The sequence below is a fragment of the Pseudofrankia saprophytica genome (assembly GCF_000235425.2).
Classification (GTDB): Bacteria; Actinomycetota; Actinomycetes; order Frankiales; family Frankiaceae; genus Pseudofrankia; species Pseudofrankia saprophytica.
In genome coordinates, this window is record NZ_KI912266.1 from 7,645,130 (window position 1) to 7,702,800 (window position 57,671).

At 72.2% G+C, this 57,671-nt stretch carries 37 protein-coding genes and 1 pseudogene; 25 read left to right on the forward strand and 13 right to left on the reverse strand.

Annotated features, from left to right (window positions below; all coding sequences use genetic code 11):
- Positions 1–519: 519 nt before the first annotated feature.
- The 7 genes from FRCN3DRAFT_RS47250 (at position 520) to FRCN3DRAFT_RS50040 (ending at position 12,047) form a co-directional block, all read left to right on the forward strand.
- Entirely contained in the window at positions 520–1,893 is a 1,374-nt protein-coding gene (locus tag FRCN3DRAFT_RS47250) for an ATP-binding protein (RefSeq protein ID WP_051466432.1), read from the forward strand.
- Between the two features lie 316 nt (positions 1,894–2,209).
- Entirely contained in the window at positions 2,210–3,073 is an 864-nt protein-coding gene (locus FRCN3DRAFT_RS0232270) for an enoyl-CoA hydratase/isomerase family protein (protein WP_007515804.1), read from the forward strand.
- A gap of 253 nt (positions 3,074–3,326) precedes the next feature.
- Positions 3,327–6,305, forward strand: coding sequence for an ATP-binding cassette domain-containing protein (locus FRCN3DRAFT_RS0232275; protein WP_007515803.1), 2,979 nt, complete (start codon positions 3,327–3,329; stop codon positions 6,303–6,305).
- Between the two features lie 170 nt (positions 6,306–6,475).
- The gene (locus FRCN3DRAFT_RS0232280) at positions 6,476–6,838 is read left to right on the forward strand and encodes a hypothetical protein (protein ID WP_027141132.1); all 363 of its coding nucleotides are present in this window, start codon (positions 6,476–6,478) and stop codon (positions 6,836–6,838) included.
- Between the two features lie 813 nt (positions 6,839–7,651).
- Positions 7,652–8,221: a gluconokinase gene (locus tag FRCN3DRAFT_RS47255; protein ID WP_232794219.1), complete on the forward strand. Its 570-nt coding sequence runs from the start codon at positions 7,652–7,654 to the stop codon at positions 8,219–8,221.
- Positions 8,218–9,810: a GntT/GntP/DsdX family permease gene (locus tag FRCN3DRAFT_RS0232290; RefSeq protein WP_007515800.1), complete on the forward strand. Its 1,593-nt coding sequence runs from the start codon at positions 8,218–8,220 to the stop codon at positions 9,808–9,810. The genes FRCN3DRAFT_RS47255 and FRCN3DRAFT_RS0232290 overlap by 4 nt, the downstream gene beginning before the upstream one ends.
- 164 nt (positions 9,811–9,974) lie before the next feature.
- Complete coding sequence (locus FRCN3DRAFT_RS50040; RefSeq protein ID WP_007515799.1) at positions 9,975–12,047, forward strand: SpoIIE family protein phosphatase; 2,073 nt, start codon at positions 9,975–9,977, stop codon at positions 12,045–12,047.
- Between the two features lie 46 nt (positions 12,048–12,093).
- Here the strand turns inward: FRCN3DRAFT_RS50040 and FRCN3DRAFT_RS0232300 are convergent, their stop codons facing one another.
- The gene (locus tag FRCN3DRAFT_RS0232300) at positions 12,094–13,233 is read right to left on the reverse strand and encodes a hypothetical protein (RefSeq protein ID WP_007515798.1); all 1,140 of its coding nucleotides are present in this window, start codon (positions 13,231–13,233) and stop codon (positions 12,094–12,096) included.
- A gap of 242 nt (positions 13,234–13,475) precedes the next feature.
- Here FRCN3DRAFT_RS0232300 and FRCN3DRAFT_RS0232305 point away from each other — a divergent pair, with 242 nt between their 5' ends.
- Positions 13,476–16,331 carry an ATP-binding protein gene (locus tag FRCN3DRAFT_RS0232305; RefSeq protein ID WP_027141133.1) on the forward strand — a complete coding sequence of 952 codons (2,856 nt, stop codon included), beginning with the start codon at positions 13,476–13,478 and terminating at the stop codon, positions 16,329–16,331.
- Positions 16,332–16,391: 60 nt separating this feature from the next.
- Here FRCN3DRAFT_RS0232305 and FRCN3DRAFT_RS0232310 read toward each other — a convergent pair whose 3' ends face one another.
- The gene (locus FRCN3DRAFT_RS0232310) at positions 16,392–16,895 is read right to left on the reverse strand and encodes a VOC family protein (RefSeq protein ID WP_007515796.1); all 504 of its coding nucleotides are present in this window, start codon (positions 16,893–16,895) and stop codon (positions 16,392–16,394) included.
- A 402-nt stretch (positions 16,896–17,297) separates the two neighbouring features.
- Between FRCN3DRAFT_RS0232310 and gshB the strand changes: the two genes are divergently transcribed.
- From gshB to FRCN3DRAFT_RS47265, 3 genes are read left to right on the forward strand one after another with little or no spacing between them, the layout of a single operon-like run.
- Positions 17,298–18,269: a glutathione synthase gene (gene gshB / locus FRCN3DRAFT_RS0232315; protein WP_007515795.1), complete on the forward strand. Its 972-nt coding sequence runs from the start codon at positions 17,298–17,300 to the stop codon at positions 18,267–18,269.
- On the forward strand, positions 18,266–18,661 hold the full coding sequence (locus FRCN3DRAFT_RS0232320; RefSeq protein ID WP_007515794.1) for an MAPEG family protein: 396 nt from the start codon (positions 18,266–18,268) through the stop codon (positions 18,659–18,661). Before gshB ends, FRCN3DRAFT_RS0232320 begins: the two co-directional genes overlap by 4 nt.
- Before the next feature lie 17 nt (positions 18,662–18,678).
- Positions 18,679–20,007, forward strand: a complete 1,329-nt coding sequence (locus tag FRCN3DRAFT_RS47265; RefSeq protein ID WP_106410315.1) for an MFS transporter — start codon at positions 18,679–18,681, stop codon at positions 20,005–20,007.
- Here the strand turns inward: FRCN3DRAFT_RS47265 and purL are convergent.
- Positions 19,914–23,849, reverse strand: a complete 3,936-nt coding sequence (gene purL / locus FRCN3DRAFT_RS0232330; RefSeq protein ID WP_007515792.1) for a phosphoribosylformylglycinamidine synthase — start codon at positions 23,847–23,849, stop codon at positions 19,914–19,916. The two genes, FRCN3DRAFT_RS47265 and purL, sit on opposite strands and share 94 nt — an antisense overlap.
- Before the next feature lie 522 nt (positions 23,850–24,371).
- Between purL and FRCN3DRAFT_RS0232335 the strand changes: the two genes are divergently transcribed.
- The 3 genes from FRCN3DRAFT_RS0232335 (at position 24,372) to FRCN3DRAFT_RS55510 (ending at position 28,355) form a co-directional block, all read left to right on the forward strand.
- Positions 24,372–25,688, forward strand: coding sequence for a fibronectin type III domain-containing protein (locus FRCN3DRAFT_RS0232335; RefSeq protein ID WP_007515791.1), 1,317 nt, complete (start codon positions 24,372–24,374; stop codon positions 25,686–25,688).
- A 308-nt stretch (positions 25,689–25,996) separates the two neighbouring features.
- On the forward strand, positions 25,997–26,767 hold the full coding sequence (locus FRCN3DRAFT_RS56715) for a serine/threonine-protein kinase (RefSeq protein WP_007515790.1): 771 nt from the start codon (positions 25,997–25,999) through the stop codon (positions 26,765–26,767).
- Entirely contained in the window at positions 26,691–28,355 is a 1,665-nt protein-coding gene (locus tag FRCN3DRAFT_RS55510) for a fibronectin type III domain-containing protein (protein WP_027141134.1), read from the forward strand. Before FRCN3DRAFT_RS56715 ends, FRCN3DRAFT_RS55510 begins: the two co-directional genes overlap by 77 nt.
- A gap of 52 nt (positions 28,356–28,407) precedes the next feature.
- Here the strand turns inward: FRCN3DRAFT_RS55510 and FRCN3DRAFT_RS50050 are convergent, their stop codons facing one another.
- Positions 28,408–30,459, reverse strand: coding sequence for a protein kinase domain-containing protein (locus FRCN3DRAFT_RS50050; RefSeq protein ID WP_007515787.1), 2,052 nt, complete (start codon positions 30,457–30,459; stop codon positions 28,408–28,410).
- A gap of 385 nt (positions 30,460–30,844) precedes the next feature.
- Here FRCN3DRAFT_RS50050 and FRCN3DRAFT_RS0232355 point away from each other — a divergent pair, with 385 nt between their 5' ends.
- Both FRCN3DRAFT_RS0232355 and FRCN3DRAFT_RS54455 read left to right on the forward strand, forming a co-directional pair.
- On the forward strand, positions 30,845–33,634 hold the full coding sequence (locus FRCN3DRAFT_RS0232355) for a helix-turn-helix transcriptional regulator (protein WP_071042177.1): 2,790 nt from the start codon (positions 30,845–30,847) through the stop codon (positions 33,632–33,634).
- 162 nt (positions 33,635–33,796) lie between these two features.
- On the forward strand, positions 33,797–33,961 hold the full coding sequence (locus FRCN3DRAFT_RS54455) for a hypothetical protein (protein WP_007515785.1): 165 nt from the start codon (positions 33,797–33,799) through the stop codon (positions 33,959–33,961).
- 64 nt (positions 33,962–34,025) lie between these two features.
- On the opposite strand, the gene FRCN3DRAFT_RS0232365 is transcribed toward FRCN3DRAFT_RS54455, so the two are convergent.
- Both FRCN3DRAFT_RS0232365 and FRCN3DRAFT_RS0232370 read right to left on the reverse strand, forming a co-directional pair.
- Positions 34,026–35,096 carry a phosphatidylethanolamine N-methyltransferase family domain-containing protein gene (locus FRCN3DRAFT_RS0232365; RefSeq protein ID WP_007515784.1) on the reverse strand — a complete coding sequence of 357 codons (1,071 nt, stop codon included), beginning with the start codon at positions 35,094–35,096 and terminating at the stop codon, positions 34,026–34,028.
- The gene (locus FRCN3DRAFT_RS0232370; RefSeq protein WP_035925454.1) at positions 35,093–35,887 is read right to left on the reverse strand and encodes an SDR family NAD(P)-dependent oxidoreductase; all 795 of its coding nucleotides are present in this window, start codon (positions 35,885–35,887) and stop codon (positions 35,093–35,095) included. The genes FRCN3DRAFT_RS0232365 and FRCN3DRAFT_RS0232370 overlap by 4 nt, the downstream gene beginning before the upstream one ends.
- 220 nt (positions 35,888–36,107) lie before the next feature.
- Here FRCN3DRAFT_RS0232370 and FRCN3DRAFT_RS0232375 point away from each other — a divergent pair, with 220 nt between their 5' ends.
- Positions 36,108–37,457 (forward strand): acetyl-CoA hydrolase/transferase family protein, encoded by a 1,350-nt coding sequence (locus FRCN3DRAFT_RS0232375; RefSeq protein WP_007515782.1) that lies wholly within the window; start codon positions 36,108–36,110, stop codon positions 37,455–37,457.
- A gap of 332 nt (positions 37,458–37,789) precedes the next feature.
- Positions 37,790–39,766, forward strand: a complete 1,977-nt coding sequence (locus tag FRCN3DRAFT_RS0232385) for a pyruvate kinase (protein ID WP_007515781.1) — start codon at positions 37,790–37,792, stop codon at positions 39,764–39,766.
- Positions 39,767–39,841: 75 nt separating this feature from the next.
- Here FRCN3DRAFT_RS0232385 and FRCN3DRAFT_RS0232390 read toward each other — a convergent pair whose 3' ends face one another.
- Positions 39,842–41,413 carry a class I adenylate-forming enzyme family protein gene (locus tag FRCN3DRAFT_RS0232390; RefSeq protein ID WP_007515780.1) on the reverse strand — a complete coding sequence of 524 codons (1,572 nt, stop codon included), beginning with the start codon at positions 41,411–41,413 and terminating at the stop codon, positions 39,842–39,844.
- Between the two features lie 178 nt (positions 41,414–41,591).
- On the opposite strand from FRCN3DRAFT_RS0232390, the gene FRCN3DRAFT_RS50055 reads away from it, so the two are divergent.
- The gene (locus FRCN3DRAFT_RS50055) at positions 41,592–42,503 is read left to right on the forward strand and encodes a DUF1353 domain-containing protein (RefSeq protein WP_007515779.1); all 912 of its coding nucleotides are present in this window, start codon (positions 41,592–41,594) and stop codon (positions 42,501–42,503) included.
- A 25-nt stretch (positions 42,504–42,528) separates the two neighbouring features.
- On the opposite strand, the gene FRCN3DRAFT_RS0232400 is transcribed toward FRCN3DRAFT_RS50055, so the two are convergent.
- A complete protein-coding gene (locus FRCN3DRAFT_RS0232400) occupies positions 42,529–43,299 on the reverse strand; it encodes a hypothetical protein (RefSeq protein WP_007515778.1) in 771 nt (256 codons plus the stop codon).
- Between the two features lie 238 nt (positions 43,300–43,537).
- Positions 43,538–45,121, reverse strand: a complete 1,584-nt coding sequence (mdlC, locus tag FRCN3DRAFT_RS0232405) for a benzoylformate decarboxylase (RefSeq protein ID WP_232794220.1) — start codon at positions 45,119–45,121, stop codon at positions 43,538–43,540.
- Between the two features lie 684 nt (positions 45,122–45,805).
- On the opposite strand from mdlC, the gene FRCN3DRAFT_RS56720 reads away from it, so the two are divergent.
- Complete coding sequence (locus FRCN3DRAFT_RS56720) at positions 45,806–46,531, forward strand: EAL domain-containing protein (RefSeq protein ID WP_232794333.1); 726 nt, start codon at positions 45,806–45,808, stop codon at positions 46,529–46,531.
- Between the two features lie 48 nt (positions 46,532–46,579).
- Here FRCN3DRAFT_RS56720 and FRCN3DRAFT_RS56725 read toward each other — a convergent pair.
- Positions 46,580–47,773, reverse strand: a pseudogene (locus FRCN3DRAFT_RS56725) (MFS transporter); the annotation flags it as partial.
- 123 nt (positions 47,774–47,896) lie between these two features.
- Here FRCN3DRAFT_RS56725 and FRCN3DRAFT_RS0232425 point away from each other — a divergent pair.
- Positions 47,897–48,658, forward strand: a complete 762-nt coding sequence (locus tag FRCN3DRAFT_RS0232425; RefSeq protein ID WP_007515772.1) for a DeoR/GlpR family DNA-binding transcription regulator — start codon at positions 47,897–47,899, stop codon at positions 48,656–48,658.
- 137 nt (positions 48,659–48,795) lie between these two features.
- Here the strand turns inward: FRCN3DRAFT_RS0232425 and FRCN3DRAFT_RS55515 are convergent, their stop codons facing one another.
- Complete coding sequence (locus FRCN3DRAFT_RS55515) at positions 48,796–49,983, reverse strand: hypothetical protein (protein ID WP_027141136.1); 1,188 nt, start codon at positions 49,981–49,983, stop codon at positions 48,796–48,798.
- Between the two features lie 477 nt (positions 49,984–50,460).
- Between FRCN3DRAFT_RS55515 and FRCN3DRAFT_RS47290 the strand changes: the two genes are divergently transcribed.
- Positions 50,461–50,970, forward strand: coding sequence for a GNAT family N-acetyltransferase (locus tag FRCN3DRAFT_RS47290; protein ID WP_007515770.1), 510 nt, complete (start codon positions 50,461–50,463; stop codon positions 50,968–50,970).
- A gap of 241 nt (positions 50,971–51,211) precedes the next feature.
- Here FRCN3DRAFT_RS47290 and FRCN3DRAFT_RS55520 read toward each other — a convergent pair whose 3' ends face one another.
- Both FRCN3DRAFT_RS55520 and FRCN3DRAFT_RS0232445 read right to left on the reverse strand, forming a co-directional pair.
- On the reverse strand, positions 51,212–51,442 hold the full coding sequence (locus FRCN3DRAFT_RS55520) for a hypothetical protein (protein WP_198536058.1): 231 nt from the start codon (positions 51,440–51,442) through the stop codon (positions 51,212–51,214).
- 1,048 nt (positions 51,443–52,490) lie between these two features.
- Positions 52,491–52,898 (reverse strand): SHOCT domain-containing protein, encoded by a 408-nt coding sequence (locus FRCN3DRAFT_RS0232445; RefSeq protein ID WP_007515769.1) that lies wholly within the window; start codon positions 52,896–52,898, stop codon positions 52,491–52,493.
- Positions 52,899–53,149: 251 nt separating this feature from the next.
- On the opposite strand from FRCN3DRAFT_RS0232445, the gene FRCN3DRAFT_RS0232450 reads away from it, so the two are divergent.
- From FRCN3DRAFT_RS0232450 to FRCN3DRAFT_RS0232460, 3 genes are all read left to right on the forward strand, one after another.
- Entirely contained in the window at positions 53,150–53,992 is an 843-nt protein-coding gene (locus FRCN3DRAFT_RS0232450) for an SDR family NAD(P)-dependent oxidoreductase (RefSeq protein ID WP_007515768.1), read from the forward strand.
- Between the two features lie 150 nt (positions 53,993–54,142).
- On the forward strand, positions 54,143–56,062 hold the full coding sequence (locus tag FRCN3DRAFT_RS0232455; protein WP_035930476.1) for a flavin-containing monooxygenase: 1,920 nt from the start codon (positions 54,143–54,145) through the stop codon (positions 56,060–56,062).
- A gap of 151 nt (positions 56,063–56,213) precedes the next feature.
- Positions 56,214–57,563, forward strand: a complete 1,350-nt coding sequence (locus FRCN3DRAFT_RS0232460; RefSeq protein WP_007515766.1) for a PP2C family protein-serine/threonine phosphatase — start codon at positions 56,214–56,216, stop codon at positions 57,561–57,563.
- Positions 57,564–57,671 lie beyond the last annotated feature (108 nt).

The window sequence follows — 57,671 nt, forward strand, 5'->3', positions numbered from 1 at the left end:
CACGGCGTTGGCGGCGGCTGGGTCGTCGACGGTGGCGGCGCGGCCGGCGGCGCGGCCGGCGGTGGCAGCACGACAGTGACGTCGTCGTCGAACTCGTCCTCCGCGGCGGGCGGCGGAGATGGCCGCGGCCAGTCCGGCTGCTCCGGTGGCTGCGGGTGTGACTCAGAGTGAGGCCAGTTGGGCTCGGACACGGCGCACCTGTCGATCGACGTCTCGGCAGGTCCATCATCGGCCGCGCGGGTGGTCCAGGGGAATGCCGAAACGGCGACGAACCATCCCAAGGCGGCATCCGGGCGGCGCCGGAGCCGGACGGGCGGCGCGGCCGACGTCACTGGCGGTGGGCACCTCGATGCCCACCGAAGCGCCCAACTATGATCGGGCCGATCCGCGCCGGATTCGCGCGGGTTCGGTGGATATTTCGCGGCCCTCGTTGTCGCGGCCCCCTGGTTCCCAGCCAGGAGGCCGGGGGCGGCACAACCGACGGTGGGAGAAATGCGTAGCGTGGCCCAGCGAAAGCGCATGACTCAGGCGCAGGACCCGGTCGCCGCGCAGGCCGAGCGCGAATGGTTATCGGCCGACGCGGAGCGGCGCCGGATAGAGGCGCGGTCGCTCGAGGCACGGCGGCACGAGGCACGGCGGTTGGAAAGCCTCGGCAAGCTCGCCGGCGGAATAGCGCACGACTTCAACAACCTCCTCGCTGTTGTCACGAACTACGCATCGTTCGTCACCGAGGAGATCACCGCGGCGGCCGCCGAGTCCAGCGACGGCCGCTGGAAGGCCGTCCTGAACGACGTCGAGCAGATCCAGCGCGCGGCCGAGCGCGCTACCGTCCTCACCCGTCAGTTGCTCGCGTTCGGCCGCCGCGAGGCCATAAAGCCGCGGGTGGTGAGCCTCAACCGCGTTGTCGCCGACCTTGAGCAGGCGCTGCGCGACGTCGCCGGCGAGGGGGTGCGGCTGACGATCTCGCTGCACCCCGACGCGGGATCGGTGTTCGCCGACCGCGACCAGCTGGAGCAGGTGCTCGTCAACCTGGTGGCGAACGCGCGCGAGGCGATGCCCGACGGCGGGATGTTGACCATCGACACGGCGCAGGTGGACCTCGACGAGGACACCGTGGCCGCCCGGGTCGGTCTGCGGCCGGGCTCGCACGCCCGGCTGCGGGTCAGCGACGACGGCGTCGGCATCCCGGAAGATCTTCTCGACCTGGTCTTCGAGCCGTTCTTCACCACCAAGGTGAAAGGTGAGGGCTCCGGCCTCGGACTCGCGACCGTCTACGGCGTCATCAGCCAGTTCGGCGGCCACACCGAGATCGTCTCCGAGGCGGGCGCCGGGACGACCGTCACCTGCCTGCTACCCGAGGTGGACGCCGAGGCGGCCGAGACCGGCCCGCTCGCGGCGGTGCCCGAAAGCGTCGCGGCGGTGCCCGAAAGCGTCGCGGCGGTGCCCGAAAGCGTCGTGACGGTGCCCGAGAGCCCCGCGACGGGGCCGGAGAGCACGGACGACCGGGCGGGTGGTGGCGAGACGATCCTGCTCGTCGAGGACGAGGGCGCGATCCGCGAGATGACGCAGCGCATCCTGGCTCGCAACGGGTACCAGGTGCTGACCGCCTCCGGCGCCGCCGAGGCGATCGCTCTGGTCGGCGGCCGGCACGAGGCGCGGGACGACATCGATCTGCTGATCACCGATGTGATCATGCCGGGTATGCACGGCGGCGAGCTCGCCGGCCTCATCCGCGCGCTGCTGCCGACGGTCCGCGTCGCCTACATGTCCGGCTACGCCCATCCGGTGCTGGCCGCGCGCGGACGACTCGACGCGGACGTCGTCCTCCTGAAGAAGCCGTTCACCGAAGGCGTCCTGCTCGAGACGGTCCGCCGGACCCTCAGCGACGACTGACCGCCGGGCGGCGGGACGCGGCGAGTCGACGGGCGCGGAGTCGGGCGAACGGCTCCAGGGACCGAGAGGATGCGGCCGTGACGAGGGTCGGGCTGGTCGGGCTGGGCAGCCCGGACGGGTGCTTCGCGGGCATGGCGCCTGGCCGCGGACACCCTCACGACCCTGGCGAGCCCACCCGCGGCCCGTCGGTCGGCGGTCGCGGCCGGTCCGACGTCAGGCTAGTTTGTATACCGAATACTTGATGCGATGCCGGTCGGCGCGCCACCACCCCAAGGGGCGTCCAGTCCGTCATCACCGAGTGCCGCCAGGGAGAACCGTGAGCAGCCAGGACAGCCAGACCCAGGACCAGCCCACGCCCGGCGAGGAGGAGGACGCCCGGCTGACGGAGCAGGACGGCATTCTCACCCTGACCATCGACCGGCAGCGCAAGCGCAACGCGATCAGCAGCCAGGTCACCGAGCTGCTGTGGCGGGCCGGGGACATGCTCGCGGACCGCGACGACCTGCGCTGCCTGGTGATCACCGGGGTCGGCCCGTACTTCACCGCCGGCATGGACCTGTCCCAGCCGGTCGGTAACCGGCCGGGGAATCCGGAGACCCAGCATCTGCACCCGGGCTGGAACCTCCGGCGCGACTATCGCAGTCATCACCTGCTCTACGACGAGTTCGAGGCGATCGAGAAGCCCATCATCATCGCCGCGAACGGGATCTGCCTCGGCGCCGGCGTGGAGATGGCGGTGTCCTGCGACTTCCGGTTCTGCACGCCGCAGGCCGAGTTCGGCGTCCCCGAGGTGCACATCGGGACCATCGCCGGCAGTGGCGGCACCAGCCGGCTGACCAGGCTGGTCGGCCCGGGGTGGGGGAAGTGGATGGCGATGGCCGGCAAGAGGGTCGGCGCCGAGCAGGCCAAGCAGATCGGCCTGGTGCACGACGTCTTCCCGGCCGAGACGTTCATGGAGGACGTCTACGCGTTCTGCCGGGAGCTGACGACGATCCCGGCCGAGGTCCTCGGGGTGGCCAAGCTGGTCGTCGACATGTACGCCGACGTGCACGACCGCACGGTCCAGCGCCACATCGACCGTCTGGCGGTCACGAGCCTGTCGTACTCGCCCGACTTCCTGAACCGCGCCGCGAAGTTCGGTTTCAAGCCGAGGTACGCCGTCCCGTCATGGGAGCGCTGACGCCGGTTTCGGTTCCACCCTCAACCGCGCGGAGCCATCGGAGGGGTGTGGCGTCGCCGCCGGCCGGGGCGGCGTCCGCGGGACGGCGTCGCCGGCCGGTCCACGGGTGACGGCACGGCGGTGGTAACACCGTCAGACACCGTCACATATCCGACAACTCGCAGCTCATTTCGTCCAGCCCTGTCCGCGACTCTCCCTCTCCGAATAGCCTTCGTAACCGATAACCCTCCTGACGCGGCGGGAAAGGCGGGGCGTGGCTGCTGCGCTGAAAGTTCACTACGGCACGAGCGTCGTCAATGTGCCCCCGGACCGGCCGTTCGTGATCGGTCGCTCCAACGAGTCCGACCTGACGGTTCGCGACGGCCGGGTGTCGCGGCGACACCTGATGCTCGAGCCGTCGGAAGGCGGCTGGGCCGCGGTGGACATCAGCACCAACGGGTCCTGGTCCGAGGGCCGCCGGATGCCCAGCCGGGTCCAGCTGCCGCGGACGGCCGAGTTCAACCTCGGCGCGGCGGACGGCCCGCGGATCACGCTCGTGCACGACGGGGCGACCGGAACGGCGCCGGCCAGCGCCAGCGGTCCCGGCTCCGTCGCACCCAGCTCCGTCGCACCCAGCCAGCCGGCCGACCGCCAGCCGACGCCCGCCCGCCCGGCCGCGCCGGCCCAGCCCGCGCCAACCCAGGCCACACCAGCCCAGGCCACACCGAGCGCGCCGGCGCCCGGCCGGCGGCTGCCGGACCAGCAGCAGCCCGCCCCAGGCGCGCCGGCGCCCGTCCGGCCGGCCGCCGAGGCACGGCCGCAGGCGCCTGGTGGTCAGGCGTGGTCTGCGCCGGTCCCGGGCGCCGCTCCCCCACCCGCCGCGCCGGCACCCCAGGCCGCCACCGCCGCCCAGGCAACCCACTTCGCGCCGGCGGCGCCGGCGGGGGTGCCAGCGGGAGCATTCGCCCCCGACGAGGCGGCCGGCGACGCCGAGGTGCTCGGGATGGACGAGCACTACCAGATGCCGACCCTGAACCTGGGAGACCGCTGGCCGGGTACCGGCCCGATGCTTCCGCCCGGCGCCCAGGACGGCTCACCGGGCCGCCCGTCGACGGCACCGGGGGCCGACGGGCGCGCCCATCCGCTGCGCGCGGGGCGGATGGGCATCGGGCGGGCGCTGACCAACGACATCGTCGTCGGCGACCTGCTGGCCTCCCGGGAGCACGCCGAACTGTTCGTCGGCCGCAGCGGCCTGCAGATCGTCGACCTCGGCTCGGCCAACGGCACGTTCGTCAACGGCCAGCGGATCGACCGCCGGGTGCTCGCCCTCGGTGACACGGTCGGGATCGGGCATCACCTCTTCCGCGTCACCGAGACGCAGCTCGTCGAGTACCTCGACTCGGGCGACGTCACCTTCGAGGTCGAGGGCCTCTCGGTCGACATCGGCGGCACCCGGCTGCTGCACGACGTGACCTTCCAGCTGCCCGGCCGCGCGCTGCTCGCCGTCATCGGTCCAAGCGGCGCCGGCAAGTCGACCCTGTTGAACGCGCTCACCGGCTTCCGCCCGGCGGACGTCGGCAGCGTCCGCTACACCGGCCGGGACCTCTACGACGAGTACGACGAGCTGCGCCGCCGGATCGGCTACGTCCCGCAGGACGACATCCTGCACACCGCCCTCACCGTCCGCCAGGCCCTCGAATACGGCGCCGAGCTGCGGTTCCCAGCCGAGACCACCAGGCAGGAGCGCAGGGCGCGCGTCGACGCGGTTCTCACCGAGCTCGGCCTCACCGGCAGCGGCGACCTCGGCCTCGACCTGATCCTCGGCCCGGAGTTCGCCGACGGCCAGCCAGACGGCCCGCTGGCCGTCAACGAAAACGGAAACGGCGCCGACGACGGAAACGGCGCGGGCGGCAATGGCGGCCGGGCCAAGGGGCACGCCGTCGACCTCGTCGACCGGCAGGTCTCGACGCTGTCCGGCGGCCAGCGCAAACGCACCAGCGTCGCCCTCGAACTGCTCACCCAACCAACCCTGCTCTACCTCGACGAACCCACCTCCGGCCTCGACCCAGGCCTGGACTACGAGGTGATGGAGTCGCTGCGCCGCCTCGCCGACGGCGGCCGAACCGTCGTCGTCGTCACCCACAGCGTCGCCCAACTCGAACTCTGCGACTACGTCCTCGTCCTCGCAAAAGGCGGACACGTCGCCTACTTCGGCCCACCACAACACGCCCTGCCGTTCCTCGGCGCGGCCAGTTGGTCACAGGCCTTCCGCGTCCTGCGGTCCGACCGCGGCGCGGCCATGCTCGCGCGCCGGTACCGCGAGTCCGAGTACCACGTCAAGGCGGCCCGGGTGCCGACCGCGCGGCCGGCGCCACCGCCGCTGCCCGGCATCCGGCAGCAGTCCGTGCTGTCACAGATGCTCACGCTGTCCCGGCGCTACCTGCGGGTCATCGTCTCCGACCGGTCCTACCTGCGACTGCTCATCGCCTACCCGTTCGTACTCGGCCTGATCCCGCGAATAATCGACTTCCCGCGGAAGCTGGTCATGCTGCACCCGGGCGAGCCGAACCGGAACGCGCCGCTCGTGCTGCTGGTGCTCATCCTGTGCGGGATCTTCATGGGCGCGTCCAGCTCGGTGCGCGAGATCGTCAAGGAACGCGAGATCTACCGCCGAGAACGCGCCATCGGCCTGTCCACCATCGCGTACCTCGGCTCCAAGGTCTGTGTACTGACCGTCGTCATCACGGCGCAGAGCATCGCGTTCACTGTGGCGGGCGTCGCCTGGCGCACGCCGTCCACGGGCGTGTTCTCGGACTTCCCGCTGCTGGAGATGATGCTGGTGGTCGCCGTCGCGGCGGTCACGTCGGCGATGATGGGCCTGGTGGTCTCGGCGCTGGTCGACAACGCCGACAAGACGATGCCGCTGCTGGTGCTGATGACGATGTCGCAGCTGGTGTTCACCGGCGCCTTCCTGCCCGTGAAGGGGAAGATCGGGCTCGAGCAGCTCAGCGACCTCACGCCCGCCCGGTGGGGCTACGCCGCGGTCGGCTCGGTCGTCGACATCATCCGCATCCAGATGATCGGCGACCCCAAGCTCAACCCCGGCACCGTCGCGGACCCGATCTGGCGGCACAGCTCCTCGGTCTACTTCACCGACCTCGCGGGCATGGCCGGCATCGCCGTGCTGAGCATCATCGTCACCGGTATCCTCCTGCGCCGCCTCGATCCCCGCGTCACCCGCCGCCGCCGCTAAGGCCGGCCCCACGCGCCGGCCCGCCGGCCCGCGCCGGATGGCGGCGTGCCCTTTTCCCTCCTCTGGTGGTTAGCCGGGGTCCGGGCGGAGTTCCGGGAAATCACGGAACCGAGATGGCACGCGCCGCGTCGAAACGGACGTTATTCCCCTTCGGCGCGGACGGAGAACACATGCATGCCTTTACCAGGACGCGAACGGGTGCGGCTGGCACGATCGCCGTCGCCTGCCTGGCCGTACTGCTCGGCGGCTGCGGGTCCTCGTCCGAGGAACCTGAACCGCTGGGACCGGCGGTGCCCTACACGCTCTACACACACTGCGGCATCAGAGGGGCACATTACGAGGGCCGGTACTACGAGGTGGTCCCGCCGCTGGACGACCACGTCGGCCCGCCGGCCGGCTGGGGCCAGACCGTCCAGCAGGGAACCCTGACGCCGGTGAGCGAGACAGAGGTCGTCTTCACGGACGACGCTGGGCACCGTGTGACTTTCACGCTGCGGCCTGGCGCCACGGGGCCAAAGCTGATCTGCGCGTGACACGTCCCGCCGAACACGCGGGTCACCAAACACGCCAGAGAGCCACCACCGCTGCCGTGGCAGGTACCTGGGAAACCCGGACGTCCTGTCATACGTCAGTGCCACGAAACGGTGCTGGTCATGACCCTGAGGTCTGACAGGATTCCCCCTGGCGTCGGACAGGATGAGTGCGCGGCCACCCGATTCCTGTCAATCCCGAATTCTAGATCTCCACAAAGGTCAATTCGGCAAGGCTCGATGGTCGGGTCGATGCCCGGGTAGTCCGTCGGCGAGATCGCGGACGACGGCCAGGCGTACCCGGTCCGGGTTGGCGCGGAGTCGGTGGGCGATACCGGCGGCTCGGTGTGTGGTGGAGCCGTGGTTGTCGCCTTCGGCGGCGCCGGGCCGTTGTCGCCCGCGGGCGGGCGCCCAGAGTCAGCCGACTGTCACAGCGAGAAGCCAGGCCGCGGCGCATCGACCGTTTCTCGGCGCGGATCGGCCGGGGTGGTTTGAGCGCGGGCTTGCCCGGAAATCGTGGCGAGGCCACACCAAAATGCCGTTTGTCGGGCCACGCATCCACCGCCAAGATCCGTCCACGCCACCTGGTGACCACTTGCTCACACACAGCGCCAGCCGCTCGGCCGGTCACCTGCTGGATGCGCCGGTCCGGTCAACGGCTTGCGGGCAGCCAAAGGGTTGCGCGTGGTCGTCATGCGGTCGCGCCCACCGCGGCGCTGGCGCCGCCGGCCCGGCTGTTCGTCAGCCCAGAGGTTCAGAGTCGTCGCGTTCGGAGGCGTCATGACCGCGAGATCGCGGCCCCCAGTCCTTGTACTGATGGGTGTTTCAGGCAGCGGCAAGTCCACGGTCGCCGCGCTGCTGGCCGCCGGTCTCAGCTGGCCCTTCGCGGAGGGTGACGACCTGCATCCGCCCGCGAACGTCGAGAAGATGGCGTCCGGGCATCCCCTGACCGACGCCGACCGCTGGCCCTGGCTGGCGTCGGTCCGGTCCTGGATCCACGAGCGGATCGACGCCGGCGAGCCGGGCGTCATCACCTGCTCGGCGCTGCGCCGCGCCTACCGCGACGCGCTGCGCGGCGACGCGGTCGCGGGCTCGGGGATCGCCGCGGACGCCGACGTCATCGCCGGCGCGCACGAGGGCGCCGAGGTGTTCGTCTACCTGCACGGCTCCCGGGAGGTCATCGCGCACCGGATGGCGGCCCGTCACGGCCACTTCATGCCGTCCGGCCTGCTCGACTCGCAGTTCGCGGCGCTGGAGGAGCCCGGCCCGGACGAGAACGCGCTCACGGTGGAGGTCGGCCCGCCACCGGCGGCCATCGCCCAGACGATCGCCGAGAAGCTGGGCCTCGCCGACGCGGCCTCCTGGCGGCCGGCGGTGGGCCGATGAGCGCGACCATCCTGACGGCCGCGGGCCAGGCCGCCGAGAAGGCTCCCTGGGACAGCCACGACACCCGCCTGATCGTCGTCGCGCTCGCCGGGATCGTCCTGATCGTCGCCCTGATCGTCTGGGCCAAGTTCCACCCGTTCCTGGCGCTCGTGCTCGGCTCGGCCTTCGTCGGCCTCGTCGGCGGCGTCGGCCTCAGCAGCGTGATCAAGAATTTCGAGACGGGTGTCGGTAGCACCCTGCAGGAGGTCGGGCTGCTCATCGCGCTCGGCGCGATGCTCGGCAAGCTGCTCGCCGACTCCGGCGGCGCGAACCGCGTCATCGACACGCTGCTCGCCCGCGCCTCCGGCCGCGCCATCCCGTGGATGATGGCGCTGGTCGCGGTGATCATCGGGCTGCCGATGTTCTTCGAGATCGGGCTCGTCCTCCTGTTGCCCGTCATCGTGCTGGTCACCCAGCGGTCCGGGCTGAAGCTGATGCGGGTGGCGATTCCGGCGCTCGCAGGCCTGTCCGCCCTGCATGGCCTGGTCCCGCCGCACCCGGGACCGCTGCTGGCGATCTCGGCCGTGAACGCGCAGCTCGGTACGACGCTCGCGCTGGGCGTCGCGGTCGCCGTGCCCACCGTCGTGATCTGTGGCCCGCTGTTCTCGCTGCTCGCGGCCCGTTGGGTACCGGTCGGGCCGCCGGCCGTCGCCGGTGGCGTCGACACCGCGTCCACCCCGGCCACCCCGGCGGCCGCGGCCGCCGCGGCCGCCGCGGCCCAGCCATCGACGACCACCCCCACTGCCGCTGGGCCGACCGCCGAGCCGGCCGCGGCCACCGCCACCGCCACGGTCACCAGGCCGGCCGACCCGGGCACGGCTGCGCCCGAGCACGAGGCCACGGCCACGGCCACGGCCGCCGCCGAGACCCACCGCCAGCCGTCCTTCGGGGTGACGCTCGCGACGATCCTTTTCCCCGTCGCGCTGATGCTGGGCAAGGCGCTCGCGGACATCATCGACACCGACGCCAAGAACCCGTCCCAGGCGCGGGTGGTGTTCGACTTCATCGGCGAGCCGCTGGCCGCGCTGACCCTCGCCGTGCTGCTCGCGATGGTGACCTTCGGGTACGCGGTCGGGTTCAGCGGGAAGGACCTGTCGTCCAAGATCGGCGCCAGCGTGGGCCCGGTCGCCGCGGTGATCCTGATCGTCGGCGCGGGCGGCGGGTTCAAGCAGTCGCTCATCGGCGCCGGCGTCGGCGACTCGGTCGCCAAGTGGGCCGACAGCGCGCATATCTCGGTGCTGGTCCTGGGCTACCTGGTCGCGGTGGCGCTGCGGCTGGCGACCGGCTCGGCGACCGTCGCCACGGTCACCGCCGCGGGCATCGTCGCGCCACTGGCCACGGGCCTGAGCCCGACGCACGCCGCCCTGCTCGCGCTCGCGATCGGTTCCGGCTCGCTGTTCTTCTCCCATGTCAACGACGCCGGCTTCTGGCTGGTCAAGGAGCTGTTCGGCCTCACCGTCCAGCAGACCATCAAGACCTGGTCGGTGATGGAGACCCTGGTCTCCGCCGTCGGCTTCGGTTTCGTCGCTCTCCTCTACGCGGTCACCTGACGCCACCGGATTCAAACCTGGTCGTGGCCGCGCGCACCGGCCCACCGGGGCGCCGGCCCCACCGGCCCCGCCGGCACGCGCGGCCGGTCCTCGGCCTCGGCGGCCGACGCGGATAGTGGCTACCAGCCGCTTGCGTGGCGCTACGCCGGGTACATGGGCAGTCGATGGACGAAGGGCCGGACACGCGGACGTTCCAGGCGAGCCAGGGTGCCGTCGGCTGGGACACGGTCGAGCTGGACGCGGCCCGGCTGTACCGGGCGGTCTCGGGTGTCGGCATCGGGCTGTGGGACTGGGATGTCGCCACCGGGCGGGTGCTCACCGACTGCGCCGCCGCCCGGCTGCTCGGCCTGAGCGCGGAGCCGGGGCCGGTGTCGATAGACGACGTCACGGCGAAGGTGCACCCCGACGAGCGGGCGACGGTGCTGCGCGCCCGGGAGATCGCGCTGCAGACCCGAAGCACCTTCCTGGAGGAGTACCGGGTGGTGCACCCGGACGGCTCGGTGACCTGGGTGCAGACGCGCGCAGGCGTGCTCGTCGACACGGCGGACGGCACGCTGCGCGTCATCGGCTTCACGACCGACCGGACCTCGGCCCGCACGGTCCGGGAACGGGTCGCCCGGGCACTCGACCACGTGGGCGACATCGTGCTCGTGCTCGACGAGGACGACACGATCGTGTACGCCAACATCGAGGCGATGCGGCAGTTCGGCATGGCGCGCCAGGACGTCGTCGGCCGGGCGGCCGCGGACGTGCTCCTCTCTCCGCTGCGCGACCACGTCGCGGAGCTGCGCCGCCGCCGCGCCGGCCCGGCCGCGCCAGGGGAGTCGAACGCGGCCACGGTGCTCGAGGTCGAGGAGACCGATTCCGCCGGGATGTGGTGGGCGGTCCGCATGTTCACGATCCCCGAGGGCCTGGTCGTCACGATGCGCAACGTCGACGCGCGCCACCACGCCGACGCGGAGCGGGCGGAGCTGATCGGGTCGCTGTCGTCGGCGCTGCGCCGCTCCGGGCAGCTGATGGACGTCACGGTCGAACTCGGCCAGGCCCTGACGGTGGACGAGCTTGTCGACGTCGCCGCGCGGACGAGCGCGTCCAACCTCGGCGTGCTCTTCACCGGCGTCGTGCTGCTGGAGGAGGACGCCCCGCCTCGGGTCATCACCCGGCCTTACTCGGAGTTCCTCACCCGGGCCTGGACACGGATGCCCGACTTCGGCCCGGCCGTCACGTCCCAGCTGCTACATACCGGTCAGCCCCGGTTCGACGAGAACCGGGCGGGGTATCTGCGTGACTTCCCCGATCGGGCACCGAACCTCGACGCGATGAGCATCGACGCGATGGCCAGCCTGCCGTTGATCGTGTCCGGGCGTGCGATCGGCGTGATGCTGCTGGGCTGGCCCACACCGCGGACCTTCGACGAGGACGAGCGCCGTTTCCTGCTGACCCTCGTCGGCCCGTTCGCTCAGGCGATCGAACGGGCCCGCCTCTACGAACGGCAGATGTCCACCGTCGAGACGCTGCAACGTGCCGTCCTGCCGCGAACACTTCCGGACCTCGAGGGTGTCCGGCTGGCCGCCCGCTACCTGCCGGCCGCCCGCGACATCGGGATCGGTGGCGACTGGTATGACGCGACCGTGCTCGCCAACGGAACGGTGAGCCTCGTCGTCGGCGACGTCGGCGGCCACGGCCTGCCAGCGGTCTCGACGATGGCCGAGCTACGGCACGCGGCCAGGGCGTACGCGCTGCAGCTGCAGGCACCGGCGGACATCACCACCCAGCTGTCGGCCAACCTCGGCGACCGGGGGGCGGACGAGGTGCTCGCCACCGCGGTGGTCGCCCATCTGGATCCCGCCACGGGCTGGCTGACCTGGTCGTGCGCCGGGCACCCGCCGCCGCTGCTCCTGACCTCTGAGCAGGAAGGGAGCGAACCGGGAAGCGGGGGCGCGACGCGTTACCTGGAAGAGGTGCACGGCCCGATCCTCGGCGTCGACGCCACGGCCACCTACGGCCAGAGCAGCATTCTGCTCCCGCCGGAAGCGGGCCTCCTGCTCTACAGCGACGGCCTGGTGGAGCGCCGGGGCCGTTCGCTGACGGATCAGCTCGAGGCGCTTGCCGAGGCCGCCCTGGCCGGGATGCTGGCCTGCCAGGGCCCCGCCAACCTCTGCGACCGCATCCTGCGCGCGATCGCCCCGCCGGAGCGGGAGGACGACCTGTGCCTGCTCGCCGTCGCCACGCGCTGAAGCCACCGCCACGCCCTCGGCGGCGACTCCGCGCACCGGGCGCGGATCAGGCCGGGCCGGCGCCGGGAGCGGCGGCGGGAGCGGGCACGGCCCCGGGCGGTCCGCCGGGCAGGCCGAAGCCGCGGCCCACGTCGGGGCGGCGCAGCTTCCAGATCAGGCCGTCGTAGAACAGGTGCAGGCCGCCGGCGATGAGCACGAACAGCGTGAAGTAGGGGTAGCCGACCGAGGTCAGGCCGGCGAGAACCGCGCCGATGCCGGCCAGGTAGACGGCCAGGAAGCCGGTGCGGCCGGCCCGGGAGCGCACGACCGCCGAGACGGGCCCGGTCCGCACGTCGGCGGGGTCGGCGGCCGGCGCGCCGGGCTTGGCCCGCGGTCGGTAACGGCCCTCCAGGTGGTGGTGGACGATCAGGAAGTACTCGGCGGCGTGCGCGCCGACGTAGGCGACGAAGCCGAGCAGCGGGTTGACTGCGATGAGCGCGATCAGCGCGAGGGTTGAGCCGACATAGATCCACTTCGCCGGGTTGGCGGTGGCGTGCCGGCGCTCGGCGAGCACCCAGCGCGCGAGCGCGACCAGCGCGAACAGCGCGGCGAAGGGCAGCAGGACCCGGGCGACCGGCGCCGCGTCGGTGAGCAGGTCGAGGGCGCGCCGGTTCGAGCCGCCGATGCCCGCGCTGGCGACCTTGTCGGCGGTGCCATCGGCGGCGGCCGCGGCGAGCACCGCGGTCACCAGGGCGCTGTAGAGCAGCGTGCGCTCCAGGTTGCCGTGGGTGTCGCCGGCCTTGCGACCGTAGATCCGCGTGAGGCCGTAGCGCTGCTGCAGTGTGTGCACGGCGTTCCAGGTCGCGGCGATGACGGCGAGCAGCGCGAGGCTGACGTACATGCCGAACAGCACCAGCCCGGCCAGCACGAACGGGCTGACGACGAACACGGACTTCCGGGCGGCGAACTGCCGACGGTCGCCGTAGACCAGCAGGAGCGTCAGCGGCTGGTGCATGACCGAGAACATCAGCGTCGCCGCGACCAGCCAGCGCACGGCCGGCGCGTTGCCGGAGACCGCCCACGCGGCGAGCGCGAACGGCACCCACAGCGCCGCGACGGTCAGGTCGTAGCCGGGCGACCGGATCCAGCGCGGCCGACGGGAGGCGGGGGACCGGGGAGCGACCTGCGCGGTCGTCACGGCCGTCATGACCGGACGCTATCGAGGAACAGCGCCACGAACGGCGCGGGGACATGCATCAGGCCGACCTCCCGTGCGGAAGCGACGCTTCGCTATGAGGTGCTTATAGCTGACAACAGCCACATCGTCCACGGACAACGCCCCAGGAACGGCCGAACATCACCAGCCGTGGCCGACAGCTCCCGCCGGTTCCGTGGCGCCGGCACGGAACCACGGCACAGCGGCGGCTGGCGCTGCTCCATCCTTGGAGTGTGCGGAAACAGGATCGCCCGTTTGTCGGGCGGCGGGAGGAGATGCTGCTGCTGCGTTCGCGTTCGCGGACGGCGGCGGAGGGCCGGGGCGGCGTCGTGCTGGTGACCGGCCCGGCTGGAATCGGCAAGACCCGGCTGGTCGAGGAGGCGCTGCGGCCGGACGCGAGGTCCCCGGCCATCCCACCGGCGGGCGCGTCGACACCGGCGCCGGTCGGCCGAGGCTACTGCGTCGCCGATCACGCCGCGCCGGCGCTGTGGCCCTGGCAGCAGGCGCTGCTGGCCCTGACCCGCGGCGGCGGGGGGCCGGCGGGAATCGCCGCCGCGCTGGACCTGCTGGGCGCGGCCGGAAGGCAGAACGCGCCTGGTGACGCGGCGAGCGCCGCCTCGTCACGGTTCGCCGCCCTGGCCGCCGTCGCCGACGCGGTGCTGACCGCCGCCACCGTGCCACTGGTGATCGTGCTGGAGGATCTGCACTGGGCCGACACGAACAGCGTCGAACTGCTGCGGCAGGTCGCCGGCGGGATCGTCGACAGCCAGCTGATGCTGATCGCGACGTTGCGCACCCTGCCGGACGAAGCCAGTAACGCCGTGGGTGAGCTCTCGCGGCTGGACAGTGTCGACACCGTGCCGCTGCTGCCGCTGACAGCCGCGGCGATCCGGGAGTACCTCACGGCACTCGACCCCGCAGCATCCTTCGCCGCGCGCGCCGGGGAGGTGGCGCGGCGCAGCGGCGGGCTCCCCCTGCTGCTCGACGCCGCCGCCCGCGACACCGACTCTCCTGGGACGGTCGCGGTACGCGATCTCGTCGCGACGCTGCTGGCTCAGCTTCCGACGTCGGCACGGCGCGTCGTCCAGGTCGCCGCGCTGCTGCGGCCGCCGGTGGACGCCGAGCTCGTCGGCCGGGTTGCCGAGGTCGACGAGTCGACGGCCGGGATGGCGCTGGACGCCGCGTGCCGGGCCGGTCTGCTGGCCCGGGCGACCTCGTCGCTCGGCGTCGAGGGGCAGGAGTTCGCATTCACCCACGGCCTGCTGGCCGACGGTTTGACGGACCTTCTCGATCCGGTCGAGCGGCGTGGGATCCACCGGCGGGCCGCCGTCACGTTGCAGGCGCGACCGGCGACGGTTCCCGGGCTCGCCGCCGAGGTCACTCGTCATTGGCGGGGCGCCGGCGGCGACGAGGAAGCGCAGCGCTGCGCGGCCCGGTGGGCCAGGCAGGCGGCTGCCGAGTCGATCCAGGCCTCGGCCTACGACGAGGCGGCCTCGCACCTGCGCACCGCGGTGGCGGCGTTGCGGCAGGCTGGTGCCGGCGACGCGGAGCTCGCGGAGACGACGTTGGAGCTGGCTCGCTCCTGCTACCTGGCCGGGGCATTGGCCAAGGCGCTCCAGCAGTGCGAACAGACAGCCGCCGCGGCCGGGCGGGCGGGTCGGGCGGACCTCACGGCCGCGGCGGCGCTGGTGATGCGCTGGGTGGACTTCCCGCAGGCCACGGAGGCGATCCCCCGGCTGTGCCGGGTGGCGCTCGCCACGCCGCAGCCGGCGCACCTGCGGTCCCAGCTGTTGTCCCAACTCGCAACGGCCCTGGGTGAGGCCGGATCGACGGAGGCGGCCCGCCAGCACGTCGACGAGGCCATGGAGGTCGCGCGGGCGAGCGGTGACGCCCAGGCGCTGCTCGACGCCGCCCGCACTCGCGAGATGGCGCTGGATGGTCCGGACGACGCGCAGGAACGGCTGCGGATGGCCGCGACCGCCATCGAGCAGGCCGATCGGCTCGGCCAGCCGCTGTCCGCCGTCCTCGGACAGCAGTGGAAGATCAGAGCCGCCTACCAGCTCGGGCGCCTCGACCTCGTCGATGAGGCGATGACCGCCGTGGCGGCGCTGGCCGACCGCAGCGGCCTCCCGCTGGCGAGGTGGCATCGGTTGCGCGGCGTGGCGGCTCGGGCCGCGCTGGAAGGCAGGTTCGCCGCCGCGCGGTCGGCCGACCTCGAGGCCCGCCGGCTGGGCTCGCGGGCCGGAGACGCGCAGTCGATCGGCCTGAGCTACGCCTTCGCCGCTCACCTGGCCGCGCTGCGGGGAGATGCCACCGAACTCCCGGACGACTACTGGCCGGCGTTGGAAGCATTCCCGCCCTCACCGCTCATGACGGTGAACCGGGCCAACGGCCTGCTGCTCGAAGGACGCCGCGAGGAAGCCCTGGCCTGGTATGAGCGCCTGCGTTGGACGCTGGGCGAGCCGGTCGTCGGTACCCGGGGGCTTGGCGTTCTGATGCAGCTGATCGACCTCGTCGAGGCGTTCGGGGACCCGCCGGCCGCGGAGGCTCTCGCCGCCCAGCTGAAGCCCTACGCCGCCTACCCCGGGGCGGTCGGGGGACCAACGGTCTTCTTCATCGGCTCCATGCAGGGCCACTACGGGCGCGCGCTGGCCCACGCGGGAGAGCTGCGCGACGCCGAGGCGGCGCTGCGGGCCGCGATCGCGCAGGACGCCGCGCTCGGTGCGCGCGCCCACGTCGTGCTGGGCCGGCTGGCCCTCGCGGGCGTGCTGCGCCGCCTCGACGACCCTGACGCCGCCGCGGCCGTCGCGGGCGCGGCAGCGGCCGAGGCTCGCCGGTTGGACATGGCCGGGCCGCTCGCCCGTGCCGACCGGCTGCTCGCCGACCTGGCGGCTGCCCGCCGGGCGGCCGACCCGCTGACCCCGCGTGAGCACGAGGTGGCCGCGCTCGTCGTCCAGGCCATGTCCAACCGGGAGATCGCGGCGCGGCTGGTGCTCAGCGAACGCACCGTGGAAAGCCATATCCGTTCCATCCTCGCCAAGCTCGGCTACACCAACCGAACCGAGCTGGTCGCCCGCTGGCGGGCCTGAACAGGAGCCGTCATCCGATGTCGACCTCGATGGTGACGGCACGGGCGGGCCTTTCCCTGGCTACGCCTGGTATCCGGGCGCGGGAGTGCCGGGAGGGTTGTAGACGCCCGGCCGACCTGCCGGGTTCGGGACGCAGACCTCTCCCTCCAGCCCGTCTGGGTCCCGGAAGAACAGGCTGAGGGTCGGGCCGAAATCGGTCACGAAGCCGTCGGACGCGCCGCGGGCGATGAGTCGTCCGCGGATCAGGTCAAACGCCTCCAGAGAGGCGGCCCGCAGACCCAGGTGATCGAGACGGCCGCGACCGAACATCGACGTCTGACGCCGTGCTTCGGTGTTGCCGGGTATCTCGAAGACGTTGAGCTCGGTGGTCGGGCCGATCCGGACGAAGGACAGCCGACCTCCGCCGGGTCCTGGCATGTCGTAGGCGACGGTGGCATCGAACACCTCGCGGTAGAAGACGTGCAGCCGCTCACTGTCGCCCGTCATGAGTGCCACATGGTCCACGCCGTTCAGCAACGTCCCCGGCCGGCCGTCCAGTTCTACGGGATGTTCCTCGACCTTCATCGTCAGACCTCCGTCGATGGCGTGGAAACGGCGACGCCGGCGTGTTCGTCATGGAGACGATCGGCCACACGGCCGCCGGGCACATCAGTACCCGTACGCAGGTCGGCACGTAATCGGTTCTCGGTGTCCACATCGCGGCCCGGGCACCGTTGGCGGCTCCCGCTGGGTCAGCTGGCTGGGATGCCGCCCCGTTGTTCCACCGGCGCCGCCTCCCGCCGCGGATTGCAGTACTCGCCTACGTGCTCGTACTGAGGTCGAGAAGCCGCGGCGGCGCGAATGTGGCGGCATGGATCTGAAGGCAGCCATCAGCCACTCGCCCGAATCCGAGGCAATGCCCTCGGTCGTGCATGCGACCGCGCCATCACTGGTGACCTCGGCGGCCGCTGTCGCCGGAGGGACGCCGTGAAGGTCGCGTTCGTCACCGATCCGCTCGAATCCCTCGACGCGGTCACCGACACCAGCATCGGCCTGATGCGGGCGGCACAGGACAGAAACGCGGAGGTGTGGGTCACCGAGGCCCGCCTGCTCGAGGCCGAGAACGGTCGGGCTCGGGCACTGGCCCGCCGGCTTCGGCTTCCTGCGCCCCGGCCACGCACAGGTCAGCCATCGGCGGCCGCGAGCACCTGGTACACCGCCGGCGAGCCGCGACGCGTCTGGCTTGACGACATGGCCGCCGTCTTCGTACGCACCGAGCCGCCGCTCGACCAGACGTATCTCACCGCGACCCTGATCCTGGACCTCGTCGATCCAGCCGGAACCGTGATGGTCAACGATCCCCGCGGGCTGCGGACCTGCTGGGAGCACGTTCTCCCGATGCACTTCCCCGACCTGATTCCGCCGACGATCATCACCGCGGATCCGCGCGCCATCCGGGCGTTCCTCGCCGGGCATGAGGTCGCCGTGATCAAACCGGTGGACGGCTTCGCCGGCCGCGGTGTCCTGCGGCTGCACCGCGATGATCCCAATCTCACGTCCCTGCTGGAGCTGTCCACTCATGACGGCAGCCGGGCCGTCATCGCGCAGCGTTTTCTCCACGAGGTCTCAAACGGCAACAAGCGGATCTTCGTCGTGGAGGGCGAGCCGGTCGGCGCGGTCTATCGCTACCCGGCGGCCGGTGACTTCCGGATAGGCAATCCGGCCACCGAGGCGGCGGTCACCCACCGCGACCGTGAGATCTGCGCCCGGCTCGCGCCGGACCTGCGGAGACACGGCATCCGCCTTGCCGGTCTGGACGTGATCGGACCACACCTCATCGAGGTGAACGTGACCAGCGTGGGCGCGCTACGCAAGGCCGACACCCTGCTCGGCTGGAGCCTCTGCGCGGACCTCGTCGATCGCGTGCTGGGCACGCGCGAGCAAAGGGGAGTCGCATGACCACCGCCATCATCTGTACCGCGATCCTGGGCGCGATGGTGTTCGTCCTCGGTTTCAACGTCTCCCGGCTGCGGGGCGCGATCGCGAAGGCCGGCGGCTCACAGCAGCCCAGCGACCCGGCGAACCCGCTCTTCATCGCGGTCCGGTCGCACGCCAACCAGGCCGAGTACGTACCAACCCTGATCGTGTTGTTCTTGCTCGTCGGCGCCCGCGGCCCGGCCGCCGTAGCCATTCCACTGATCATCGGCGCCACCGTCGTGCGGGTGCTGCACGCCTACAACATGCTGACTTCCAAGGGCCAGGGGCGCCTCACTCCGCTTCACTTGGCTTCCGCGCTCGGTACCTACGCCTTCGGCGTCGCCCTCGCCGTCGCGGTCCTCTGCACCCTCTGATGACACGGCACCCTCTGATGGCCAGACCGTCCGCGCCGCTCCCGCTGCGCTCGTCCGCGTTCCGGCGCTACCTGCTCGGCCAGCTGGTGTCGGTGCCCTGTTCCTGGGCGCAGGTCGTCGCGCTCGCCTGGGTGGTGGTCGATCTCGCCCCGGCAGCCATGGGATGGGTGGTGACCCTGCAGTTCCTGCCCAGCCTGCTCCTCGGACCGTGGTTCGGGGCCGTCGCCGACCGGTACGACCGCCGCCGGCTGCTGATGGCCGCCGAGGCCGGCCTCGGCCTGGTAGCGCTGGCGTACGCCGCCGCGTCCATGGCGGGCGTCCTGACGCTGCCCGTCGTCTGTCTGCTCAGCGCGATCTGGGGCGTGGTCAACGCACTGGACACGCCGGCGAGGCGGGCCCTGGTGCCGATGCTCGTGCCGCCGGCCCACGCGCCGGGCGCGGCAGCGCTGAGCGGAACTGTCATGTTGGCCGGCATGACGGCCGGGTCAGGACTCGGCGCGCTGGCGTTGGCCCACGTCGGCGTCACGGCCACGTTCGCTCTGAACGCCCTCTCGTTCCTGGCCGACGTCGCGCTGCTCGCCACGATCCGGGTCGGGCCCTCGCCCCGGCTCGCGCGAGCGCCTCGACAGATCCGTGACGGGCTCCGCTATCTGTGGCACGCGCCGCGTCTCCGGACGCCGTTGGTCGCCCTCGCCGTGGTCGCGACCTTCGCCGCGACCTTTCAGGTCACCGTGCCGATCTTCATCCGGGCCGCCTTCGACGGCGGAGCATCCCTCATCGGCACCGCCTTCACGGCGGTGACCGCGGGAAGCCTCGTCGGCACGCTCGCCGCGGCCGCTCGGGGTATGCCCGGCCGGCACACCATGGCGCGAACGAACCTGGCCATGGTGGCCGCGATGATCGTGACCGCGACGGCTCCCACCGCGCCGATCGCGCTCGTCGGCCTGGCGGGCATCGGCATCGCGTGGTCGTTCTTCCTCATGTCCGTGATCGCCGTTCTGCAGACCGGCGAACCCGCGATGATGGGCCGGGTCATGTCGCTGTTCGCTCTCGTCATGCTCGGGGGCACCGCCGTCGGCGGTCCGATCGCGTCAGCCCTGACCACGGTCGCGGGAGTACGTGCACCGTTCGCTCTGGGAGCGACGGCCGCGGCAGTCGCCGTCGCCGTGTCGTGGCGACATGCTGCCGGCTCCGCTGACCGCGCCGGCCAGCACGTGACGGCCGTCGACGCCGGACAGTGCTGCGCCCTGTCTCAGCCGAGCCAGGCGCGCGCGTTCTGGAAGAGGCGCAGCCAGGGCCCGTACTCGCCGTCGCCACCGGCGGGGGCGGCCGGGGGACCCGGCTGATCGCGAAGCGATCCGCCGGGAGTACCGACGGGAAGCCAGGAGCGCTGCTGGGTCAGGAAGGCGCGCTCCGGGTGCGGCATCATCAGCGTCACCCTGCCGTCGTCCGAGGTGACGGCGGCGACGGCCCCGGCGGTGCCGTTCGGGTTGGCCGGGTACTCCTGCGTCGGCTTGCCGTGGTTGTCGACGTAGCGGGCGGTGACGGCGCCGGGGCCGGCCGGGCCGAACTCCATCCGGCCCTCCGCGTGCGCGACCGGCACGGCGAGCACCGAGCCCGCCATGCCGGCGAGCAGCACCGACGGCGAGTCCTCGATGAGCACGCTCGACACCCGGGCCTCGAACCGCTCGGACGCGTTCGGCAGCAGCGCCGGCCAGCCGGTCGCCCCGGGGATGAGCGAGCCGAGGCTGGCGACCATCTGGCAGCCGTTGCAGATGCCGAGCGTCAGCGTGTCCGGCCGGTGGAAGAACGCGCGGAACGCGGCGGCGAGCTCGGCGTGCGCGAGGATCGACTTCGCCCAGCCGGCACCCGCGCCGAGCACGTCGCCGTAGGAGAAGCCGCCGCACGCGGCGAGCACGGAGAAGCCGTCCAGTGTCACCCGCCCGGCGAGCAGGTCGGTCATGTGGACGTCGAACGCGTCGAAGCCGGCGGCGTCGAACGCCGCGGCCATCTCCACCTGGCCGTTGACACCCTCGTCGCGCAGCACCGCGACCCGCGGCCGGCTCGGGTACGACGGGCGGGCCAGGGTGAAGGTGAGGCGCTCCGAGATGCCCGGGTCGTCGTCGTCGAGGATCGCGTCGAACTCCTGGTCGGCCGCGTCCGGGTTGTCGCGCAGACGCTGGATCAGGTAGCTGGTCGTCGCCCAGGCACGCTCCAGCTCGGCGCGGCCGCGGTCGAGGACCACGGCGCCACCGTCGCGCAGGACGACCCGCTGCTGGCGGGTCACCCTGCCGAGCACGTGCACGTTCCGATCGCCGACCGCCGCGGCCAGGTCCGCCACCACGCGCCGCAGCGCCGCGTCGGCGACCTGCAGGACGGCGCCCAGCTCCTCGCTGAACAGCTTGCCGAGCACCGAACCGGGCAGCGCCGTCACGTCGGCGTCGACGCCCGCCCTGCCGGCGAACGCCATCTCGGCGAGGGTCGCGAACAGGCCGCCGTCGGAACGGTCGTGGTAGGCGAGGACGGCCGGGTCGTGAACCAGCGGCCGGGTGGCGGCGAAGAAGGCCCGCAGGCGGGCCGCGTCCGCGTCCGGGACGACGGCGCCGTCCCCGGCCCGGCCATATGCCTGCGCGAGCGCCGAACCACCAAGCCTGGCCTGCCCGTCGGACAGGTCGACGAACACCAGCGAGCTGGCCTCGTCCCGCGCCAGCGCCGGGGTGAGCACCCGGGAGACGTCGGCGACCGGGGCCGCCGCGGTGACGACCAGCGACACCGGTGAGGTGACCGCCGCCTCGCCGTCGCCGTCCGACCAGACGGTGCGCATGCTCGTCGAGTCCTTGCCGACCGGGATCGGCACGCCGAGCGCCGGGCAGAACTCCTCCCCCAGCGCGTGGACGGCGTCGAACAGCGCCGCCTGCTGCTCGTCGACCTGGACGGCCGCCATCCAGTTGGCCGACAGCGCCACGTCCGACAGGTCCGCGACGGCGGCGCAGGCCAGGTTGGTGACCGCCTCGCCGACCGCCATCCGTGCCGCCGCCGGCGCGCTGACGGTCGCCAGCGGGGTGCGCTCCCCCATCGCGAGCGCCTCGCCGGCACGGCTGCCGTACGCCGACGCGGTGACGGCGACGTCGCTGACCGGGACCTGCCACGGGCCGACCAGCTGGTCGCGCACGGTGTGGCCGCCGACGGTCCGGTCGCCGATCGTGATGAGGAACTTCTTGCTGCCGACGGCCGGGACCCGCAGGACCCGCTCCACGGCCTCGGTGACCGCGATGCCGGTCTCGTCGAACGGCGCCGCCGTGACGGGCCGCCGCTGGGCCGTGCGCGTCTGCCGGGACGCCTCGCCGAACAGCAGCGACATCGGCACGTCGACGGCCGCGCTGTCGAACAGCCGGTCGCGCACGACGAGCCGCGGCTCGTCGGTCACGGTGCCGACGACGGCGAACGGGCAGCGTTCGCGCTCGCAGAGCTCACGGAACGTGTCCAGGTCGGCGGCGGCGATCCCGAGGACGTAACGCTCCTGCGCCTCGTTGCACCAGATCTCCAGGCTCGACATGCCGGTGTCGGCGTTCGGCAGGTCGCGCAGCTCGAAGACGGCGCCCCGGCCGGCGTCGTGGACCAGCTCGGGCAGCGCGTTCGACCAGCCGCCGGCGCCGACGTCGTGGATGGAGACGATCGGGTTCGCGTCGCCGCGCGCCCAGCAGGCGTTGATGACCTCCTGGGCTCGCCGCTGCATCTCGGCGTTGCCGCGCTGCACGGAGGCGAAGTCGAGGTCCTCGTCGCCGGCGCCTGTCTGCATGCTGGAGGCGGCGCCACCGCCGAGGCCGATGAGCATCGCCGGGCCGCCGAGGACGACGACCAGGTCGCCGGGCTCGAGCCGGTTCTTGCGCACCAGCGCCGCGCGGATGTTGCCGATGCCGCCCGCGATCATGATCGGCTTGTGATAGCCCCAGCGGCCACCGGGGCCGCCGTCGGTCTCATACGCGCGGAAGTAGCCGACGAGGTTCGGCCGGCCGAACTCGTTGTTGTAGCCGGCGGCACCGAGCGGCGCCTCGATCATGATCTCCAGCGGGGAGGAGATGCGGCCAGGCCGTCGCTCCGGCCCCTCCCAGGGCAGTTCCTCACCGGGGATGCGCAGGTTGGAGACCGTGTAGCCCGCCAGGCCCATCTTCGGGGTCGAGCCGCGGCCGGTGGCGCCCTCGTCACGGATCTCGCCGCCGACGCCGGTCGCCGAGCCGGGGCCGGGCGCGATCGCGGTCGGGTGGTTGTGCGTCTCGACCTTGACGAGAATGTGCGCGGACTCCTCGTGCCGCCGGTACTCGTGGGTCTCGGGGTCGGCGAAGAACCAGGGAGCTACGGTGCCGCGCACCACGGCGGCATTGTCGGAATATGCCGACAGCACGTTCTCGCCGGACTTCTCGTGGGTGTTCCTGATCATCGAGAAGAGGCTCTTCGGGCGCGGCTCGCCGTCGACGACCCAGCTCGCGTTGAAGACCTTGTGCCGGCAGTGCTCACTGTTGACCTGGGCGAACATCATCAGCTCGACGTCGGTCGGGTTGCGCCCGAGCCGGCCGTACTGCTCGGCGAGGTAGGTCAGGTCCGCCGGGGCGAGCGCGAGGCCGAGTGTCCGGTTCGCTTCCTGGAGCGCGGCGATGCCCGCGCCGAGCAGGTCGAGCTCGGCCTGCGGGCGGGGCTGCCCGGCGGCGAACAGCGCGCCCGCGGACTCGACGGAGCCCGTCACGATCTCGGTCATCCGGTCGTGCAGCAGCGGCGCGAGGGCCTGCGCGTCGAGCGAGCCGGGGCCGGGCAGATGGTAGACGGTGCCCCGCTCGATCCGGCGGACCGCGGCGAGGCCCGCGGCCGCGGCGATGTCGGACGCCTTCGACGACCACGGCGAGATCGTCCCGAGGCGGGGCAGCACGACGAGCGTCCGGGCGGCGCCGGCCCGCTCCCCCGCGAACGGCTCGCCGTAGGTGAGCAGCCCGCGCAGCCGCGCCTCGTCCTCGGCCGTCAGCCGGTCCGCGCCGCTACCGCCAGCGCCGGGCCCGTCAGCGTCCTCGGCGAGATCCACGAAGTGGACGTACTCCGCGGACACGTCGGCGATGGCCGGATCGACGGCGCGCAGTCGGGCGAGTAGCCGCCGCCGACCCGGACCGGTGAGCGCCGCGATGCCCGAGTAGGTCTTCATATCCGCCGTTCGTCGAGGGTTGCCCGGCTGTGTCGTCCCACAGCGGTCGTCCCACAGCGCACCGGCCACAGCGCACCGGCCTGCCGCCCGCGGCGTCGCGGAGGACCCCGCGGCCAGTCATCCTACCCAGCGCCGCCGCCGAACCCGGCCGTCTTGATCGCCGCTCTGGGGGGGTGTCGAGCTTCCCGGCGCCACGAACGACCCACGAGCGACCGGCCACCGTTTCCCCGCCGGCGGTCTGGCGGCCACCGCGAGTTGCTGCTTTCTTGGAAAATTGTTTTTGCGTTGCCAGAACGATCGCGACGGATTCGAAGCGTGCCCGTCGCACGCCGTTCCGTGCTACACACTAGGGTCAGGACGCGACGATGGTGAACGCCATCCTGACCAGAAACGAGGGCGGCGCCACCTCGCACCCGGACGTCGCATTCTTCGTCCGCACGATACTTCTGCCGGCACCGACGGGCGCCGCGCACGCGGACCGCGCCGCACGAGAGTCAGCGGCCTGGTCGCCTGGAGGGCACGATGAGCGAGACCCGGTCCGAAGCCACGGCGATCGCGGACACCGCCGCCGCGGACACCGACCTCGCTCCGACGCGCCAGGACTGCGCCCAGGAGAAGCCCGTCCCCGCGGAGGCCGCCGCCGCGAACACCGACCGCGCGGGTACCGACCCCGCTCCCGCCGACCTGGACTCCGTCCAGGAGAAGTCCGACCCCGCTGACACCGACTCCGCGGACTCCAGCACGGCTCCCCCGCCCCAGGAATCCGTAAAGGAGGAGCCTGTCCCCGCGGGCGGGCCCGGCTTTTCCGGCGACGGCGCCGAGGTGCCCGCGCGCGGTGAGGATCTGGCCACCGACCTGTCCGGCCTGGAGCCGATCGGCGCACGCCACGACGACGCGCGGCACGACGACGCGCGGCACGACGACGCGCGCCACGACGACGGGTCCACCCCACCCGTCGCCAGGGCCAGGTGGCGCGGCCCGCGCCGAGGCGCGGCACGGGCCACATCCGGCCGGTCGAGGCGCCTCGTGGTGCCGGTGCCGGCGGTCATCGCGCTCGCCGTGCTGGTGGTACTGGCCGGCGTCGCTCTTCCCCTCGCCCTGCGTACCAACCACCAGAGCGCCTTCCTGGCCTCGAGTGGAACCGACGTCGCCGATGGCACCGCGACCGCGGCAGCTCCGCCGGGCAAGGCCAACGACGCCGCGGAAGGCGCCTCGGACGGCGTGCCGGTCGTCGTCCTGGGGCAGGACTCGGCCCAGCCGGGCCAGAGCCCGCCAGGCACCGGGTCGCCCGTCGGCGGACACAGCACCGCACCGTCCAGTGGCGGCGCGCGCCAGACAGCCAGTCCGAATGTCCAGCAGCCCGGCGGCAGCGGCGGCTCGGGCGTGGGCACCGACCCCCAGCACACCGCCGACACCCCGGCGACGCAGGCGCCGGGTACGCCGGGGACAGGGGCCCAGCCGGTCACGGTCACCGCGCCCTCGGTGCCTCGCGATGTCACCCTGACCAAGCTGCCGCCCCAGGCGAGCGATCCCACCGGGCACAACCTGGTGTCCTGGAGCCCGCCGGCGGACACGGGCGGCGCGGGTGTGGTGGTCGACTACATCGTCCGGGTCACCATCTCGGCGGACAACGCCACCTCCGTGAACAGCTACACGGTGACGGGCACGAGCTACCTGCGGAGCAACGCGTCCGGCCGCGACCCGTACACCAAGATCACCGTCGCGGCACGCAATTCCGCCGGCCAGAGCGCCGAGGTGGTCGTCTACCGAGGCAGCGGCCCAACGGACTTCACCACCGTGGCGCCCCTGACCCCGTCCCCGGCCCCGTCCGAGGCCTGAATTACCGATCGCTCAGTCGATCCGTCGTGATCGCCCACGACCGATTGCCATCTTCTTGGATCGTTGTCACCGCGTTGCCAACATGGCGACGAACGCCCCGGGGTGCGCCGACCGTGCGCCGTTCCATGCCGCATCCTGAGATCCGGACGCGTCGGGGCGCGGGCACCACCTGGCTGGAAACGGGGGCGACGGGGGTCGTGTTTTCCGGACGCCGCATTCTTCGTCCGCACACATAATTTGCCAGTGCCGGTGGGTAGCGCGCGGGAGGCGTCGCGTGGAACCGGCGTTCTGGTTACACGGGGGGCACGATGAACGAGGTCCAGCCCAAATCCGCGACGGGCACGGACGCCGCCGCGGACGCGGGATCCATCCAGGCGGGGGCCGCCGCCGAGCCGGGGTTTCCGCTGCGCGGCGGGGATCCGCGACTGATCGGCAGATACCGCGTTCTGCGGCTGCTCGGCGAGGGCGGGATGGGCTCGGTATTCCTGGCGGAGTCGCCCGAGGGACGCCGGGTCGCGGTGAAGGTAATCCGTTCCGACTACGCACGGGTGCCGGAGTTCCGAGCCCGGTTCGGCCGCGAGACGACGCACGTCCGGAGGGTGGCGAAGTTCTGCACCGCCGAGGTGGTCGACGCCGACCCGGACGCGGAGCTCCCCTATCTCGTCACCGAGTTCATCCCCGGGCCGACCCTGGGCGAGGCCGTCGCCGCGGGCGGCCCGCTGGCCGAGGGCGACCTGGAACGCCTTGGCGTCGGCATGGCCTCGGCCTTGACCGCGATTCACGCCGTCGGTATCGCGCACCGCGACCTCAAGCCGTCGAACGTGCTGCTCGGGGCGTCGGGGCCGCGCGTCATCGACTTCGGCATCGCCTCGGCGCTGGGCGCGACGACGATGGTCAGCCAGGACGTCACCCGGATCGGCACACCCGCCTACATGGCCCCCGAGCAGATTCGCGGCGGCAACGTGGGAGCGGCCGCCGACATCTTCGCGTTGGGCCGGCGTCATGCTCTATGCCGCCACCGGACGGCCCCCGTTCGGCGAGGCCGAGCCGCTCGCGTTGCTCTACCGGGTCATCCATGACGAACCGGACCTGACCGGTGTGCCCGATGGGATCGTCGAGCTGGTGCGGGAGGCGTTCCACAAGAACCCCGACGAGCGCCCCACCGCGACCGGCCTGCTGCTGCGCCTGCTCGGCGACGCGGAACCCATGGCCGACCAGTACCCGGCCATCGTTCGCGCCCTCGGCGGCTGGCGCGCCGGCGCGGCGGGCGTCGACGCGGCGGGCGTCGACGCCAGCTCACCCGCGGCGGCGCCTGGGGGCATCCGGCTGACGAAGTCCGCGACTGGGCCGCGGACCGCGCGGCAGGTGGTTCCGGCCGGCACAGGCACGGGTACGGACGTGTCGGATCACCCGACGTTGTTCGCCGGGTCCACGTCATCCGGCGCTTCTGGCAGGTCCGGCGCCGTGGCGTCAGGCGACGATCCGGCCGGCGAACTGTCGGGGCTGGAACCGGTCGTCGCGCCGCCCGGCGGCGGAAGGTCACCGTCCCTCCCGGGACGGCGTGGGTCGCGGATCCTGCCAGGCCTGGGAGCCGCCAGGAGGGCGGACCGGTCGAAGCGCCTCGCGCCGGCGATCGTCGCGCTCGTCGCGATGGTGGCGCTGGCCGGCGTCACCGTCCCGCTTGCCCTGCGTGCCTCCGATCGTGGCACCTACCTGACGTCCGACGGGCAGGGCCTCACCGGCGGCGCGACCGTGGAAGCGCCGCCGGGCAAGGGCCGGAACGTCAGGGACGACGGAGAGACGACCGGAGGCGGCGACGTTCCGTCGCCGGGCGGTGCGAACGCGATCGGCGCCGCGGGGCGGGGCCCGGTGCGCTCGGGCCAGAGCCGCCCGGCCGGCGGAACCACCTCGGGCCAAGGCGGTGCCTCGCCCTCAAACGGCGGCGCGGGCCAGTCCGCCGGTCCGGGCCAGTCAGCCGATTCGGGCCAGTCGAACGGCTCAGGCCAGGCGGGCGGCGTCCAGCCGGGCGGCGGCGGGAACACGGGCGGCGGACACGAAGGCGACTCGCCGGCCCTGCACGTACCCGGCACGCCGGGAATGCGGGTCGTATCGGTGTCAGGCGGAGTACAGGTGACGATCACGGCGCCCTCCGACGGGGGCACGCCGTCGACCTACGTCGTCACCGCCGACCCGGGCGGCACCAAGTCGCTGTCGTCCCCCGGCACCGTCACCATCCAGGTCGACGGCTGCGCCCGGACGACCGTCAGAGCCAGTGCCAGCAACGCCGCCGGCACTTCCCCAGCCGCGACGTCCACCGCTCTTGGCTGCGTGCAGCCCTCCGTGCCTCGCGATGTCACCGTGACGAAGGTGTCGCCATCGGGGAGCGATCCTACGGGGGACAACTTGGTGACCTGGGCGTCTCCGGCGGAGACCGGGGGCGCGGGTGTGGTGGTCGACTACATCGTCCGGGTCTACATGTCAGCGAACAACACCATCTCCGTGAACACTTACACGGTGACGGGCTCCAACTATCGGCGGACCAACTCAGCCGGCCGCGACCCATATTTCAAGATCACAGTCGCGGCGCGCAATCCCGCCGGCCAGAGCGCCGAGGTGATCGGTTACGGCGGCAGTGTCCCCACGGACACCAACACCGTGACGCCCTGACCTCGGACCAACCGAAGCCTCGGATGACGGCGGCTCGTCGCCCGCGGTGTGATCAGGTCCCGTCCTGGACCGTGGTCGCGCAGACCGGGGCGTCGGCGGGGCTGTAGGTGGAGACGCCGGCCTTGTTGAAGGCCCGGACCCGGAAGCAATACCGGGCGCCCCGGTCGAGGTCGGCCAGGACGAAGGCGGTCCTGTCCGCCGCGACGTCGTGCGTCGTGGTGCCGTCGTCGACCGTGAACCCGGTCTCGTCGTCGGAGTCGTCCTGCCAGCTGACGATGATGGCGATCGTGCTCAACGCGACGGCCGTGACGTTGCTGGGCGGGGACGGCGCGGCGGGCGTCGTCGCGCAGACGGACCGTTCGGGCGGGCTGTACGCGGACGCGCCGGTCGAGTCACGGGCACGCACCCGGACGCAAAGCGTGTCGCCGGCCGCCAGCCCGGACCAGACATAGACCACGGAACCGGTCCCGGTGTGCGCCGGGACGTTCTTCTGCCGGCCGGAGCCGCCGTCGATGGTGAACCCGGACTCGGTGCCCGAGCGGTCCGTCCAGGTGATCTTGATGCTGTTCTCGTCCTGGGCCGTCGCCGCGACGTCGGTCGGCGCGACGACCGGGCGCGGCTGGCTCGCCGTCGGGCCGGGCGACGATCTCGTGACGGTAGGCGTCGGCGTCGGCGTGGCGGTCGGCGACGGCGACGGCGGGGTTCCAGTGGGTGTCGGCGAGAACGTCGGGCTGGTGGCGCCCGTTGGACTCACGGTCGAGGTCGAGTCGGACGGGGGCTTCTCGGTGTACCCCAAGAGGCGCGGTACCAGCATGGCGCCGCCGATCGCGACGGCCAGCAGCGCCGCGACCAGCATCAGGGACAGCGGCCGGCGAGGCCGGAGCGGTCGGTACGGCCGGTACGGTCCCGGCACCGACCCGCTGGCGGGCGGCGGGCGGCCGTCGCCACGCCCCGGACCCGCCGGGGCGCCGCTGGTGTCACCCCACGAGATCCGCTCGCGCGGTGCGGGCACGGCGCCAACAAGGCGCGCAGGCCGGAACCGGTCGGCGGCCATCGCCGCGGACGCCGCGCCGGCTCGTTCCGTCCCTCGTTCCATCAGGCCGGCGCCGCCTGGTTCCGTCGTGCCGGCGCCGCCTGCTTCGGTCACGCGGGGAACGGCGGCACCCAGCGAGCTGGCGACCCGCGAGGCGGCATTCCGCCCGGCGGCCGCGGAGGTCGTGTCACGCAGGGCCACGCGGGCGGCGACGCGGACGGGGTCGTCCAGGCGGACGACGATCCCGGACCTGGCGAGCCAGTGCTGCCCGTAGGCCCGGGTGGCGGCGACGACGAGGTCCGCCGCGAAGGCCTGCGCGGACGGCTGGCGCTCCGCCGGGGTCTTCGCCAGCGCCCGCATGATCACAGCAGCGACCGGCCCGGGCACACCGGCCGGCGCCGCCGGTGTGCCTCTCAGATGGTCTCTGAGCAGGTCCGAGCCGTCGGAGTCGAACGGCGGGTACCCGGCGAGCAGCTCGTACAGCGTGACGGCCAGCGCGTACAGGTCGGTCGCGGGCAGCTGGCGCCCACCGGTGATCTGCTCGGGTGCCATGTAACCGGGCGTGCCGACGAAGGTGCCCCTGCTCACGCCCGTCGTCGTGAGCAGCTTCGCGATGCCGAAGTCGGCGACCTTCACCCGGTTGTTCGGGTCGGTGAGGAGGTTGGACGCCTTGATGTCCCGGTGCAGTATTCCGCGGCTGTGGGCATAGGACAGCGCTTGGGCGACGGATACCCCGACGGCGCAGGCAGCCGGTCCCGACAGGTCCGAACGTCGACGCGACAGCGGCCCACCGGCCATCATTTCCATGACGAGGGCGTACATGTCGTCCTGCTCGACGTAGTCGAAGATCTGGACGATGTGCGGGTGGTCGAGGCTGGCCAGTGTCCGCGCCTCCGTGTCGAACGAGGTCCGCGCCCCGTCGGAGGACAGGCGCAGCACCTTGATCGCTACCTCCCGGTCCAGGCGGCGGTGCCGGCCCGCCATCACCAGTCCGAAGGCGCCGGAGCCCAGTTCGCGGCCCAGGTCGTAGCCCGACAGCATCGCCGCGAGCAGCGTCCGGTCGATGGTCACGTCGCTCCGCCGATCGACACCCGGCCCAGCCCCGGCCGGCGGGCGCGGCAGCGCCCCGGCCGGCGCGCCCGACGAGGCCCCGGCCGGGCCGTCTCGACCGTCGACGCGGCACGCCCCGTCATACGCCCCCCAGATCTGGCGAGGTTCGGCGACCTCTGGTGAGAAGGGAAGGACCGCATGCTCGGACGAGCCCGGCCCGGCAGGTCAAGATGGTAAGAACAAGTGAGCACGCTGAAGACGATGTCGACCACGGGTTTTCACGGACCGGTATTTCCACGGGGACGCGGCCTGCCTGGGTAATGCACACCTGGGGATTTCCTCGCCCCCGGTCGTGGCCACCGTCGGCCGGTGGTTCGCGTGGCGTGAGAAGGCGGGCGGCGCTCGGGTGGACGATTTCGTGGGGCGTGCGGCGGAACTGGCTGTTCTCGCGGACGAGCTGGAGCGGGCGCGATCCGGCAGGCTGCGGGTGGTCATGGTGGAGGGTGAGCCCGGCGCCGGCAAGACCACGCTGGTCCGCCGCTTCCTCGACGGGCTGGGCGACGGCTGGGACACCGGCCCGCGGGTGCTGTACGCCAGCGGCGACGAGGCCGAGCGGTCGGTGCCGCTGGGAGTGGTGGCGCAGCTCGCCGCGGGTCTCGCGGACGAGGCACCGCCGCCGCTGGACCAGGTGGCCCGCGCGGGCACCGACACGGCCGACCCCATGCGGGTCGGCGGCGCGCTGGTGTCGCTGGTCGGCCGGTGGGGCGCGGCCGGACGGCTCACCGTCGTCGTGGTCGACGACGTCCCGTGGGCGGACATCCCGTCGCAGCAGGTGCTGGCCTTCGCGCTGCGGCGGCTGCGCGCGGACCCGGTGCTGTGCCTGTGCACGGTCGCGACAGGCGCGGCGGCGGTGCCGTCGGACAGCCTGCGCAGGCTGTCGGCCGAGGCCGGCCGGCGGCTGCGCCTGGCGGGACTGCCGGTCGAGGCGATCCGCGCGCTGGCCCCGGCGGTAGGGGTAGGCCCGATCTCCGCCAGGCTCGCCAAGCGGGTGCACGACCTCACCGGAGGCAACCCGCTACATGCCAGGGCGTTGATCGAGGAGCTGCCGGCGGAGGTCCTCGCCAGCGACGGCGAACGGTTACCCGCGCCGCGCTCCTTCGGCCTGGTGGTGCTGGGACGGCTGGCCGGCTGCCCGCCACAGACGCAGCGGCTGGTCGTCGCCGCGGCGGTGCTGGGCCGCTCCTGCCCGCTCGCCGACGCCGCCCGGTTGGGCGATGTCGACGACCCGTTGACGGCTCTGGAGCCGGCGGTCGTGGCCGGCCTGCTCACCGAGGTTCCCGACGGCGCGGGCATGCGGGTCGCGTTCGGGCACCCGCTGGTCCGCGCGGCGATCTACCACGACCTCGGGCCGGCGCGGCGCGGCGCGCTGCACCGCCAGGCCGCGCTGGCCGTCGAGGACCCGATGGCCCGGCTGCGCCACCGGATCGAGGCGACCCCACTGGCCGACGAGGATCTGGCGGCCGACGCCGCCGCCGAGGCCGCCGCCCAGGCACGGGCGGGCAGGTGGGCCGCGGCCGCCGACCTGTGGCTCGCCGCCACCCGGTTGACCGCCGACGCGACCGGCCGGGACGAGTACCTGACGAACGCGGTCATGGTCGGCCTCTATGGCGGGCAGATCGAGGCGGTGACCCGCGCGGCCGCCGCCGCGGGCCCGCTCGCGGATCCGGCCCGGCGGCACTTCGTGTCCGGAGCGCTCGCGCTGGTCCACGGCGACTCCCCCAGCGGCACGGCCGCGTTGCGGCGGGCCTGGGCCGAGCTCGAGCAGACGCCGCGGGTGCCGCTCGCCCGGCTCGTCGCCGAGTCCCTGGTGATCGCCCTGTTCCGGCATGGCAGCTACGACGCGGCCGCCACCTGGGCGGAGCGGGCCGCCAACGCGGACGAGGGCGCGGCGCTATACCCTCCGTATGTACTCGGCTACCTGATGGTTGCCGGCAACCTGCACTGCGGCCGGGTGGAGCCCGCCCGCGTCCTGGTCGACGCCGCCGCGGCACGGCTCGGTCCGGACCAGGCGGACGGCGCGGCCGCCGGCGCGGTCAACCTGACGCGCGGCATCCTCCTGCTCACCCTGGATCGACCGATCGACGCGCTGGCGGAGCTGCGGCTGGCCGCGGCCAGGCTGCGTCGCGACCAACCGACCCTCGGCATCGGGCTGTCCGCGCTGTTCGACCTGGCGGTCGCGGAGTACCACCTGGGCCACTGGGACGACGCGGTCGCGCACGGCGCGCTCGGCGCGTCCATCGCCCTCGACAGCGAGCAGGGCTGGCTCGCCGGCCCGCTGCTCTGTTGGACCGTCATACCGCTCGCGGGGCGCGGGGCCGCCGAGGCCGCCACCTACCTGGGACAGGCGGAGACCGTCTTCGCCGCCAGCGTCGACCCGGCGCCGGAGCTGCTGGTGATGGCGCGAGCCTGGGTCGCGCATGCCGCCGACGACCATGCCGCGACGGCGGCCGCCCTCGCCTGGTTCGCCGGCCTGACCGCCGGCAGCCAGGATCCGATCGAACCGACCGCCCTGCCGTGGCGGCCCCTGTACGCCGGGGCGCTCGCCCGCCTCGGCCACCCCGACGAGGCTCACCAGGTTCTCGTCCCGTGGGAGGAGGCCGCCACCGCTCGTGGGCACCTGCGCGCCCAGCTCGCCGGCCTGCGGGCCCGCGCCGCCATCCTGCGGGCGCACGGCGACCGCCCGGGAGCCGTCCGCGCCTACCAGCGGGCCGCAAAGCTCGCCGCCGGCCTACCGGCGCCCTTCGAATGCGCCCTGCTGCAGTACGACTACGGGACGTGCCTACTCGCCGAGGGCCAGACAGCCGAGGCCGTCACCGCACTGCGCGCCGCCCGCGAGCTGTTCGCCGGCCTCGGCGCCGCTCCCTACCTCGGGCGCTGCGAGGCGCTTCTGGCGGGCCGCGACGTGCCCGGCGCCGACAGGCCGGCCCGGCCCGCCGCCGTGACCGGCGGCCTCACGGCCCAGGAGCTCAACGTCGCCCGGCTGGCCGCCGACGGCCTGTCGAACAACGAGATCGCCGACCAGATGGTGCTGTCCGTGCGCACCATCGAGTTCCACCTCGGCAACGTCTACGCGAAGCTCGGTCTGCGCCGCACGCAACTTGCCGTCGCGCTCCAGCAGCGACCGCCGGTCGGATGAGCCTCACGCGGATGAGCCCCACGCGTACGCCCACGGCCAGCCCCGTGGAAAACCCCGTGTAATCCCCGGTGCCAGCGGCGGCCTCTGGAAGCTACCGTCAGGCCCTTCGGTCGACCTCGCGGCACAGGTCGAACTCCGCGCCCCGCGGAAGGAACCCTCACGATGCGGGTCATCGTCACGCTGCACCGCGCCACCGACGGCCGCCCCCACGGCGACGTCCGGCTCGACGGCGACCAGGACGTCCACCCGTTCTCCGGGTGGATCGAGCTCCTTCAGCTCCTCGAGCAGGCAGCCGTGCCGCCGCCGGCCGTCGGCACCACCGGCTGACGGGATGGGACGGCGCTGGGTCCGACGCACGAGATCGAGAGGTGCGGTTGGCCGGCGATGACGCTCAGTAGATGCCGGGGATGATCCGCCAGCGCACGCGAGAGCGGTACTCGTCCCAGAGCGCGCCGTACTTGGCGGCGCAGCGGCGGTCGTCGTCGATCTGGCGCGGCACGAGCAGGCCGACGTAGTAGAGGGGGTACAGCCAGGGAACGGGATCACCGGGCGCGCCGAGCGCGAGTGTGATGCCGGTGGCCATGAGGATCTCGCCGAGATAGTTGATATGGCGGGCGGCGCCCCAGAAACCGCCGCAGAGCAGCGTGCGTTCGCCGTCACTGACCGCGCGCGGCTCAAGCAGGCCGAAGGCGCGGGCGGTGGGATCGCGCTTGAAGAGGAACTTCTGCATGTTCGCCCCGCGCGCGAGCGTCCAGCCGGCGGCGAAGACGACGCCGGCGAGGACCAGCAGCCAGGCCGGCGCGTGCGGGTCGGGCTCGTCGGCCCGCGCCCAGAGGCCCACGCAGTAGAAGTACGGGTAGAAGACCAGGCAGCCCCAGCCGAGCTTGAAACCCACGCGCTCGGCGAAGAGGTCGTATGTATAGAGGTGGACGTTCTCGAAGGTGAGGTAGTCCACGACGAAGTAGGTCAGCAGCCCGGCCGAGAGCGCGATGGCGGCGCTGAGGTGGCCGGTGGCGAGACGCTGGTGGGCGGCGAACGACAGAACGTTGAGCTCGAGCAGTACCGCGCCCACCAGGTAGAGCCACATCTTCGCGTCGACCCTGCCGCCGCGCCAGCGCGGGTTCTCGCGGCGCCCGAGGTAGAAATCGGCGACGGGCGGCTTCCCGGTCGCCGCGGCGGGCAGGACGAGGGCGGCGGTGAACAGCAGGCCGAAGACGCAGGCGCCTGCGAGCTCGGCCCAGCGGTGGCGCCAGAGCTCGTCGGCCGGCACCGCGCTCACGGCGACGAGCAGCACGGCGATCCCGACCGCGGCCACGAGGACCACGAGGCCGTTGAGTCGGTAGCGCAGCGGTTGGCCGCGATCGTCGCGCACGTAGCCGTCGATCCAGCGGGCGGGGAGGACGACGTGCAGGGCGAGGATGGCGCCGAAGAGGATCCACGGCAGAAAGAACCCAAGGATCACGATGCGTCGAAGCCCTTCGTCGCGCGGCCCATGATGGCGGTGGCGGTGGCGCGCGGCAGCACACGGCGCATGACGAGCGCGGCGAGCTTGTTTGTGCGGCCCGGGGTCACGAGCGCCATCCGGCCCAGGCCCGCGAGGGCGGCCTCGACGACCTGATCGGGGTCGAGGGTTCCCGGCGCGTCGCGCCCCACGGTCGCGGCGTAGCCGGGCGTGCGCACGGCGCCGGCCACACAGGCGAGGACATCGACGCCGACGGGGCGCAGCTCGGCATGCAGGCTCTCGGCCAGGGACGTGGTGAAGGCCTTGCTGGCGGCGTAGGCGGCAAGGCCCGGGCCGCCCTGGTTGCCGGCCAGCGAGGACATCAGGATGACCGTGCCGCGGCGGCGCTCGACCATCGCGGGGACGAGCTGGTGGATGAGGGCCAGCGGGCCGCGAACGTTGACATCGACGAGGCGCTGGGCGTCCTGCGGCGGATGGTCCAGCAGGAGGCCCGTGAAGGAGAAGGCCGCGTTGTAGACGGCGGTGCCGATCTCGAGCCCGCTGCCGGCCGCGGCGAGGCGGTCCGCGAAGCCCGGCTCGGCGAGGTCGGCGGCCAGCGTGCGCACCTCGACCTCGTGCTTGGCGGCCAGGCGCTGTGCCGTCTCTTCGAGCGGCTTGGGGCGGCGTCCGATGGCCAGGACGTGCAGGCCGCGCCGGGCGAGGGCCTCGACCCAGGCAGCCCCGAGGCCCTCGGAGGCCCCAGCGACGACAGCCCACGGCCCATGCGGCATATGAGTGCGAAACGCGGCCATATGAACCAACTTTATCCAGGGCATCCCGCCTTGCGCCGCCGGCTGATGGGCCGGCCCACGTCCCGTGGCGCTATTTGAGGGTGCCGTCGGTGACCTTGGCGCGCAGGTCTGAGCGCGCCGCGGCCGTCAGACGCGGATGGGAGTCCGGGCCGAGCGTGGAGGTAACGGCGTATTCCGGGCCGGCGTGCCACGACTGCCCGCTCCGGGGAGGATCTGGGGCATGCGCATCGTAGGCGTGGCGGAGTTCGGGGGCCTGGTAGCCCGGTACCTGGGGAAACGGTCCGAGGGGGCGGCGGGCACGGCGCCGCTGGTGGTGGCGTCGGGGAACTTCGCGACGCCGGTGGTCGCGCTGCGGGCGGTGAACGACGCGGTCGAGGCGTACCGGCTGTTCGCGATCAACGCGCAACGCGACCTGCCGGTGCGAGCGGGCATCACCTGCGTCACGCCGTTCGTCGGCCCGGGGATGCGCGGCCAGCCGTCGCTGGAGTACGTGCCCTGCCGGCTCAGCCTCGTCCCCCGGCTGCTGGCGACCACGCACCGCCCGGACGTCGTCGTGCTGCATACCAGTGCCCCGATCGACGGCAAGGTGTCGCTGGGAACGGAGGTCAACGTCCTGCCGGCAGCGGTCGAGGCGGCGCGCGCCTCGGGCGGGCTGGTCGTCGCGCAGGTCAACCCGCGGATGCCTTACACCTACGGCGACGGCGAACTGAGCGTGGAGGCGGTGGACCTCGCCGTCGAGGCGGACGTCCCGCTCGCGAGCCCGGCGGCGGTGTCGTCCAGCGCGGCGTCCGACGCTGACGGCGTGCGGGCGGCGATCGGTGAGCGGGTGGCGGCGCTGGTACCCGACGGCGCGACCCTGCAGCTCGGCATCGGCGCCGTGCCCGACGCGACGCTCGCCGCGCTGACCGGCAGCCAGGGCCTGCGGATCTGGACCGAGACGTTCTCCGACGGGGTGCTCGCCCTCGACCGGGCCGGCGCGCTGGACGCCGGGGCCGAACTCGTCACCAGCTTCGTGTTCGGCTCCGCCGAGCTCTACGCCTGGCTCGACCGGAACGCCCGGGTCCGGCTGCTGCGCACCGAGACGGTCAACGACCCGGCCGTGATCGCCCGCCAGCCCGCCATGACCTCGATCAACACCGCGCTGCAGGTCGACCTGCACGCGCAGGCGAACGCCTCCTATGTGCGCGGGCGGATCTACTCCGGCTTCGGCGGCCAGCCGGACTTCGTCACCGGGGCGCTGCACGCCAGGGGTGGCCACGCGATCATCGCGCTGCCCAGCTGGCACGCCAAGACCGCCACGTCGACCGTCGTCGCGGACCTGTCCGAGCCGGCCACCAGCTTCCAGCACAGCTACGTCGTCAGCGAGCACGGCGCCGCGAGCCTGTGGGGCCGGACCCACCGGCAGCAGGCTGACGGCATCATCCGCCACGTCGCCCACCCGGCCGCCCGGGAGGCGCTGACGGAACGGGCCGCGACCTGGGACGCCGCGGGAACCGCACCCGGCGGCCCGCCGCCGGGCAGCGTCCCCACCGCCCGCGTCCCCGGCTCCCGGTTGGCGGACCCGGCCTGACACCTGGAGTGGGCTTCCGGAGGCGCGCTTCGCCACTTTCGCCCGTCCCGCGGCTCGGCACGGTTCCACCGTGCGCCAGCGTCAGGTGAACCCGAGGGGCCGGTGACCTGCCGGCCGGCCCCTCGGCACGGGCGGTTGGTACGGGTCCATGGGAGTAACACGCCTTTCATCCCCCGGTCGCCGACGGGGGACGCTGGAGGTGACGAGGCGGCAAGCGTCCGCTCCTGAGGACGAGAGGGGGCAGAGATGCCGTGGACCCACGAATGGGCGATGTGGCTGCTGTACGTGGTGGTCGTCCTTTACCTGCTGAGGCCGCCGTCCCTGCGCAAGAAGTGAGCGACCTGGCGGGCCTGACCGCGCTGGTCTCGTCGCTGCGGACCGACCTGGTCACGAGCTCCCGGCGGTACGCCGACGAGATCGCGCAGGTACACCCCGCGCACCGGCGGGACGCCGAGAACCTGCTGCACTACCTGGAGCTGCGCGGCCACGACATGCGTGAGCCGCAGGAGCGGCTGACCGACCTGGGGCTGTCGTCGCTGGGCGGGTCGGAGGGGAACGTCCTGGCGACGGTCGAGGCGGTGCTGACGGCGCTGCGCGCCCTGGCCGGCGAGGCGCCAGGGCCCGCCGTGCCCGATGGTTCCCCCGCCAACCCGGCCACCGGCGACCCGGCCACCGGCGGGGTCCCGACGTTCGCCGAAAGCCGCGAGATGCTCATCGCGAGCACCGAGGCGCTGCTGGGCCCGACGCCGGCGGGCCGGTCGACCCGGATCATGGTCACCCTGCCGGGGTCGGCGGCCGACGACTTTCCGCTGGTGCGCGCGCTCGTCGAGCGGGGCATGGACTGCGCGCGGATCAACTGCGCGCACGACGAGCCGCGTGACTGGGCGAAGATGATCGCCAACGTGCGGAAGGCGGCGGCCGAGATCGGGCGGCCGTGCCTCGTGGCGATGGACCTCGCCGGGCCCAAGCTGCGTACGGGGCCGCTCACGGCGGGACCCCGGGTCGTGCGCCTGCGTCCCGCGCGCAACGCCTACGGCCGCGTCACGGCGCCCGCGGAATGCTGGCTGGTCGACGCGGCCCCGCCGACGGCGGGCGCGGGCGCGGGCGCGGGCGCGCCGGATGATCCCGCCCTGGATGTCTCGTCGTCACCGTCGCCGGCCGACGCGCCGTCCCGCGACGAGGTCCCCGCGGGCGCGGTCACGGTGCCGGTGCCGGGTGCCTTCCTGGCGAGGCTGCGCCCGGGCCACCAGATCCGGCTGCGCGACACCCGTGGGGCCCATCGTTCGCTGCGGGTCACCGAGGTGACGGCCACCGCCGCCCGGGTCGAGACCGACCAGACGACCTATCTCGGCGTCGGCACTCCGCTGCGGGTCGACCTCGTACCCGGGGCCGCGATCGCGGCGCTGTCCGGCCGGCCGACGCTGTCCGCGGGCATCGGTGAGCTGCCGGCGCTCGAGCAGGCACTGCGGCTGGGCGTGGGCGACGAGCTGGTCCTGACTCGTGACCTGTCGCCGGCACAACCGCCCGCGCCCGGTGACGTGGCGCGCATCGGCTGCACGCTGCCGGACGTGTTCACCCAGATCCGCGCTGGTCACCGTGTGTGGTTCGACGATGGGAAGATCGGCACGGTCGTCACCGACGTCGGGCCCCACGACCTGCGACTGCGGGTCACCGACGCCCCGCCCGCGGGCGCGCGGCTGCGCGCGGGCAAGGGCATCAACCTGCCCGACACCGAGCTGCCGATCTCGGCGCTGACCTCGAAGGACGAGGCGGACCTGGCGTTCGTCGCCGTGCACGCCGACATCGTGTCGATGTCGTTCGTGCGCGACCCGGACGACGTCGCGCGGCTGCGGGCCGTGTTGGCCGCGGCCGGGCGGGCTGACATCGGCATCATTCTGAAGATCGAGACGCTGCGCGCCTTCGCGAACCTGCCGCAGCTGCTGCTCGCCGTGCTGCGCGAGCGCCGCGTCGGCGTCATGATCGCCCGCGGTGACCTGGCGGTGGAGTGCGGCTACGAGCGGCTGGCCGAGCTTCAGGAGGAGATCCTCTGGCTGTGCGAGGCGGCCCACGTGCCGGTCGTCTGGGCGACGCAGGTCCTCGACCAGCTGGCCCGCACCGGGCGCCCGACGAGAGCCGAGATCACTGATGCGGCGATGTCCGGGCGCGCCGAGTGCGTGATGCTCAACAAGGGCCCGCACATCACCGATGCCGTCACGGTCCTCGACGACGTCCTGACCCGCATGAGCGACCACCAGCACAAGAAGTCCCCGCTCCTGCGCGAGCTCCGCTCCTGGCACACCGGCCCCTGATCGCCAGCGGCGCCGGCCCCCGCGGACTGCCGCGCGCTCGTCGGCGGTCGCCCGAGAGCGCGGCGGCCGGCGGCGCTACTTCAGGGTGCCGTCGCTGACCTTGGCGCGCAGGCCAAGGCGGTTGAGCTTGCCGGACGGCAGCGTGGGGATGTCGGCGCTGGTCGCGACGATCCAGCGGGTGGGGACCTTGTAGCTGGAGAGCTGCTCACGGGCGCGGGCCGCGAGCGACCCGACGTCGAGGTCGCCGGACACCGGGACGACGACGGCGCACACCTCCTCGCCACGGGCCGGGTGATCGACGCCGAGGACGACGCACTGCGCGACGTCACCGAAGGTCTCGATCACCGCCTGGACCTCGAGCGGCGAGACGTTGGCGCCGGCGGCCTTGATGAGCTCGCTGGTGCGGCCGACGTAGAACAGGCGCGGGTCGCCGTCCTTGCGGTAGACCTTGTCGCCGGTGTGGTACCAGCCGTCCGCGTCGAACACGTCGGCGCGTTCCCGCTTGTTGTAGCCGGTCATCACGCCGGTGCCGCGAATGAGCAGCTCGCCGATGGTGCCGGTCGGCGTCGGGCTCCCATCGTCGTCGACGATCGCGGTGTCGGTGAAGGCGAAGCTGCCGGCGGTCTCGGTGAGGCTGCGGTGGGTCGGGAAACCGTCCGGCACGTCGTTCATCGCGAGATCCAGCGGGCCGCTGGTCAGCAGGGGGGCGCTGCTGAGGTCCCGCTCCGGGAACGTCGGATGCTCGCGCAGCTGCTGGGTGAACGCCGGCCAGCCGACGATTCCGTTCGCCCGCTCGCGCTCGGCCAGGTCGAGCGCCGCCCCGGCCTCCAGCCGTGGGAGCACCAGCAGGGTGGCCGGCTCGTGCAGCGCGCCGGTCGCGGCGAGCAGGCCACCGATCCAGAAGAACGGCATCGCGCAGAGCACTTTCGGCGCGCCCGCGACACCAGTCAGGTGGTGAATCGCGGCCGGCCACGTCGAGGTCTGGCGGACGACCGTGCCGTGGGTGTGCAGCACGCCCTTCGGGTCCGCGGTCGAGCCGGAGGTGTGAATCATGATGGCCAGGTCGGCGGGGGTGACCTCGTCCTCGACGGCCGCGAGGATCTCGGGGCTGGCCAGCGCCGGGCCCTCCTCGCCCCAGGAGCCCGCTTCCCAGGCGTCCGCCCACGGCCGGTCGGACGCGGCGGTGAGCACGATGCGGCGCAGGTATGGCGCCGTGGGCAGCTGGAGGCGCGCGGACTCCTGGCCGGACAGGCCGGGAAGCGCCGCCTCGAACCGTTCGGCCACGTCGATGGTGAGCACCTGGGTGGGCGCGACCAGCAGCCCGACGTCGGCGAGGCGCAGCACCTTGCCGATCTCGGCCGGGGTGTACAGCGTGCTGAGCGGCACGGCGACCGCGCCGACCCGGGAGACGGCGAGCCACCAGGTGACCCACTCGGTGTCGTTCGTGAAGAACAGCCCGACCCGGGAGCCCTTGCCGATCCCCGCGCCGAGCAGCCAGCGCGCGGCGGACGCGGAACGCCGGTCGGCCTCGACGTAGGTGAGCCGGTCGGTCGGCGTGATGACGTACGGCGTGTCGCCGAACTCGCGCACCGCGCGCCCGAGCAGCTCGGGAATGGTCGGCCGCCCGAGCGGCTCCGATGGCACCATGCGACCACTCTCCCCGGGAGCGAATCACAGCAGCGAATCACAGCGGACGCCTCCGGTGCACGGTCTCTGGGCCACCCGGAGACCGTGCACCGAGGTCGGACCGCGCGCCGCGACGGAGCGTGACATGATCGCCGAGAGGTCTGGAAGACGGCGTCTGGTTCGTCAGGGGGAATGTCGGGTGGCCGGGCGGGTGGGGTTCTTCGACGCGGAGACCGGCGGCGAGCTGGTGCTGGTGCTGCGGCGTTACGGGAACGAGTTCCAGATCATCCGCCAGTTCGGCTACTGGGACCCGAAGTACGACGAGCCGTTCGTCGTACCGGCCGACCCGGAGACGTTCCTGACCGACCTGGCCTCGATTCCCTCGGTGTTCGCCTGGCTCGTGCCCGGGCTGGGTTCCCACCTGCCCGCGGTCCTGTTGCACGACGGCCTGGTGATCGCCGACGGCGAGCCCTCCATCCCCACCCACCTCGGCCCCCCGGTCACCCGGGAGGAGGCCGACCGGATCCTCCGGGATGCCATGAGGGAGCTCGGCACGCCGGTCATCCGGCGCTGGCTGATCTGGACCGGGGCGGAGCTCGGGACGCTGTGGGTCGCCCGGCGGCACCGCTGGTGGTGGCGGATCCTGGCCACGCTCACGGTCACCGCCGTCGTCGCGCTCGGCAGCCTGGCGACTCTGGACCTGTTCGACGTGTGGAATGTGCTGCCCTGGATGGGCGACCGTCCGTGGTGGGTGGAGCTGCTGTCCGGCGCGGCGGCCGCGGTCGGGCTGCCGGCGGCGCTGTCGGTCCTCTGGGGGCATTACTGGCGGGTCGCCGCGATCACCGGCATCGCGATGGCGCTGCTGCTGCACGTGACCCTGGCGGTGATCGTCGTCTCGGGCGTCTACTGGGTCCTGGAGAGGCTCGTCTCCTGGCCCGAGGGCCTCAGCCCCAACGTCGCGAAGAACCTCGCCAACGTGCCCCCTGGAACGCGCGACGCCGGCGAGCCGCCGGGCGCGCCCGACTCGGCGCCCGACTCCACGCCCGACTCGGCGCCCGCCATCCCGGTCGAGCCGGGACGGCGGGCGGAGCCCACGGAGCCGTCGTTCTGAGCGCTGGTGTGCTGAGCGCCGGCGGCTACTGGTCGGTGAGTTTGTCGGCGATCTGGTCGATCAGGCCCTGCTCGGTGGTGGGCGGCGGCACGTCCTGGACGTTGGTGACCTGCAGCTCGACGGCCACCTGGCCGACGTAGAAGTAGACCGTGTCGACGACGTAGCCGTAGGTGCCGTTCTCGTCGGTGACGCCCATCGAGGTCCGGACGAACGCCGTGGCGCCACGCGGCGGGGCCGGCGTCTCGACAGAGACGATCTCGTAGGTGAACCCGCTCGAGTCCGCGCCCGCGAGCGCCTTCTCGAGGCCACCGCGGTAGCAGTCGCCGAAGCGCGGGCTGGTCACGATCTCCGCGTTCTGCCGAATCTGCTCCGCGGGCAGGATCTTCGCCCGGCTGGAGGCCTGGAACTCTGATTCCTCGGTGTTGACGAAGGTGTCGCCGTTGGTCTCGTCGGACGGGGCCGGCGGGTTGAAGTCGTTCACGCCCACGCACCTGGCGATCTCGGCCCGCGTCGCGCTGTTGCCCGGGTCCTCGTCCTCGACGCCACCCGAGCTTTCGAAGCCCTCGGTCTCCGCCCCCGCGGTGAGCACGTAGTCGCCCGCGCGCAGCTGGCGGGCCGGCGCGGCGGTGGTCGGCGCCGGCGCGCTCACCGGCGCGCTCACCGCCGGCGACGTCGCGGCCGGGGCAGCCGTCAGCCCACCGTCCTGACACGCCGTCGCGACGACCGCCAGGGCCGCCGCGGCCAGACCGCCACACACCGCCCGGCGCATGCGCCGGGCGTCTCCGATGCCGTGCACCGCTACCTCCGAAAGTCGGTCCAGCCGTCCGCGGCTGGCGATAACCCCCGTTATCTACGGTCGACAATGCACGAGCAAACGGCACCTTGGCCAATATCATGAATGTCATCCGCCGGACAGAAGAAAGCATGCGGAACAATTTCTACGGAATTTGTCCTGGCAGCCTGTCGCCGGCTTTCGGGGTGCCCCCCTTGACACCGCGGCGAAAACCGGCGGGTCGGTGACGCGCGGCGCGGTCTCAGAGCACGGCGTGCTGCGGCCGGGTCTCCACCACGATCACGGTGGGGGTGCTGGTCTCCAGCGCCACGGTGAGCTCCTTCTCCAGCTCCCCGGTGGTCTCGACGTCGACTCCTCGGCAGCCGAAACCCCGCGCCAGCGAGGCGATGTCCAGCCCCGGCAGGTCGAGGCCCGGCACGCCTGGCGTGTCCTCCAGCTCGGCGAAGGACTTGAGCACCGAGTACTCCCGGTTGCGCAGGACGACGTAGGCGATGGGCAGCGCGTGCTGCGCGGCGGTCCAGACGGCCTGCACGGAGTACTGGAACGAGCCGTCCCCGATCATGCCGATCACCGGCCGGCGCACGCCGCGAACGCGGTCACCGAGCGCCACGCCGACCGCCGCCGGCACCGCCCACCCGATACCACCACTGGCCGTCGCGAAGAACGAGTCGGGCTCGACGGTCGGCAGCCATTCGACCTGCTGGGCCATCGTCGACGTCGACTCGTAGACGAGGACGGCGCCCGCCGGGCGGATCTCGCTGACGGCCGCGTGCACCTCCGCGGCCGTCAGCGGCCTGCTCGGCGTCGCGGGCAGCGTCCTGGGACGGGGCATCGGCTCGGGGGGCGTGCGCCGGACGCCCTCGTCCACCAGCTCGGTGAGGAGCTCGAGGGTGGTCCGAGGGTCGCCGAGGATGCTGTCGCCGGCGCGGGCCGAGGCCGCCACCGCCGGGTCGGCGGTGACCTGGAGCAGCGAGGTGCCGGCGGGCAGGATGTCGCCGGCCACGTAGGGGTAGTAGCGGAAGACCTCGGCGCCGACGACGACCACGAGGTCGTGCCCGGCCAGCCGGGCACTGACCGCCTTCAGGGACATGCCCAGCGGCCCCTGGTACAGCGGATGGTCCTCCGGGAACGAGACGCGGTCCGGCAGCGGCGCGCCGTACACCGGCGCCCGGAGCTTCTCGGCGAGCGCGACGGCGGCGTGCCAGCCGCCCGCGCGGTCGACGTCGGGACCGAACACCAGCGCGGGACGCCGGCTCGCGCGCACGCGCTGGGCGAAGTCGCGCAGCCGCTCGGCGTCCGGCGCGACGGCGGTGCTCACGCCGCGCACGACGGCCGGGCCAGCCAGGGGGACGTTCCAGTCGTCGAGCGGTATGGACAGGTGTACGGGGCCGGCCGGGGGCTGGCACGCCATCGCGTAGGCACGCATGAACGCCTCGGGGACGTCCTCGGCGCGGGCGGGTTCGTAGGACCATTTCACCCACGGCTTCGGCATGGTCGTCGCGTCGCGGTTCCCGAGGTAGGGCTCGCCGATCACCAGCTCACGGTGCTGCTGGCCCGAGGTGACGACCAGCGGGGTGTGGCCGTGGTAGGCCGTGACCAGGTTGCCGAGGGCGTTTCCGAGACCCGCCGAGGAATGCAGGTTCACCAACGCCGGCCGCCGGGTGGTCTGCGCGAAGGCGTCGGCCATGGCGATGACGGACGCCTCCTGAAGACCGAGGACATAGGTGAAATCGGCGGGAAAGTCCTGAAGGAACGGCTCCTCCGTCGACCCTGGATTGCCGAAGACGGTCGTCATCCCCAGCGATCTCAGCAGGTCGTACGTCACGGAGCGAACAGTTGACCCGCGGCTCATCGGAAATCAGCCCGCCTCGGTTCGATGGGACGGCTGGGGCCTGCCAGCCGGCGCACCGGATGCTGCCACGCGGCTCTCCCCACCGCCACGCCGACGAGGAGGTATGGGCCGCTGTCCATTGGACCCGGATGGTTGGCCGACCATCCCTCGGGCAGACCCGGCTGGAGACCTGATGAGGACGTGATGGTGACGACGACGTTCGGCCCGCGCGCAAAGGTGATCGCACCGGACAGGAAGGTGACCGACCTGCTCGACGTGCTACGCCTGCATATGGACATGGATGTCGCCGTTCTGGGCATGTGGGACGGCGATCTGCTGGTCGTCCAGGTCATCGCCGGCGACGGAAGAAGGTTTCACCTGGCGCCCGGCACCACCATCCGACACTGCAGAGATCTTTGCCACGAGGTCGAAAAGGGTTTATTCCCCTCGATGTCCTGCAATGTTCCTCTGGATCCCGGGACGGGGAAGGCAAATATCCTGGCCTCTCTTGAGGTCGGGGCCTACGCGATGGCCGGGCTGACGGACCCTGCCGACGAGTCATACGGGTTGTTGCTCTGCCTGGCCCGGGGGGCTCGACCGGCGCTACAGGAACGCCACAACCAGTTCCTGCGCCTGACGGCCGCGTTTCTCGGTGACTCCCTGCTCGATCTGCGACATATGTGGGAGGCGCGCAGCCAGGTGTGGTCGGCGATCAGCGATCTCATCGACGCCGGCGGCCCAAGAATCGTGTACCAGCCGATCGTCCGGCTCGACACGGGCGCCATCACCGCGGTCGAGGCGCTCGCGCGTTTCCCCAACAGATGCGGCGGGCGGGTGCACAACACCGAGGACTGGTTTCTCGACGCCGACCAGGTCGGACTGTGCGTCGAGCTGGAGATGATCGCCATTGAGCGTGCCCTCGACGCGCTGCCGCACCTCACCCGTGGCACGAGGCTCGCCGTCAACGCCTCACCCAGCACGATCGCGACGGCGATCGTCGAGTTCGTCCATGATCTGCCCGTTCGCAACCGCCTGATCATCGAGATCACCGAACACGAGAACTGCATCGCCAAGCCGGCGGCCATGCGGGCCATCCACCATCTCCGCGACCTGGGTATCCAGATCGCGATCGACGACACCGGCACGGGATACTCCGGCCTGGAGCAGCTCGTCAAGCTGCGGCCGGACATCATCAAACTCGACCACATCCTCACTCGCGGCATCAACCGCGACCCCGCTCGCCGCGCTCTCGCGACCGGTCTGGTCCAGCTGGCCCGGGAGATCGACGGAACTGTCGTCGCCGAGGGCATCGAGACCTCCGCCGAATGCGACGCCGTGATCGATGCCGGCGTCTTCTACGGTCAGGGCTACCTGCTCGGGAAACCGGCGCCGGCCCTGCCGTGAACGCCTCCCGGCGGTCGGGGTCGCGGTGGCGCGGCGTAGCCAGACGCTCAGCGCGCCGCAGACCAGCGCGAACCCGAGAAGCAGCACGGGTACGAGCCGGACGCCGGCCTTGTCGATCATCGCGCCGAGTAGCGGGGGAAACGCCACGCCGCCGATCATGGAGGCGGCGATGACAAAGGCGCTCGCCGAGGCGACGGTCGGGGCCGCCCGGGTGAGCCAGGGCAGGGCGGTGGGGAAGATCGGTGCGATGAAGAGGCCGACTCCCACATACGCGTAAGGAGCGAGCGCGGGTACGGGCGCCGCGACCAGGCAGGCCGCCATGCCAAGGCAGCTCGCGGTCACGAGCAGGGGCGCCGGGAATCGCAGGCTGAGGGGTATGGCCAGGAAACGGCCCACGGTCATCGCGAACCAGTACGCCGAGGTGGCCAGCGCGGCGGCGGAGGCACCATAGCCGACCGCCTGCAGCTGAGTGGGTTCCCAGCCGCCCACTCCCGTCTCGATCGCCACATGCAGCACGTAGATGACGACGAACGCGGCGACGACGGGCACCAGCCTGGCCGGCACGGCGGCGGGTGCGGACGCGACGGATCCGGACGCGACGGATCCGGGCGCGGTGGATCCGGGCGTGCCGATGGGCGCGGCGGTGGGCGCGGCACGGTCGCGGGATCGCACACCACCCAGGCTGGGCAGGAGGAACAGGCTGAGCACAGCCAGGGCGGCGAAGAGCCACGGATAGTGCCGGGCACCGAGCCAGGCGACCAGCGCCGGTCCCGCGATGGCGCCAATGCCGAAATGGGCGTTGAGCAGGTTGAGCATCGCCGGGCTTCGTCGTCCGAAGCCGGTAGCGAACAGCTGGTTGAGCCCGTAGTCGATCCCACCGAAGCCGAGACCGATGACGGTCGCGGCCGCCAGCGCGATCGGCCAGGTCGGCGCGGCGGCGAATGCCAGCGACCCGGCGGCCATGAGGCTGTAGGAGAGGCCAAGCAGACCCCGGTTGCCGATCCGACCCCGTAGGCGGAAGAACAGCAGGACGCCGACCAGAGCACCGACGAAGTGGGCAGACAGGCCGAGACCGGCCGCGCCCGGCGCCACGCCGTACTTCGCACGGATCTCGGGGATCGCGGGGCCGTACAGGGCCTGGAGCGCCCCGATCACCATGAAGCCGACGCAGGAGGCGACCACGGCCACGGCGCTGACCGGACCGGACGTCGACAGGCGAGATCGCACGGGCATAGTGACCATACGAACATTTAGAATGTTTATATGTCAACGGATCGCTCACCAAGAAGACATGATCGACCATGGTTGGGCCCGGCGGGCCCCACGAGCCACCCGGAGCCAGCCCTGTCCGGGCAGAATCGACCCGTGAACGCTGCCGAGCGGCACCGGCTGGTCCTGACGGTGCTGGGCGAGCGCAACCGCGCCTCGGTCGCCGAGCTGGCCAAGGTCACCGGGGCATCCGAGATGACCGTGCGGCGCGACCTGGAGCAGCTGGAATCCCAGGGCGCGCTGCGCCGGGTGCACGGCGGCGCGGTCAGCGCGCCGCTCAGCGGAGTCGAACCGCCCTACGCCGTGCGCGCCCTCGCGGACACCGAGACCAAGGCCAGGCTCGGCGCGGCCGTCGTGGAGCTGCTCAGGGATGGCGAGACGGTAGCGCTGGACACCGGGACGACCGCCGTCGCCGTCGCCGCGGCCATGGCCGGCCGCCAGCTGACCGTCACGCCGCTCTCGCTGCACGCCGCCGGGCGCCTCGCCGCGCAGGACGGCATCCAGCTGCTCATGCCCGGCGGCCAGGTCCGCAGGGGCGAGCTGTCCTTCCACGGCGAGCTGGCCGTGCGCACGTTCGAGGAACTGCGCTACGACACGTTCATCCTGTCCTGCTGCGGGGTCGACGCCACCACCGGCGCCACCGCCCACGACCTCGACGACGTCCAGGTGAAGCGGGCCGCCGTCCGCGCCGCCCGGCGCACGATCCTCGTCGCCACCGCGGACAAGCTCGGTCACGTCACCTTCGGCCGCGTCTGCCCACCGGACCAGATCAGCCTGCTGATCACCGACGCCCCCAGGACCGCCGCCCCCGTCCGAGAGCTCCTGGCCGCCGGCGTCGAGGTCACCACCATTCCCTGACCAGCCGGAACCACGGAACCAGCACGGACCCGGCTACTGCGAACCGTGGCCGAGGACAATGTTCCGGAAGTCTCCACCGCGTGACCGGAACACCGAACGCCCAAGAGATCCAAGGGGACGATCGTCCGTCGACCACCTCAGGGGACGTGGCCTGATGGCGACCGCGGCGGGTCGGGGGGCTGTCCGCGGGGGCGCCAGAACTGCCAGCCGAAGGGCGCCTTCGGCCAGGAGGGATCGGGGCGCCAGCCTGGATAGGGAATCCAGCCGTCTGGTGGCCGCGGCCAGCGCGGCGGTGGTTGGAACACAGGCCGTCGGACGGGGTGGTAGCCACGATTCGCCGAGGCCGCGACCAGCAGTATGAAGATCAGCAGGTCCAGGATCAGGGCGGTCACGCCCAGGCCCGGCGTCGCCGCGACCCACTCCCGCAGGGTTTCGGCGTGCGGTCCCGAGAGGTCGGCGCGGTCCGACGGCAGTGGGTAGGTGAAGTAGGCGATCAGCAGGCCGATGTACGCGACCACGATCGCTACCAGGGGCACGACCGGTTGGCGGCGCCAGAACGCCGCGCCAAGCACCGTGAGTACCAGTGCGGTGCTCGCCGCTCCCGGCGCGAGCCACGGCGGTGGCGGCGAGCCGACCGAGGGGTCCCGGTAGGTGGCGGAGGCGTGGTCGCCGGTGGCCGCGTTGTCTGGATGCATCGTGAGCTGTCCGGTGGGGATCGGGCCGACGGCTGTGACGTCCGACCACGACCAGGTGGGGGCGGGGACGAAGTGGTCCCCGTCGTCGTCCGGCTGCCGTGACCACCGCGCCGTCGCCGGCCAGGGGCTGGAGATCTCCAGGTCCACCCAGTGGTAGCCGAGCCCGTGCAGGCCTGTCACCACCTTCGTGGGATCGAAGGCGAAGGCCGGTTCCGGCGTCAGCGGGTAGACGTCATCCAGTCGTGTTTCGGCGGCCCACCACCCGCCGTTTCGGAGCAGCGGGCCGCCATCGGGATCGACGACTCTGGGGAGCGTCTCTCGCGGTTCGGTCAGGATCAGCCGGGCAACCGACTGGGCGACCGTCCTGGTCTGGCGCCAGTCGGCCTCGTCGTCGAGCCAGACCTCGAGCACGGCGCCGCCACGTGAGTCGAGGTGGAGGCTGACTGACGCGTGCCCGGATGCCGCCGGCCCCCCGCCTCCCGGATCGCCCATCGTCATCAGGCCCGTGATCATGATGCCGATGAGGCCGATCGTCGGAGGCAGCGCCGTCGGCAGGCTGCGGTCGGGCGGCCACAGAGACCGAAGTCTTTGGATGCTTGGGCCGGTCCACCCACTGAGCAGACGAACCATCGGGCAATTATGGAGCGAAGGGAGCGCCGCCATGGGCGACATCGATGTGCGAACTCTGCTCGGCGGTGTCGACCTCCGAGAACCGCCGCGATGGTGAGCGGCTCGCACCGATGTTCACGGCTCATGAGGCAGTAGCGTTGGTGCCGCCGTCGTCCAGTGAGCGCCGACCGCCTCAGCGAACGCGCTCCAGCAGCCGGATGCGCATGACCAAGGTCACTATTCGCTCTGCACTTCGCCATTCCGCTGCGGGGCATGCACGACGAAATAGTCCTCACGCTCGCCGGGCGATGGTGCCGATATGGCCGGAGGCGCTGGTCCGCGGCGTCAGATGTCGTCGACGACTGGGCAGTCGGCTGAGGCGCAGGTGGGCTGCCCGGGTGCGGGCGACTGTCAGCGGGGCTCTGGCGGCCGATCATCGGGCTGGCTGCTGCGCGCCCTGTCGCCCGCCGCGGTCACGAGCGCGGGAAGAATCGCGTCATGACCGTGCTGCGGACCGCGCGTCTCGTGTTGAGGCCTGTCGAGTCTGGTGATCTGGCCGCGGTGCTCGCCTACCGGAACGATCCCGACGTGGCGCGCTATCAGGGGTGGCCGTTGCCCTACACCAGCGAACATTTCGCCACCCTGCTGAGCGCGGACGGCGGGCCAGACAGTGGAGGCTGGGTCAACCAGGGCATCTGCGACCCGAGCGGCCTCGTCGGCGGGATCGCTCTGCGCCTGGACGGCGACGAGGCGGAGCTGGGCATCTCCCTGGCGACAGCAGTCCAGGGCAGGGGCTACGCCACCGAGGCGCTCGCGCGGCTCACCGAGCACGCCTTCACCGACCTCGGCCTGCGGCGCCTGCGCGCCAACGTGGATCCGCGCAACGAGGCGGTCATCCGTCTCCTGCTGCGCGCCAACTGGCATCACGAACGCACGTCATGTGCGACGTACTGGCATCGCGACCACTGGGCCGACGAGGCCTGGTACACCCTCGACCGCCCGCATTGACGCGCGCCGCGGAACGCGAAGATCTCAGCGCCGCCGCGAGGGCGATCGCCGATGGCGTCTATCAGGGGGTCGCAATCAGAGCCTGATCACACCGCCGCGAGCCGAAACAGCGATCTATCTCGTGGCCTGGCTTGGCATCTCGTGGCCTGGCTTGGCCGTCAACCAGTCGCGCACCTGCTGATCCTCCGGGTGGGCCGTGCGGCAGACGAGGCGCGACACCGGCCAGACCGTTGGCCGGAACTCAACGCGCGCCGGTGTGACCCGCACCGCCATGCGCCATGCGCTTCGCCGTTTCGCTGCGGTCGATGACCGATGGCAGATGACAGCGCTCCGCCACATCGAACACCGCCGGTCTCCAGATGGCGACGTCCACGGGGCGCCGACCGCTGGGCTCCGCACCCTGCCAACCAGCCAGACCTCCGCGCTCGACGACTTTGATCGCCAGTTCTGTATCCGGATCCGAACTGGCCACGGCCCGGAGTTCGGATCCGGATACACATCTGGCGATCTTCGAAGGCGGGGGTGGGATGAGGCTGGGAAACAGCGCCGGGGCGGGTTGGGATCGGCGTCGCGGGGTGTCGCTGCCTGCCTGGCGTCCGTGCGGTCGCTAGGTGGCCCGGCGCCGGCGAGATCCACATCGCCGACTGGTTTGCGGTTCGTCGTTTCGCTGTGGCGACGGACGGATCTGTGCGGATCTTGTGATCAAGCCGCCGTCGACAGAGACTTGATCACTGTTTGTGCCCTCCGGTGGCCGTGATCCGGGCCCGCATACAGCCATCGGAGGGCAGGAACGGCGATCAGCGACCGCCGCGCCGCGACGCGACGCGACGCGCCGACCGGGGTAGGTCCACCGTGGTGAACATCGCGGTTGCGGTCAGGGCCGGCGAGGGAGGAAACAGGTGAGGGAGTTGGTCCCGCGCAGCGAGGCCCGGGGGCGGCGAGGCGCGGCGGGCTCTCCGGCTGGCGGTCGAGCCGTGGACGGTGACAGGTCTGGCACGCAGGCTCGGTGATCCGTTGGGCACGCTGCCGGTGCAACCCCCAGCGCCGCCGCTGCCGCGTCGGGCGTAGTCCGCCCACCCCGCCACCCCTGAAGATCGCCAGATCTGTAGCCGAATCCGAACCGCGAGCCCTCGTTGGTTCGGATTGCCATACAGATCTGGCGATCAAGCACACCCATCACGGTCTGGCGGGCGCGGGGGTGGTTCAGAGGCCAGCCGGCCTGTGAACTGGGCCGGCATGCGCTATGTGGTCCGCCGTTTCGCCGCGGCCACTTCCCACTGGACGTCGTCGCGGTCCCCGACAGCGACACGTCGTAGATGGGCGTCCGCCCGGGCCGGGGAGGAGCCGACGGCTCGTCCCCGGCCTGAGCCCGCGCCCATGGTTTCAGGCTCAACCGATTCCGGCGCCGCCGTCATTGCCGGCGTCGGCAGTCGGCGCGAAGACGGTCGCCCGCTCTTGTCCGGGTGGAAGATCTCCGGACTCCGGCGAGGGACTCCGGTAAGCCGCCGGCGGTTTCCGCTTCAGCTGAGGATCCTGTCCTTGGCCCGCCGGAACTCGTCTTCGGAGATGGTGCCGTTCGCCCTGAGCTCGGCGAGCCTGGTGAGGTCGTCCACACCCTTGCTCGGGCTGGCAGCCACATCGCGGATATAGGCATTGAGCAGCTGCTGCTGGTCCCGCGCGCTCCTTACCTCGCGCTTGGTCATGTCCTGGCCCTTCACGATCAGATAGGCCAGGACGCCAATGAACGGGAGGACGAGCACGAGCGCAAGCCAGCCCGCCTTGGCCCACCCACTCGCCTCCTTGTCGCGGAATATGTCGATGAAAACACGACAGACGAGCACCAGCCACGCGACCCAGACGAAGATCAAGAGCAGGGTCCAGAATGCGCCGAGCACCGGATAGTCGTAAGCAATGTAGTTGCTAGCCATTTGCCCCTCTCCCGCCTCTCGGGTCAGGATCCCGAGCTCCTACCCGAAGCGGGCCGGTCGACGCGATGGGCGGCGAGGACCAACCCTCCATGGGTGAGAGAACCGGCCATGCCCTATTGCCTGCTGGGCCGCGGCCGATCGGCGGGAGGCATCGACAGCCGCCCGAGGATCTAGGGTAGTGAATGCTCACTTGTCTGCCGCGGCGGCGTCGGCTACCGTTCTCCCCGGTCAGCGAGGGTTCAGGGAGTGTGATGGCGCAGCGTCGAGGGCGGGTCGAGGGCAAGGTCGCGATCGTGACCGGGGCCGGTTCGACACCCGGGCCCGGGATGGCCACCGGCCGGGCCTGCGCGATCGTGCTGGCGCGCGAGGGCGCCCGGGTGCTGCTCGCCGACATCAGGGGAGAGCGCGCGCAGGAGACCCGGGAGATCATCGAAAACGAGGGCGGCACCGCCGCCGTCTTCGCCGGCGACATGACGAGGGCCGCCGACTGCGACGCCATGGTCGGTGCCGCGCTCGACGCCTTCGGCACGGTGGACATCCTGATCAACAACATCGGGGTCGCCATCGCGGGAAACGTCGTCGACACCAGCGAGGCCGACTGGGACCGGATACTCGGCCTCAGCCTGAAGACGATGTTCCTCGCCAGCAAGAGCGCGGTGCCCGTCATGGCGGCGAAGGGCGCCGGGGCGATCGTCAACATCGGGTCGATCACGGGCTCCCGCGGCGGGAACTACGCCGGGTACGCGGCGGCCAAAGGCGGCGTGAACGCGCTGACCGTCGACATGGCGTACTCGCACGGCCGGCAGGGGATCCGGGTCAACGCCCTGGCCCCCGGCCACATCACGACCCCGCTGCTGTACTCCGTCAACGGGGTCACCCCGCAGACCGAGTACCGGCAACGGCTGGCCGCCGCTTCGAACCTGCTGGGCACGAACGGCGACGGCTGGGACGTCGGGTGGGCGGCCACGTTCCTGGCCAGCGACGAGGCCCGGTGGATCACCGGCGTGGTCCTGCCGGTGGACGGCGGGGTGATGGCCGTGACACCGCTGATGATGGCCGGCCATATGCAGGCGGAACCGCCGCCGGCCAGCTGACGGTTTCTCGACCGGCTGACGATTTCTCGACCAGCCAACGGGCCAGCCAACATTCGTCAGGCGAGAGCGAAGGTGCGGAACATGGTCGCGGAGCAGGGGTCCAGCCGTCCCGAGTTATCCGACCGTCCCGAGTTATCCGACCGTCCCGAGTTGGTCGAAGCCACCGACGAGCAGATCGACGACGCGGTGAACTACGCGGACCCGATGGCGCTTCGGGGTCTGCTTTACCAGCTGACCGGGGACGAGAGCGTCGCCGCCACGAAGATCGAAGCGGTGCCGGGCTACGTCGGCGGGAATCTCTCCTTCGGTCTGACGGACCCGGCCGACATCGCGCTGCTGCGCGCGCGGGCCGCCACCTTCCTCAAGGCCCACCGCGACTCCGGCGCCGGACCGATCGGCCCCGGCCCGCTCGAGCGGCTGCCGCACAGCCTGGCGCTCGCCGGTGGCGTGGAGGCGCTCCCCGAGGAGGACGTGGAGCTCTGGGTCGAGGAGCTTTCGCTCGACCCGTGGGCTCGCGGGCTCAACTGGGAGGAGCCGCCGGCGCCGGACGTGCTCGAGGAGTTCTCCGTCATCGTCATCGGCAGCGGCATGGGCGGCCTGAACGCGGCGGCCCAGCTCCTGCACGCCGGGATCAGCTTCACGGTGCTGGAGAAGAACTCCGGCGTCGGCGGGACCTGGTTCGAGAACCGCTACCCCGGCGCGCGGGTCGACTCGCCGAGCCGGGCGTACACGCACATCCTCGGCGTCGAGTTCGACACCCCGTCGCCGTGGTGCTCGCAGGCCGAGAACCAGCGCTACTTCGACTGGTTCGCCGACCGGTTCGGCGTGCGCGAGCACATCCAGTTCGACACCGAGGTCACGACGGTGACCTGGCACGAGGACACGGCGACCTGGGAGGTCGAGGCGAAGGGACCGCAGGGCCGGCAGGTGCTGCGGGCCAACGCGGTCATCAGCGCCGTCGGGCTGCTCTCGCGCCCGAGCCTGCCGCGGATCACGGGCATGGACGAGTTCGCGGGCCCGTCGTTCCACACCGCGCGGTGGCCCGGCGGTCTCGACGTGAGCGGCAGGCGCGTCGCCGTGATCGGCACCGGCTGCTCAGGGGTGCAACTGGTGCCCGAGCTGGCGAAGCTCGCCGGCCACGTGACGGTCTTCCAGCGCACGCCGCAGTGGCTGTTCGGTCACGACGGATACCTGTCGCCGTTCCCCGAGCAGGTGCACTGGCTGGACCGGAACCTTCCGTACCACGCGCACTTCATGCGGTTTCGGACCAACTGGCTGCTCGGCCCGTACCTGTCGGGGCCGCTGCGCGAGATCGACCCCGAGTTCGAGGACCCGTTCGCCCGCAGCGCGGTCAACAAGCAGATCCGCGACGAGCGCGTCGCCTTCATCAGGAACAAGCTGGCGAGCCGGCCCGACCTGGTCGAGAAGATGATCCCGCCGCACCCGCCATTCTCGGCGCGGCCGGTGCAGGTCGACAACAGCTACAACATGTATGACGCGATCATGCGTGACGACGTCACCCTCGTCACCGAGGGCATCGAGCGCATCACGCCGACCGGCATCAGGACCGTCGACGGTGCCGACCACGAGGTCGACGTCATCGTCTACGCGACCGGGTTCCGGGCGAACGAATGCCTGTGGCCCATGGAGGTTCTCGGCCGCGCCGGGCAGTCGGTGCACGACCTGTGGTCGAAGGACGGCCCGCGGGCCTACCTCGGCACGATGCTGCCGGGATTCCCGAACCTCTTCCTCATCTACGGGCCGAACATGAACCCGTACGGCGGCCTGGGCGTCGTGAACCACCAGGAGATGGCGACCCGGCTCCTGCTCGACTGCCTCAAGGAGCTCCTCCTCACCGGTAAGCGCACCGTCGAGGTGACCGAGGAGGCGTACTGGCGGTACAACGACCAGCTCGACGAGCGCGAGAGGTTCAAGATCTACAAGGACCCGCGCGCGAACAGCTACTACCGCAACGACCACGGCCGCTCGGTCACGAACTGCCCGTTCCCCGGCAACGAGATGTGGCACCGCCTGCGCAGGCCGAACTACGACGATCTGATCGTGAGGTGATCACCACCACGGCGAGGGAGGCCGGACGAGCCCGTCACGATCGACAGTGAGCGACAACAAGTAACATGCTGTTACGATGAGCCTTGTCCGGCACCTCCCGGGCGGTTCGTTGTCCGCGACCGTGCCGACCTCGTGCCGAGGAGGGCGGCTCATGGGGAACCTGAGGCGAGCCAGGCCACCCACCGCCGACGGGCTGATCTCGTCGCTGTCGCAGGCGCTGGTGCGGTCGCGCCGCCTGCTGGCGACCACCAGCGCCCTGGGCACGGTCCTGACCGTCGACGACGTGGCCGATGTGGCCTTCCGGACCGCCGCCGCGGACGCCGCCGTGACCTTCGCCGGCTTCGTCCTGTTCGGCGAGGACGACTCCCCCTGCCGGGTCCTGGCCTGGCCCACGCTGACCACGCCGGAGTTCACCGACATCTGGGTACGCCCCCGCAACCCCGGCCCGGCCGCCACCGGTGAGGTCGTGCGCAGCGGGCAGCCGCGCTTCGACCCGACGCGGGTGGGCTACCTCAACGACTATCCGGACCGCCGCGCCGTCTTCACCGCGATCGGCATCGACGCGTCGGCGACGCTGCCGCTCACCGTGTCCGGCCGCATCATCGGGGTCCTGTCCCTCGCCTGGTCCGGGCCGCGGTCCTTCGACGAGGAGGAACGCGCGTACCTGCGCACGCTCGCCGGCGTCTACGCCCAGGCGATCGAACGGGCCAGGCTGCACGAACGGCAGCGATCGGTCGTGGAGACGCTGCAACGCGCGATCCTCCCGCGGACGCTGCCCGAGCTGCCCGGCATGGAGCTCGTCGCCCGGTATCTGCCGGCCGGCCGCGACGTGGAGGTCGGCGGCGACTGGTACGACGCGGCCGTCCGCCCGGACGGCTCCGTCACCCTGGTGGTCGGCGACGTCGGCGGCCACGGGCTGCCCGCCGTCTCGGCCATGGCCGAGCTGCGGCACGCCGCTCACGCGTACGCGATCGAGGGGCGCGTCCCGGCCGCCATCACCACCCGGCTGTCCGCCCACCTGCTCGCCGGGCAGGACGACACCCTCGCCACCGCGATCGTCGCGACGGTCGAGCCGGACACCGGCCGGCTCACCTGGTCGTGCGCCGGCCATCCGCCGCCGCTGCTGCTCACGAGCACCGACGCCACCTTCCTCGACGACGTGCACGGCCCCATGCTCGGCGTCGAGCCTGGCTACGACTACGGCCAGGGGACCATGACCCTGCCACCCGCGAGCGACCTGCTGCTCTACAGCGACGGGCTGGTGGAGCGCCGGGGCACCTCCCTGACCGACCGGCTGGCGACCCTCGCCGCGACCGCGGCGCAGGGGCTGAACGCCGGCACCCCCGAAAACGCCGGCACCCCCGAAAAGGCCGACACTCCGGGCAACGCCCACACCCTCGGCCTGGACGCGCTCTGCGACCTGCTGCTCGCCGACGTCGCCGGCCCCGCGACCCGCGAGGACGACCTCTGCCTGCTCGCCATCCGCGGCTCCGGCTCCTGAGCTCGTGCCCGCGCGGCGAGGGCGCCGCGCCGCCGGGTGCCTCCCCGCTGACCGATCGTGGACCAGCGGGGCTGTGACCTGCGCCGGGCCGGGGCGGGGCGCGCGGCC

Bases quoted from the DNA above. Each gene is read 5' to 3' on its own strand.
- FRCN3DRAFT_RS0232310 (WP_007515796.1), bottom strand. From the start codon at position 16,895: ATGAAGGTCGAGGAACATCCCGTAGAACTGGACGGCCGGCCGGGGACG.
- FRCN3DRAFT_RS0232450 (WP_007515768.1), top strand. From the start codon at position 53,150: ATGGCGCAGCGTCGAGGGCGGGTCGAGGGCAAGGTCGCGATCGTGACC.
- FRCN3DRAFT_RS55510 (WP_027141134.1), top strand. From the start codon at position 26,691: ATGCTCTATGCCGCCACCGGACGGCCCCCGTTCGGCGAGGCCGAGCCG.
- FRCN3DRAFT_RS47255 (WP_232794219.1), top strand. From the start codon at position 7,652: ATGGGTGTTTCAGGCAGCGGCAAGTCCACGGTCGCCGCGCTGCTGGCC.
- FRCN3DRAFT_RS56720 (WP_232794333.1), top strand. From the start codon at position 45,806: ATGTGGGAGGCGCGCAGCCAGGTGTGGTCGGCGATCAGCGATCTCATC.
- FRCN3DRAFT_RS0232445 (WP_007515769.1), bottom strand. From the start codon at position 52,898: ATGGCTAGCAACTACATTGCTTACGACTATCCGGTGCTCGGCGCATTC.
- FRCN3DRAFT_RS47250 (WP_051466432.1), top strand. From the start codon at position 520: ATGACTCAGGCGCAGGACCCGGTCGCCGCGCAGGCCGAGCGCGAATGG.
- purL (WP_007515792.1), bottom strand. From the start codon at position 23,849: ATGAAGACCTACTCGGGCATCGCGGCGCTCACCGGTCCGGGTCGGCGG.
- FRCN3DRAFT_RS0232335 (WP_007515791.1), top strand. From the start codon at position 24,372: ATGAGCGAGACCCGGTCCGAAGCCACGGCGATCGCGGACACCGCCGCC.
- FRCN3DRAFT_RS50040 (WP_007515799.1), top strand. From the start codon at position 9,975: ATGGACGAAGGGCCGGACACGCGGACGTTCCAGGCGAGCCAGGGTGCC.
- FRCN3DRAFT_RS0232390 (WP_007515780.1), bottom strand. From the start codon at position 41,413: ATGGTGCCATCGGAGCCGCTCGGGCGGCCGACCATTCCCGAGCTGCTC.
- FRCN3DRAFT_RS0232290 (WP_007515800.1), top strand. From the start codon at position 8,218: ATGAGCGCGACCATCCTGACGGCCGCGGGCCAGGCCGCCGAGAAGGCT.
- FRCN3DRAFT_RS0232320 (WP_007515794.1), top strand. From the start codon at position 18,266: ATGACCACCGCCATCATCTGTACCGCGATCCTGGGCGCGATGGTGTTC.
- FRCN3DRAFT_RS0232280 (WP_027141132.1), top strand. From the start codon at position 6,476: ATGCATGCCTTTACCAGGACGCGAACGGGTGCGGCTGGCACGATCGCC.
- FRCN3DRAFT_RS0232300 (WP_007515798.1), bottom strand. From the start codon at position 13,233: ATGACGGCCGTGACGACCGCGCAGGTCGCTCCCCGGTCCCCCGCCTCC.
- FRCN3DRAFT_RS54455 (WP_007515785.1), top strand. From the start codon at position 33,797: ATGCGGGTCATCGTCACGCTGCACCGCGCCACCGACGGCCGCCCCCAC.
- FRCN3DRAFT_RS47265 (WP_106410315.1), top strand. From the start codon at position 18,679: ATGGCCAGACCGTCCGCGCCGCTCCCGCTGCGCTCGTCCGCGTTCCGG.
- FRCN3DRAFT_RS56715 (WP_007515790.1), top strand. From the start codon at position 25,997: ATGAACGAGGTCCAGCCCAAATCCGCGACGGGCACGGACGCCGCCGCG.
- FRCN3DRAFT_RS55515 (WP_027141136.1), bottom strand. From the start codon at position 49,983: ATGGTTCGTCTGCTCAGTGGGTGGACCGGCCCAAGCATCCAAAGACTT.
- FRCN3DRAFT_RS47290 (WP_007515770.1), top strand. From the start codon at position 50,461: ATGACCGTGCTGCGGACCGCGCGTCTCGTGTTGAGGCCTGTCGAGTCT.
- FRCN3DRAFT_RS0232375 (WP_007515782.1), top strand. From the start codon at position 36,108: ATGCGCATCGTAGGCGTGGCGGAGTTCGGGGGCCTGGTAGCCCGGTAC.
- FRCN3DRAFT_RS0232370 (WP_035925454.1), bottom strand. From the start codon at position 35,887: ATGGCCGCGTTTCGCACTCATATGCCGCATGGGCCGTGGGCTGTCGTC.
- FRCN3DRAFT_RS0232460 (WP_007515766.1), top strand. From the start codon at position 56,214: ATGGGGAACCTGAGGCGAGCCAGGCCACCCACCGCCGACGGGCTGATC.